This is a genomic window from Lachnoanaerobaculum sanguinis (assembly GCF_033242365.1).
GTDB classification, from domain to species: domain Bacteria; phylum Bacillota; class Clostridia; order Lachnospirales; family Lachnospiraceae; genus Lachnoanaerobaculum; species Lachnoanaerobaculum sanguinis.
Map to the genome: position 1 here is coordinate 57672 of NZ_BTHK01000007.1, position 57671 is coordinate 115342.

A 57671-nucleotide genomic window follows, 5' to 3' on the forward strand; every position below is an offset into this window, starting at 1 on the left:
TATCCACAGCGGTACAAAATATATTGCAGGTCACAATGATACTTTGGCAGGATTTATATGTACTGCAAATGAAGAATTATCTGAAAAAATCAGATTTATGTATAAGACAATCGGTCCAAGCCTTTCACCTTTTGACAGCTTCCTTGTACTTAGAGGACTGAAAACATTGGCAGTAAGAATGGACAGAATACAGGAAAATGCATTAAAGATTGCAAATTTCCTAAAAACAAATAGAAAGGTTACAAATGTATATTATGTAGGTTTACCTGAGCATCCGGGATATGAGATAAACAAATCCCAGTCAAGAGGCTTTGGGGGAATGATTGCATTCACAACGGATACTGCCAAAACTGCAAGAGATGCATTTGAAAAAATTGAAATAATAAAATATGCGGAAAGTCTTGGCGGAGTAGAGTCTTTGATTACCTTCCCCATGATACAGACACATGCGGATGTACCGGTAGAGGTAAGAGAGAGACTTGGAATAACAGATACATTTTTGAGACTTTCTGTCGGAATAGAAAATGTCGACGATCTGATAAAGGATCTGGAAAGAGCATTGGAATAATAAGGGGGTTATATGTACGATTTTGATAAGATCATAGACCGAAAAGGTACAGACAGCTTGAAGTTTGACTGTGCAAAGCTTAGAGGTAAAAAAGGTGACGAGCTTTCACTCTGGGTTGCCGATATGGACTTTCCTGTGGCACAGCCGATCACAGACGCTTTGCAAAGAAGAGTTGACCATGGAATCTACGGATACACGGAAGTACAGTCCGACTATTTTGAAGTGGTAAAAAACTGGTTTGTAAAGAACTTTTCATGGGAACCTAAAAAAGGTACATTAGTTAAGACACCGGGAGTGGTATATGCCATAGCAATGGCTGTAAAGGCATTTTCAAAAGAAGGAGACGGTGTTATCATACAGCAACCTGTATACTATCCTTTCAGTGAGATGATACTCAGTAATAATAGAAAGCTTATAAACTCGCCGCTTGTAATCAAAGACGGCAGATATGAGATGAATTTTGAAGATTTTGAAAAGAAGATAGTGGAAAATCAGGTGAAACTTTTCATACTTTGCTCTCCACATAATCCGGTAGGTAGGGTTTGGAGTAAGGAAGAGTTAAAAAGAATAGGCGATATCTGTATTAAGCATAATGTGGTAATCTTCAGTGATGAGATTCATGCGGATTTCGTATATCCCGGAAATAAGCATACGGTATTTGCTTCATTGGGAGAGGAATATGCGGCAAATTCGGTAATTGCTACAGCACCAAGTAAGAGCTTTAATATAGCAGGTCTTCAGGTTTCAAATATTTTTATAGAAAATAAGAAGCTTAAAGCTGCTTTTAAAAATGAGATAGTAAAATCCGGATATTCACAGATGAATACGATGGGACTTGTAGCTGCAAGAGCTGCTTATGAGTCAGGACAGGAATGGCTGGACGCTGTAAGAGAATATATAAAGGGAAATCTCGATTTCTTCAGAGATTACTTGAAAGAGAATATCCCACAGGTAAAACTTATAGAGCCGGAAGGTACATACCTTGTATGGGTAGATCTTAGAGAGCTTGGTCTTACCGAAGAGGAGAGAGAGGATCTGATAGTAAATAAGGCAAAACTTTGGATCGACTCGGGAGCTATGTTCGGAGTAGACGGAGAAGGATTCGAGAGATTTAATATCGCATGTCCGAGAGAATATTTGAAGATGGCACTTGACAGCTTGGCAAAGGCGATTAAAGGTTTGCAGAATTAATTTTACAAAATCTAATTATCACTTGACGTATGAGAGTGCCAGTGATATAATTTAGCCATATAGATGGGGAGGTTGTAAACAAGCCATTGTTTCAACCTCTTTTTTATAAATTCACTTTAGCACTCCTTAATAATAAGTGCTAATAAAGGAGGTTATATGATATTAATACCGACATATAATACGGTGGTTTTACCGGGTTCAAAAATATATTTTAGAAAAGACTATTTACAGGAGGCCGGTGTAGATAAGATATCTGTTGGCGAAAAGGTAACATTTCTCTACCTGAGAGAGCCGAAAGATAAAGATATTACAATGGAAGATATCTATCCTATAGCTGTTGCGGGACAGGTGCTGTCTGTAGATGATGAGGGTGGTGCCAACCTTGAGGCATTTAACAGAATAAATGTTGAATATATAGACTTTGATACCCAAAATGTTATTGGAGTACAAAGACCTGAGATAGATGATTTGGATCCTAATGATGCAAATGCAATGCTTGTCGGACTTAGAGATGAGCTTTTAAGTTATGTTACCAAGTTTCAATGGGGACTTATGGCAAGAGGCTATGTACTGGCATGGAAGAATATGAATGAGGTGATGGTAGGACTTTCACCTTTTATGAATATTACTCCCGAAGAAAAGTATGCTGTGCTGTCGGAGGATTCAACCAAAGCAAGGGCTGAGCTTATAGCTCAGTATGCCAGAGAGTTTATGGCTATAAATGAAGTAAGTGAAGAGGCAAAGCAGGCACAAAAAGAGCTTCATGAGAAGGCTTATAGGGAAGATGCTATTAAAAAGCAGATAAATTTCCTTCAAAAAGCCTTAGATGAGATGCATCCTGAAAATATTTCCGAAGTAAGAAAGTTTGAAGAAAAAATAGAAAATTCAGGGATGAATGATACGGCCAGAAAAGAAGCCGACAATGTTTTAAATAGAATGAAGCAGGAGGGTAAGGACAGTCATGAGTATGGTCTGCTTTACAATTATTTGGATTTTGTCACTTCTCTACATTGGAAAAAAGAAGAGCCGAAGGATATAGAGCTTGATAATGCTATGGAAGTCCTTGACAGAGAGCATTATGGACTTAAAAAGGTTAAAAAGAGAATTATAGAGCAACTGGCGGTAATGTCTTTAAATAAAAAGCAAAGCGGTTCAATACTGCTCTTTGTAGGTGCGCCGGGTACAGGTAAGACCAGTATTGGAAAGAGTATTGCAGAGGCACTTGGCAGAGAGTATGTAAGAATCTCACTCGGTGGTGTAAGAGATGAGGCCGATATCAGAGGACATAGAAGAACTTATATAGGTGCAATGCCCGGAAGAATAATGGACGGTATGAAAAAGGCGGGTACATCAAATCCTGTAATGGTATTGGATGAGATTGATAAGCTCGCATCATCATACAATGGAGATCCTGCAAGTGCACTTCTTGAAGTACTTGATCCCGAGCAAAACAATACCTTCACAGATCACTATATGAATGTACCGTATGATTTGTCAGATGTATTATTTGTATGTACCGCAAACTCACTTGATACCATACCGGGACCACTTCTTGACAGAATGGAAGTCATCAGATTTACAGGCTATACCGCACTTGAGAAGTTTTCTATTGCAAAGGATCATTTGATACCTAAGGCAAAGAAGAAGGCGGGAATCGGTGAAGACAATCTTATAATAGAAGATGATACCATAAAGGCCCTTATTAACGGATACACTATGGAAGCCGGAGTGCGTGGATTAAAGAAGCAAATAAGTGCTCTATGCCGACATGCCGCAGTTGAGCTTGTTAAGAACAATAAAGAAATATTGGATGTAAAGCCGGAAGAATTACAGGATTATCTTGATCAAAGACCTGTCAGACATGAGGGAATCTTAGAGAAGAAGCAGGCAGGGGTAGTTACAGGTCTTGCATGGACTGCTGTAGGTGGAGAAATACTCTTTATCGAGACAATGCTGACAAAAGGCAAGGGCAAGGTGAAAATTACAGGTCAGCTTGGTGATGTAATGAAGGAGAGTGTTGATATTGCACTCAGCCTTGTAAAATCTATGTATCCGGAAAGCTATGAAGTTTTTGAAAAAAATGATATTCATATCCATGTACCTGCCGGGGCGGTACCAAAGGACGGACCGAGTGCGGGTATTACAATGACTACAGCGCTTGCATCCCTTGTAAATAATATTCCGGTATCACCTGAGTATGCCATGACAGGAGAGGTTTCTTTAAGGGGAAATGTAATGCCTATAGGCGGACTTCCGGAAAAACTTATGGCTGCCGCAAGAGCGGGAATAAAGAAAGTATTTATTCCTGATGAGAACAAGGATGATTTAAAAGAAGTGGCGGAAGAAGTTTTGAATGAACTTGAAATAATTCCTGTAAAAAGAGTTGAAGATGTACTGGCTATTGTATTAAAATAAAGCTATAGGTATAAGAATTTTGAAAATAAAATTCCCCGGTTGCGTATATGAAAAGTGGAGGTACAATATGCTTTCTTTCAAACATGATATTCCTACCAAATTATATTTTGGTGAGGGACAGATTAAAAGACTGGCAAAATCATTGGAGCCTTTCGGTAAAAATGTTTTGCTTGCCTATGGCGGCGGCTCAATCAAAAAGACAGGGCTTTATGATGAAGTGATAAAGATTTTAAAAGAGAATAATTTCAATATCACCGAATGTGACGGAATAGAGCCAAACCCTAGAATAACTTCAGTAAAACGTGGTGTCAAACTTTGCAAGGAGAATAATATAGATGTAATCTTGGCGGTAGGTGGAGGAAGTACCATTGATTGTGCAAAGGCAATAGCGGTAGGATATTACTATGAGGGTGATGATCTTTGGGAAATGGTAAAAACAAGCTTTAGAAGAGCAAAAGCACTTCCACTTGTAGATATACTTACACTTAGTGCAACAGGCTCAGAGTTTGATGCAGGCGGAGTAATATCAAATCTTGATACAAATGAAAAATTGGGTGCGGTATATACCTATCCCGCAGTAAGTATATGCGATCCTACATATACTTATACAGTATCACCTTATCAAACAGCTGCAGGAAGTGCGGATATAATGAGCCACATATTTGAAGGATATTTTTCAAGAACACCGGACAGCGATTTAGCTGACGGAATAGCGGAGACTATATTAAAGTCTGTTATGAAAAATTGTAAGATAGCACTTAAAGATCCTACAAACTATTCTGCTAGAGCAAACCTTATGGCTAATTCTTCAGTAGCCTGCTCGGGAATCCCTGAGTACGGTAAACAGGAAACAGGATGGCCATGTCATGCAATGGAACATGAGTTGTCTGCCTACTATGATATTACTCATGGAGTAGGTCTTGCCATTTTAACAGTAAGATGGATGCGCCATATTCTTAATAAAGATGCAAGTGCTACAGAGAGATTTGTAAAATTTGCAAAGAATGTAATGGGGCTTAGCGGTGATGATGATAGAGCGCTGGCATTTGCCGGAATAGATGCACTTGAAAATTACTTTAAAGAAACAGGTATTCCTATGACTCTTACAGAGCTTGGTATTGACAATAAGCATTTTGTGGAAATGGCTGAGCATGCAAATATCGGAGGATATTTAAAAGATGCCTTTGTAGCGCTTACCAATGAGGATATAGTTGAAATCTATAAGGCATGTTTATAGTATAAAACATATGAATACCGAGAAAACACTTGATTTATTCTTTAAAATACCGTAAAGTATCTAGCGTACTTGGTGAGTTCGAAACCTTCCTCACCTAAAACAAAACTAAAGGAGAAGATATGAAAAATATTACAACCAAGATGATGGCACAGGGTGCAGTCATAGCGGCAGTATATGTAGTACTTACACTTGCATTTGCCCCTATCAGCTTCGGTGCTATCCAGTTCAGAATTTCTGAGGCACTTTGTATTCTGCCGTTCTTTACAGTGGCGGCAATACCCGGAGTAAGTATAGGATGCCTTTTGGCAAATATACTTGGCGGAGCGGCACTTCCCGATATTATATTCGGTACATTGGCTACACTTATAGGTGCAATATTAAGCTATAGACTCAGAAGTATTTCAAAATGGTTGGTATGTGTACCGCCGATACTTGCAAACGCAATTATTATTCCGTTTGTACTGAAGTATGCTTACGGTTTACCGGATTTGATACCTTATATGATGCTTACAGTAGGTATAGGAGAAGTCCTTGCGGTAGGTGTTTTAGGTAATTTATTGATGCTTGCTCTTGAGCCGAAAAGTTCATTTATTTTCGGTCATGAAAACAAGGTCAGCCAAAAAGATTAGAAAATAAAATTTTTTATAATGAATATCCTGACAAAGTCACAAGGACAAAATGCCTTGTATTTGTCGGGATATTTTTGTTTTTATTTAGAGATTAATTTTTTTTGAAAAAAAATATGCATATTATTTACATTTCACTTTTTCCTGATATAATTTACTACAATATGTATATATAGATATTGTTTAGCCAATAAGTGCGATTAAAAAAAATTAAAGTGCTTTATCTTCTTATGTCCGGATAAATTCAGAAGATAAAACACTTTAAAAATAAAATCAGGAGAAACAAATTAGTATGAAAAAAGCAATAAAATTTACTTTGTTGTTAAGCATAGCTATATGTATTCAATTGTTTTTTATTGCTCCAATTGCAAAAGCGGAGCAAAAAACATATACGGATAACGAAGTAAATATCAGCAAAAGAGACTTGATTATATTACTTGAAAAGCTTTCAGGCAACTTGGGATCCGACATAGCGGACATAGGAAATTACGCAAATGCGGATGAAGAGTATATTAAAAGCTCTGTAGAGAAATTAAAAGGACTAAATATAATAGATGAGCATGTATCATATGCCAATCTTTATGAAAGTCCTAAAAAGGAAGATGTCTATTACCTACTTGCAAGGTATATAGGTATTGAAGCGGCTGAGGGGAAAACAGCTTTTATTGATGATGAGAAATTACAGTCATGGTCAAGAGGCTATATAAAAGAACTTGAAAACCTTGGTGTTATTGAGGGAAAAGATAAGGACTTTGAGCCCGGTAAAGTCTTAAACAGAGGTGAGTTAAGGGATGTAATTAAAGAGCTTTTCCTTACGGTCATCAATACCTCTCAAAATTTTAAGACGGATGAAAACAATAAGTCAAAGGCTTTTATAGTTGTCAATACCAATGATGCCGTTATAGAAAATATAAAAATACAGACTCCGATACTTATAAACCCAAAGGCGAGTAACGGAAGGTTAAGGATTATAAATTCAGATATAAGTAAAATCTATATTGCCGCAGGAAGCCAAAACTTTGAGGTGCAACTTTCAAACTCAAAGTTACAATCGGCAAAAAGCCTCGGTAAAAATATTTCCTATACAAATTTGGGACCTGACGGGAAGGTAGGACCTTTGCCAAATCCGGAGGAGTATAAGCCTGAAGGCGGAAGATCGGTTAAGAGGATAATAAAGGGAAATAGAAGTAACGGTTCATCAGACAGTTATTTTGGAAATAACAGTCAAAAAGAAAATAAAGCTCAAAGTGATAAAGAAACCGAAGAAAAAGTAACACCACAAAATAAAGATACAGTTAAGCCGGAGGAGAAGACAGGTACCGGAAACATTTCTGAAAATAAGAAAACTCAGAGTGAAGTCCTGCCCAAAGTAAATGAAGTTACTCCTAATAAAGGTGAAAAAAACAGTGTAGCGGAAAATTTGAGTGAAGACTTTATAGTACTGAATGAACATTTATATGCGGATAAAACATTAAAATATAAAGCCGTTAACGGAGTGACTCTTGAAGACAAAGCGCTTATAGGACTTAAATTAAGCGGAGAAAATAATGGAGTAAAGCTTAATGTAAAGTGGGAAGGTGATAGTCTTCATCAGGTAAAAAATGCTCAAAAAGGAGAATATAGGCTTGCTGTAAGCAGCTTAGAGGATCTTGTAATCAACGACAAGAACTATGGCAAGGTAAAATTTATAGTTAAAATAATTATAGAATAGGTGAGTTATGAATAGAATAAGTAAAAAACTCGCCTTGTTTTGTGCCGTACTTCTTATAAATCCCTTGGTTTCTACAGCTAAGCCGGGATTTGCGGCACAAAATAACGGGGACAGAGTTTCAGAGTATGTAAAAGAGGCAGATAAAAAATTGAATTCGGCTGATACCGATGCCGAAAAAAACGAAGACAAGCCGAAAGAGCTTAGGCTTATAATAGAGCTTGATAAGGAATCCTTGATAGAAGAAGCCATAAATAAAGATATGGACTATGATAAACTGGATGATTCTTTTATAGATGAAAAAAAGCAGGAGCTGAAAGAAGATCAGGATAAGCTTGTAAAAGATATAAAAAATGAGGATATAAAGGCGGATACTAAGGAAGTAAGGCACTATGATACAGTATTTAACGGTATATCACTAAGTGCCGATGCTACTGAAATAGAAAAAATAGAAGCGCTTCCGGGAGTAAAAAGTGTTTATGTATCACAGGAGTTTCAAAGACCTTATCTTAAGTCATCCAACAGTATAACAGGTTCGGGATATGCGTGGAATACACTTGGATATAAAGGCGAGGGCAGTGTTATTGCGGTAATAGACTCAGGTATAGACTATAGACATAAGGCACTTAGACTGGATGAATCTGTACATCCTATGTATACAAAGACAGATATAGAAAAGATAATAGCTGAAAACGGATTAAAAGGCTCTTATTATTCTGATAAAGTACCTTATGGCTATAATTATTATGATTTTAATAAGAACTTACGTAACAGTTACGGTGTAATGCACGGTATGCATGTATCCGGAATAGCTGCCGCAAATGATATTGAGAGCGGGACTTTCGGAGTGGCACCTAATGCACAAATACTTGCGCTTAAGGTATTTTCAGATGACCTTGAGTATCCTACAACATTTACCGATATTTGGTTGAAAGCCTTGGATGATGCTATAACATTGAAGGCCGATGTAATAAACTTAAGCCTGGGATCGGCAGCCGGATTTTCAATGGAGAACAGAGCTTATCCGGAAAATGAGGTTATAGAAAAGGCAAGAAAAGCCGGAATAGTAATTTCAGTAGCTGCCGGTAATGACGGAAATATTACTTCCGGAAATATAAATAATGTAGAGCCTTTAAAAGAAAATTATGATACCGCTTTAATTGCAAATCCTGCTGTAAATGAAGGAACTATAGCAGTTGCATCTATGGAAAATACTAAAAGGCATATGTATGTCATAAGGTGGAAGGACAGCTGGGATGCCTATGTAAATGAAGAGATGGATTTGCATAAAGGAGAAAATCCGAAAAAGATTATAAGTGCGGATATATTTGATTTAAAAAACGCTAAGCAAGAGCTTATTAAAAAAGAAAATATAGAAGGTAAGCTCGTACTCTTTGAGATTCCTACAACAAAAGACAGCTTAGGATTTGGGGATAAGCTTGAGTCAATAGCTGAATTAAAACCTGCCGCCATTGTTTTTTACAATAACAGGAGCATGGCTGAGCAAATAGGCGGAAATCTTGAAGTTCCGGGTAATGCGGGAAAGCTTACCTGTATCCGTATAAAAAGAAGTACCTATGATAAGTTAATGGAGGAATACGGTTACAATAATAATCTGAGACCTGAGATATTTACGGAAATGACGGATGTCGACAATGTAGCGGGAGGAAGCGTTTCAAAGTTTTCTTCATGGGGGCCAACTCCGGATCTTAGAATTAAGCCGGAGATAACCGCTCCGGGAGGACATATATACTCAAGCGTTGAGGACGATAAGTACAAGGATATGTCCGGTACTTCCATGGCGGCTCCTCAGGTAACGGGAGCTACAGCCATACTTAAACAATATATAAAGGCAAAGAATATACAAACAGATAACAGTTCGGAATTTATAAAACTTTTACTTATGAATACCGCAACTCCTTTAAAGGATGAGGGAATATTTGAAGATATACCCTATTTTGTAAGACAGCAGGGAAGCGGTGCTCTAAATATTGAAAATGCCTTAAAAACCACTGTAGTAGTAAGGGCACAGGGAACCAATGACAATATAGCCGACGGAAAGCTCGAGCTTAAAGAACTTAAGGATAAAAGGTTTGATGTCAAACTGAGTCTTGAAAACTTTGGGGACAGTACAAAAAGCTATGATATAAATTCAGTTGCACTCTATGAGCCTACAGACGGTACATATAGGCTGCAAAGATCTGAAATATTACATTCAAATGAGTCTAATATAAGCAGAGAGATAAGCGTGGAAGCACATTCATCCGCAAATATAGATTTCACTATGGATTACTCGGATGCGGAAAACCTTGAAGAGGATAACTTTATAGAAGGTTTTATAAGTCTTAGGGACAAAGACGGTATATCAAATCTCAATATACCTTTCCTCGGATTTTACGGAGATTGGGGCAAACAAAGAGCTATAGATGCATTTCAGCTTCCTGAGATTGGAAGCGAAAAAAGAAATGTACAATTTTTTGTAAATAAAAATGCCGGAGTAAGCTCTTCAATGCTTGGAACAAGTATGATGCTTAAACTTCCACTGTACAATAATGAAATATATTTCTCACCGAACAGTAAGTACTATCCCGATGTGGCGGCAAGAATAGCACCACTAAGAAACATGGAGCAGGTAGAGTATTCGATACTTGATGCTAAGACAGAGGAAACGTTAAGAGTTTTAGGAGTTTCAAAGCAGGTAAGGAAGCTTAGCAGACTTTCGGTCAATAAAAGCTTTAAGTTCATGTCGGAGTCGGTATGGGACGGAAAAATCGGTGAAGGAATTGCAGAGGACGGTGCCGAGTACATATATTGTATAAAGGCAAAGCTTAATACTAATAATGTAGGAGGCAACGGAGAACAGGTCTATAAATTCCCTGTGCGTGTGGACAGCATGGCTCCGAATCTAAGCACCGCTAATGAAGTGCAGGTGAATGATATTGACGGCAATATGAAGGAGATAGTATTTAATGTTCATGATAAGGGCATAGGTATAGAGAATGTATATTTGCAGTCAATAAGATATGCACAGGATGATAAGGCCGATACAAGTATAAGATACGGAAAATCCTTTGTTATAAGATTCCAAGATGAACCTGTGAAGGACGGAAAGGAACTTGTAAAGGTTGAAGACGGCAAGCTTAATATACCTGTAGAAGCGGTACCCGACAGTCCGACTGCAAGAGGGGAAGTATATGTTTATACCAACGGTTACAGAAATTCGGATATTGAAGTACATTGCCCGTATTTTGCGGATACTTCAGATCTTATAATAGATGCCGTTGACTATATGGATAATAAAAGCAGAACCACTCTTTCAGATGTTAGAGAAGGCAATTATAATCAGATTAATTTCCTTAACTTTTTTGACTATATAAGCAATAAAAATGCAAGTGTTTATGTAAACGATATAAAACTTGATGATATGACTTACAGTCTGATAGAAAAGGAAGCGGTGATTAGGATAAAGCTGGCGGATGAAGAGTCACATTTGCATAAACTTACTTTGAAACATGATAATATCGAAGAAAATATAATTTTGGATAATAAAGTAAATTCCGAAATATCAAAAAAATATAATTTCAAATATGATGAGGACAAGCTTTGTTATGAATTCACAATAAATCCTGTTGAAACAAACTTTGATATTACAACAGTATTTAGAGACGGAAAGCCTATGCAAAATATTCATGAGAGCATGGAAGAAGCAGGTATTACAGATATTACAATTAATAATGCTACCGTGTCAAATGCGGAAAGAAAGCCATATCCTGCAGTATTCCTTAAAACACCTGAGTTTTTTGATGTACTTGGAAATACAGAAGGTGAAGAAAAGCAGATAGATGTATCAGGTTTTGTAGGATATGTGGACGGGGATGACAGTGTAGAAAATGTGCAAATAAAGCTTGTAGATAATGAAGGAAATGAACTCTCAAGTCCGATAAATATAGGAAAAGAGGATCTTGTAAAAAGCAATATTATCTACAAAAAGAACGGAAATGTAATATATAAGGGAGAGGCGTATTCTTTTGAAAGTAAACTGAAGCTTGAAGCATTTAATGTTAATATAAAAGTTGAGGTAAGTACTAAAAACGAAAAATCGGCAAGTATGGTAAGAAGATTATTCTACGATAAGATAAATCCTTTTATTGATTATAAGGTATATGAAAGAGAGCTTGATTCCGATACGGTAAAAATAAAGGTTCGCTCACGTGATAATTCATTTAAATTAAGTCTCTATAACGGAGACTCACTTATAGGTATTGACGATAAAACCTCAATTTCTTATATTGAAGGTAAAGACGGTAATACTACGCAGATAGTTACACAAATAGAAGTTCCGCTAAAAGAGGGGCAAAACAGTATAAAAATAAGTGCCATAGACCTTGCCGGCAATAAATCGGAAAAGACCATATATATTTACAGGGCAAAAAATAATTAGCACATAAAAAGGAGAGTCGAGTAAGGCTCTCTTTTTTGTTTTGCACAATCTATCTTGCCATATATCGACCGAACAACTATTCCATATTGCGTGTAAAGCATTTGAGGGTTATAATTTATATAAAGACGGAGAAAGGAGAAATTTATAAATAACTTTTATAAATGATAGTTTAGCCATCAAAGTCCCCAATATAAAAGTTAAAATTCTAAAATTCAATTTCTATGAAAGAAACCTATCAATCTGTAGAACAGGGAATCATAGTATTCTAAATGATTATTCAATCTGAAAATCCCAAATATGATTTTTACATACAAAAATATATAAAAATACTACCTAAAGCAAAGCCCACGCAGGTTATAGCGAGTATATAAGTTGCAGACAGATATGTTTTTATATATTTTATAAAAACCGTCTGACTCTATGTAAAAAATCAAATAAAGAATGGTTTATAACTGTGAAGTATCAATGAAAGAAGTGTCACAGTAAAGGCTTACTAGGTAGCCGCTCATTGATACCTAACATATTGAAAAATAAAGAAAGCCATGTAAGTATAACTGTCAGGATATGAGATATATTTTGGCAGTTTTTTATTGGAAGTTGTGATTAATCAAAGATTTGTTTTTAACTTTTGACTATATTATTATAATTATATTTGATACAATATGACGATATAAGTTTTGAATCTGTTTAATCTTACATAATTTATTATGATATTAAACCTTCAAGTATTTTGAAAGAAAAGAGAGTATGAGTTATAAAAACATAAGAAAAGAATGTGAAGAGTTGTGGGCGAAAAATAAATACTATGTACTGAGTAAATCACATAAGGAATATCTCGGGATAAGAGAGTACCTTAAAGTGGATGAATTAGATGTTTCATTTCTGAAAGAGAAAATACAAAAAATAAAAGATATGAATGAGAGTAGGAAAGATTTCAGTAATGCCGTTCTTCATGTGTGGGGATATTTTAAAGAGGATGCAAGTGCTGTAGAGAAACAAGAACTATTTAATATATTAAATGAATATATGGAAGAGAGAAGCAGTCAGACGGTTGTAATTGACTATTTAAATACTTTATTAAAGAAATACCCAAATGAATATTTGGAAAACTCCACTTTCTTAACAGGAGAATAATATGAGACTATGGCATGAAAAAATTATACACTTGTTACCTAAAAATCAGCTGCTTGGACAGCATAGAGAATGTTGTGCTCTTAGGGGAAACGGTTGGAAGAAGAAACATAAAACCGTAGATTATGTGTTTTCATATTCGCCATATCTTTTATTCAGATACCATTTGTTGGTAATGGATGAGATGGAAAAAAGAGGATATAATGTTTCAGGGGAGTGGAAGGATAAAAATTACAGAGGGAAAATCGCAGAAAAGTATATAGATCTTGAAGAGGAAATCATAGAAGATACAATTTATAAAGAGCATAATATTGAATATCTGGATGAATGTATAGAGAATTTAAGAAATAAAGGTATAGAGCTTAAATTATAGAATTTATAAAATCCCTTGATATTTTTGTCGGAACATAAAATTTCGCCTATAAAAATATTCTCTTAAATATTTATACATATTTATGGTATATAATAGTGAAGACTTTACAATAACTTATTTTATATGGAGGAAAAGTGAAGAAGAAGGTTTTAATAGGTATTGTTGTAGTTCTATGTATCATACTTGGAATTATATTTATATCAAGAGAAATGGATGGAATTATAGGATCAAAAGAGAAGGTTACACAGGCGCAGTTATATCAGGTTGAGGGTGATGATGTAGCGCTTGTATATAATTATTCTTTGCAAAAGGCCAAAGCAATATATAAAGACGGAGTGGTATATGTACCTCTAAATTGGACAAGAGCAATACTCAATGATAAATTTTATTACAGTGATGATGAAAAGCTTCTTTCATACGCTTTGCCTACAGAAATAGTTTATGCAAATTTTGAGAATGTGGATAATAACGGAAAGCCGCTTTTGCTTGAATCGGACGGAAAGGTTTATTTGTCTATAGAAACCATAAAGGCTTATACAGACATATGGGTAGATTCATATACCGACAGTGAAATTAAAAAGGTGTATATCAATAATACTTTCGGTAGTTATGATGTTGCTACAATAAAGTCAAAGTCGGGACTGAGAGTGGATGCCGATAATTGGTCTGCAAGTATAGAGGGTGTGGAACTTAAGAAAGATGAAAATATTACAATAGTTGAACAAAATGAGAAGTGGTATAAAGTTTTCACACAAAGCGGTTTGATGGGATATGTAAAGAAAAATCACTTGAAAAATTTCACACAAGCCGAAAGACAAAGTGGATTTGTAAAGCCGGAATATACTTCTATATCAATGGATGAGAAGGTTGTTCTTGGATGGCATCAGGTAACGACAGCCGCCGCAAACAGCGGTATGGAGAAGGTCGTTGCAAATACAAGCGGAATGAATGTAATATCACCGACATGGTTCAAACTTTCAGATAATAAGGGCAATTATACTTCTATAGCAAGTAAAGATTATGTAGATGCGGCACATAAAAAGAACTTACAGGTATGGCCTTTAATTGATAATTTCAGTAAGGATATCAGTACATTAAAGATATTGTCTTCTTCCGAAAACAGAAAAAATCTTATTTCAAATCTGATTGCAGATGCAAAGAAATATGGTTTTGACGGAATAAATATAGATTTTGAGTCACTCACTCAGGATAATGCACCACATTTTATTCAGTTTATAAGAGAGCTTTCTGTTTCTTGCAGAAATAATAAAATAGTGTTGAGTGTAGATGTTCCGATTCCGGCATCTTACAATATGTACTATGAAAGAGATGAGCTGGCTGAAGTTGTGGATTATGTTATAAATATGGGATACGATGAGCATTACAGCGGATCTGATGAAGGAAGCAGTGCTTCTATAGACTTTGTAAAAAATTCCATTACAGACAGCCTTACAGAAGTACCTAAGGAAAAACTTATAAATGCTGTTCCGGTATATACAAGGGTTTGGACCAAGGAAAATGATAAGGTTACATCAACCGCACTCGGAATGGTAGGAGCTGCTACATGGGTAAAGGAAAACAATGTAAATCTAACATGGGACGAGGAAGTAGGTCAGTATGTAGGGCAAACCACAGTGGGAAATGCCACCAAGTATATATGGATGGAAGATGAGCGTTCTATGAAGCTTAAAATGGATGCGGTAAAGGAAGCCGATTTGGCGGGAGTGGCAGTTTGGAAACTGGGACTTGAACCTAAAGAGATTTGGGATGTTATATCATATAAATGATAATGGATATTTAAAATAAAATGTAGTATTATACAATTGTTTACAAAAATTCAGTCATATTGATGTGGCTGATTTTTTGTGCAATTTTGAGTAATGAAAGGGTAGTAAAGTGAAAAAGAATAAATTTGTCCCGACAGTTTTGGGGCTTACCATGTTGATGTCCTTTAATGCATATGCAGGTGCTGACGGATGGAAACAGGAAAATAATAAATGGAAATATTATAAAGAAGATAAGGCTCTAAAAGCCTGGCAGCAGATAAATAATAAATGGTATTTCTTTAACGAGGACGGAAACTTAAAAACAGGCTGGCATTTGGATGCTTCAAATAATTGGTATTTTTTGGACAGCTCTAAGACGGCAAATGAGGGAGTAATGCTGTCAGGCTGGCAGTGGATAGACGGATATTGTTATTATTTTGAAGGAACAGATAAAGCTTCATATGGAAAGATGTATGCAAATACCGCAGTGGAAGGATATAGAGTTGATACTGCAGGCAGATGGATAAATGAGACCGGGATTGCTTATTATGAAGTCGGTAAAGGTATAAGTACAGATAATTCCTCGCAGGGCTCATCAAATACAGCAAAGAAAACAAGTGTATCATCAAGCTCGGGAAAAGGCGAGGGAAGTGGCGGCTCAAGCAGGAGTGGAAGCCTCGGCAAAAGTGGCGGCTCAAGCAGGGGTGGAAGCTCCGGAAAAGGCGGAGGCTCAAGTAGTGTCGTAAGCTCCGGTAAAAGCGGAGGCTTAAATATTGGCGAAAATGCCGGAAGAAGTAGTGCCTTAAGCGGTTTAAATCAAAAAGAAAAAAGAGAAGAAAACAGAATATTAAGAGAATCAAATGTAACGGTTGAAAACTCAAGTTCTGAGAAAAGTGAGGACTTTGTAGGTTCAAGACAAGACTTAAGCCCGGATAAAAACAACAGCTTAATTGTAGATAATAAAACCGGTAATAATGAGAAGTCCGGAAGCATAGAAAAAAATATAAATAAAGAGGATGCCAAAAAGTCGAGTGAGAACCCTGCAAAACCGGCCACTTCTTCCAATGTAGAGATACCGAAAGAAGAGGAAAAGAAGGATACAGAGCCAAAGGAAAGTAAAAAGCCTGATTCAGAAAGAAAAGAGAGCACACAGGACAGGGCTGAAAAGATAAAAGAATCATTGATTACTCCGGAGAATGACAATGTTGTTCAGTATACAAATGAAGACGGTGAAATCAGAACCATTATCTGGGTAAAGGGGATTAACGGTCCTCTTATGGGAGAAGGCGGAGATTTTCATAAAGAGATTATACAAGGCGGTAAAGATACTTATATAACATATACTGTACCATATTCAAGCGGAGACGGATGGTATGATGTTAATAAAACGACAAGCGGTGGAAATATCGATATAGATAAAAATCTTTGCTTTGCGGCTGTATCATCAAATATGCTTCATTGGTGGTTTGATCAAAATATTGAATATGTTGACAGATATATAGAAAAAAACGGAGATATAATTCGTGCCAACAGAAAACTTTCAGATTTAAAAACTTCTTTTGAAAGTCCGGAAAACAGTAAGTTATTTGAACTTTATAAGGTACTGTACGGATATAATGAGAGAGGCTTTTATTCGGATCTTTTGATGGATTTGTTCATTAACGGATATACTCCAAAAACAACGGGTGCTACTAATATAGAGAGTGACGACCTCATTCCAAGTAATAACGGCGGATTTTTCTATGATGTTTTCAAAGGAGAAAAACTTACAGAGCGTACCTATGGTGGAAACTATGAATCCTTAAGTAATCTTCTTAAAGAAATTCTGGGTAACGGCAGTATAGTAGGAGTTTCTCATAAAGTATTTAGAAAGAGTAATCATATTGTAACTCTGTGGGGTGCGGAATATGATTTGAACGGAAAGCTGAAGGCCGTATATGTCAGTGATTCTGACGATCAGGATGAAAGAAATGTAGGTATGAAACGCTATGAAATCAGAAATGTCGGAGGAATAGCAAAATTATCTACAAACAAGACTGATAAGTCTGCCGGCGCTGAGGTAGGCTATCTTCATATCCTATATCAGGGAAGTGATCAATGGAATAATTATTTCAGATAAGAACAGGTCTGAATCTTACACAAGTAATCTTGTGATATGGATTCAGACCTTTTATTATACAAAATTATATTATCTTAGAAATATTTTTTGAAAGAATTTCATCAAGTTCGGTTGAGAATTGTCCGTTTGAAATTAAAACGTCAATATCCCTAAAGTCTGTGAGTTTAAAAAATCCTACTGCTTCTTCCTTTGTGTTGTCGCAAAGAAGTACAGTCTTGTTTGCATTTTCTATCATACTCTTTTTGACAAGTCCCTGAGAATCATCACCCTCAAATATTCCCTTTGTATTGATGGCTTTACAAGAAATAATCGCAAGCTCAGCATTAAAGTTTTTAATAAAGCTTGAAGCAAATTCTCCAACTATGGACAAACTTTTATGTTTTAATACGCCGGGACACAGAAAACATTTCAAATCCTGTGCATTTGAAAGTTCATTTGCGATATTGATACCGTTGGTAATAATGGTTATATTATGCCTTAATTTAAGCAAAGGAGCCAACTGACATACTGTAGATGATGAGTCAAGAAATATCACCATACCGTCTTTTAAAAGCGGTGCTGTTTTGCCTGCAATAATCTGTTTTTTATCCAGATTTTCTATCCTTCTCATACCGATAGGGCTTTCATTGGCTGATTTAACAATCACAGATACATAGCCGTGGGACCTCTTAACAATACCTTCTTCTTCCAGTGCAATCAAATCTCTTCTTATAGTAGAGCGTGAAGCAAAAACTCTATGACATAAGCCGTCTATACTTGATATACCGTTGCTCTTATTTAAAACATCAAGTATCTGTTGTTTTCTTCCATTCGAATCCATAAATAATCCTCTTACTTTTATTTTACAGTAACTTCCGTTAAGCAAATACCGGAGTTGCCGACAGGTTTGAACAAAAAAATTCACACATGAACATTATAGCATAAAATAAAAAAAAGTATTCAAGAATTTATCCATATATATATTTTTATTATTAAATGTGTTATATTGTATTCACTGAAAAACATTTTCGGCAATGTTTCGTAGATATGAAAATAAAAACAAAATAGAAAAAGCTTTGGAATTTTTCGGGGGTTATGGCATGTCTCCGAAAGATTGCCGATTTTATTATTGAAAGTTGGTGAAGTATGAAAAGAGTATTGGCTTTCGATATGGGAGCAACATCCATCAGAGGTATTATCGGATATGTTAAGGATGGAAAACTTGTAACTGAAGAAGTTATGAGAATGGCCCATAGTATAAAGAATAAAAACGGAAGATTGTATTGGGACTTTGATGCTATTTTAGAAAAAATAGTAAGTACTATCATTGAGAACAAGGATGTATCATGCATCGGTATTGATACATGGGGCGTTGACTTCGGAGTGATAGATAAGGACGGAAAACTGATAGATACTCCATTCTCCTATAGAGATGAGAAGTATGCTATCGGAAGAGAAGAAGCGAAAGCAAAGATAAGTGAGCTTGAAATATTCAAAAATTCCGGAAATCAGATAATGACCATAAATACAATATTCCAGCTGCTTACATTAAAGAAGTTAAATCCTGATATATATGAAAAGGCAGATAAAATGCTTATGATGCCGGATTTGATTTTCTATATGCTTACAGGAAAGAAAATAGGAGAAGAAACTATCTGGTCTACAACAGGACTTTATGATATGGGACAGAGAAAAGTTTCAGACACTATATTTGAGAAACTTGAACTTAAAAAGAGTTTGGTTCCGGAGATTGTAAAAGCTACAGAAGTAGTCGGAAATACAAAAGATTCCGGAATAGAGGCATTAAGGGGACTTTCAATCGATGTGATACCGGTATGTACTCATGATACTGCAAGTGCACTTCTTATGACAGACAGCTTTCTGGACGAGGACAGTATGTTCTTAAGCTGTGGAACATGGTCACTTATAGGTAGCGTGGTGGATAAATGTATCATAAACGAAGAAGCTTATGAGAACAATCTTACAAATGAATTGGGATTTGACTCAAAGCCTATGTTTTTCAAAAATATCACAGGACTTTATCTGTTGGAAAAGTACAAAGCGCAGCTTGAAGCAAAGCTTGGCAAAAAGATTCCATTTGATGATATCAGTGATTATGTAAACAAACTTGATAAGAAACTTTCACTCATAGATATGGATGCGGAAATATTCGCAAAAGAGGGTATTGATGTAAAGAGTGAGATTGATAATTTTATAAGAAATCAGGGCGGCAATACTCCTGAGCATGACTTTGACTATTTTGCTGTTATTTATGAGAGCATGGTAGCAAAGTATATGGAAGTAAAAGCCGACATTGAAAAGATTTTAAATAAGAATTTCAAGAAGATCCATATGATCGGGGGCGGTGCTAAGTCAAGCGTACTTACATCTATGATTGCAAATAAAATGGGGGTAGATGTAAAGGCGGGACCTTACGAGAGTTCGGCTCTTGGAAATATTCTTCTTTCACTATTACATCTGAATGAAGTAAATGATTTAAAAAGCGGTATTGAATTGATCTTAGGATCATGTGAGATAAAAAGAATAGATTCAAAATAATAAGGAGGGAATTATGAATCATCCAAAGATAGGTATCAGACCTACAATCGACGGCAGATGGGGTGGCGTTAGAGAGTCACTTGAAGAACAGACAATGGGAATGGCAAAAAGAGCGGCTAAACTTATAGAGGACAACCTTAGATATCCTGATGGAGAAAAGGTAGAGGTTGTAATATCACCTACAACTATCGGTGGCGGTGCAGAGGCTGCTGTTTGTGAAGAGTTCTTTGCAAATCAGAATGTAGTGGGAACACTTACAGTTACACCATGTTGGTGCTACGGAACAGAGACAATGGACTTGAATCCGAACACAATCAAAGCTGTTTGGGGATTCAACGGAACAGAGAGACCGGGTGCTGTTTATCTTGCGGCAGTTATGGCGGCATATGCACAGAGAGGACTTCCTGCATTCTCAATTTACGGAACGGAAGTTCAGGATAAGGATGAGACAACTATCACAGCAGACGTTGCAAAGAAGATATTAGACTTTGCAAGAGGAGCGGTTGCTGTCGGTATAATGAAGAATAAGTCATATGTAAATATCGGTTCAGTATCTATGGGTATTGCAGGCAGTGTGGTAAACGTAGACTTCTTACAGAAGTATCTCGGAATGAGAACCGAATGGGTAGATATGACAGAGGTTCTTAGAAGAATTACACTTGGTATCTATGATCATGAAGAGTTTGCAAGAGCTCTTGCATGGGTAAAGGAATACTGCAAAGAGGGTATGGATATCAATGCAGGTAAGGACTTCCCTGAGATAATCAAGAAATCAAGATATATTAAGGATGACGAGCAGTGGGAATTCTGCGTAAAGCACGCAATGGTAGTAAGAGATATCCTTGAAGGAAATCCGAAGCTTGCCGAAATGGGATGGCATGAGGAGTCACTTGGAAGAAACGGTATTGCAGGCGGATTCCAGGGACAGAGAATGTGGACAGACTGGCTTCCAAACGCAGACTTTACAGAGGCTATTATGGCTTCAGGTTTCAACTGGAACGGTAAGAAGATGCCGACACCGTTTGCAACAGAGAATGATACATTAAACGGTGTAGCTATGATGTTCGGATGGCTTTCTACAGGAAAGGCGCCTATCTTCTCAGACGTTAGAACATACTGGTCACCGGATGCGGTAAAGAGAGTAAGTGGTAAAGAGCTTAGCGGATATGCTAAGAACGGTATCATCCACCTTATCAACTCAGGTGCAAGCTGTCTTGACGCAAGTGCGGCAGCTAAGGATGAGAACGGTAACGGAACAATGAAGGAGTGGTGGAACCTTACAGATGAAGATGTTAAGGCATGCTGTGAGGCTACAGACTGGTGTAGAGCCGATTATGAGTACTTCAGAGGCGGCGGTTTCTCATCACACTTTAAGACATCAGCAGAGATGCCTGTTACTATGATAAGAGTAAATATGGTTGAAGGTGTAGGACCTACACTTCAGGTAATAGAAGGACATACATGTGTACTTGATGATGATGTACATAGAATCCTTGATGAGAGAACAAGTAAGACTTGGCCGACAACATGGTTCGCACCGAAGATTGGCGTAGGCGCTGCAGATTCAGTATACAATGTTATGGCTAAATGGGGTGCAAATCACGGTGCAACAGTAGAGGGACATGTAGGAGACAGACTTCTTACATTGGCTTCAATGCTCAGAATCCCTGTAGCATTCCACAATGTTGAGGAAGACAGAATATTCAGACCACATTCATTCAACGGATTTGGTACAGCTGATTTAGAAGGACAGGACTACAGAGCATGTGCTTACTACGGTCCGCTTTATAAGTAAAAATTAAATACAGGAGGGCGTTATTGCCCTCTTGATAGTAAAGGGGAAAAATATTATGTTGATGGAGAAGGAAAGACTGCTTTTAATAGAGTACGGAAAGAAACTTGTAAAAGCGGGACTTACCAAGGGAACAGGTGGTAACCTGAGTATATTTGACAGAAAGAACGGACATGTGGCAATCACTCCTTCAGGAATAGATTTCTTTGAGATACAGCCTGAGGACATAGTTATCATCGATGTTGACGGAAATGTGATTGAGGGAAACAGAGTTCCTTCATCAGAGTGGGCAATGCATGTAATGCCATATAAATACAGAGATGATATCGATGCTGTTATTCATGCTCATACAATGTATGCAACCGTTATGGCTTGTCTCAGACAGGAACTTCCGGCAACTCATTATATGATCGCTGTAGCAGGTGAGAACGTAAGAGTGGCCGAGTATGCTACATACGGAAGCCCAGAGCTTGCAAAGAATGCTTTTGAAGCAATGAAGGACAGAAAAGCTGTTATTTTGGCAAACCATGGAATCCTTGCAGGTGCAAATGATTTGCTTAACGCTTTCAATATTATAGAAGAAATTGAGTACTGTGCCGAAGTTTACACTAAGGCTAAGGCTATCGGTGAGCCGGTAATATTACCTCACGAAGAAATGACTCTGATGGCAGAGAAGTTCAAGACATATGGTCAGAGGGTTAGTATTAAAGATAAATAGGAGGGAGATCTTATGTCAGCATTACTCACAATGAAAAATATAAAGAAATCTTTCTCCGGAGTTGCAGCATTAAAAAATGCCGAACTTGAACTTAATAAGAGTGAAGTAGTAGCACTGATGGGTGAAAACGGTGCCGGAAAATCAACTCTTATGAAGATTTTGACAGGAATATATTCTAAGGATGAGGGTACTGTAACTTTTGAAGGAAAAGAAGTAGAGTACAAGTCTGTATCCGAATCTGAAGAGGCGGGAATTGCAATCGTACATCAGGAATTAAATATGATGAACGATCTGACAGTAGCACAGAATCTTTTCATCGGAAAAGAGAGAAAAAAAGGAATCTTTATAGACGATGCAAAGATGGCTGAGGATGCCAGAGAACTGTTCAAAAAGCTTAATGTAGATATAAATCCTAATGTAAAAATAGGAAGTCTTACTGTAGGAAAGCAGCAGATGGTGGAGATTGCAAAGGCTATCTCAACAAATGCAAAGGTTATTGTGTTTGATGAGCCTACAGCAGCGCTTACAGATTCCGAAATAGAAGAGCTTTTCAAAGTTATAAACGATTTGAGAGCTAAGGGTACGGGAATAATTTATATCTCACACAGAATGGACGAAATTAATGTCATCTCGGACAAGGTTATTGTTATGAGAGACGGAGAATATGTAGGTACTTTGGTAACAAAAGAATGTACAAAAGACGACATTATTAAGATGATGGTCGGAAGAACAGTCTTTATGGAACCAAAGACCAAATCTGATGTAAGTGCGGATGCGGAAGTTGTACTCAGATGTGAAAATCTGAACAGAGGAAAGTACGTAAAGAATGTTTCCTTTGAGCTGAGAAAGGGTGAGATACTCGGTTTCTCAGGACTTATGGGTGCAGGAAGAACGGAAGTTGCAAGACTTATCTTCGGTGCGGACCCGATGGATTCCGGTAAGATATATATTCACGGTAAGGAAGTAAGTATAAAATCCACAAAGGATGCCGTAAATGCAGGTATCGGTTATCTGTCAGAAGACAGAAAGAGATATGGACTTTTGGTAGATAAGTCTGTAGAAGAGAACACCTGCCTGTCTTCACTTGAAAAATTCACAAAAGGCCTGTTTATAGACGGGTCAAAGTCAAAAAGTGTCAGTGAAAAATATGTTCAGGAATTAAGAACCAAAACACCAAGTGTTACACAGATTATAAAGAAACTTTCAGGTGGAAACCAGCAGAAGGTCGTTATAGCGAAGTGGTTGGTAAAGGATTCTGAAATATTGATATTTGACGAACCTACAAGAGGTATAGACGTAGGTGCAAAGAGTGAAATATATGATTTGATGGAAAGATTGGTTAAAGAAGGCAAATCCATAATAATGATTTCATCGGAATTGCCGGAAGTACTCAGAATGAGCGACAGAGTCGTAGTAATGTGTGAAGGCAGAATAACAGGTTGTCTTGACATTTCTGAGGCCAGTCAGGAGGGAATCATGACATGTGCAACAAATAGACAGGGGGCAAAATAATGAACCTAAAAAAGATTTTTTCAAATCAGCAGGCAGTGGTTATCGCCGCGCTGGTAGTAATATGTATAGTGTTTTCACTGTTAACAGATAAGTTCTTACAGGCTACAACATTTACAAACATTTCAAAGTCTGCTTACTATGTAGCATTTATGGCAATCGGAGTTACTTTCGTTATTGCTACAGGCGGTATCGACCTTTCAATAGGTACAGTTGCTATATGCGCTGCACTTATAGGCGGAACCTTTATGGAAAAAGGCACACCGATGTTTGTTGTTATATTGATAATGCTCTTGGTTGGAGCCGTATTTGGACTTATAAACGGTATTTTGGTATCACATTTTGAGTTGCCGGCATTTATCGCGACACTCGGAACCATGATGGTATCAAGAGGCTTGGGCTCAATCGTATCAAAGACAAAGACAATATCATTCCCGCAGGGAAACAGTGCAGGTGCTTGGTTTAGAGAGATATTCATGGTAACAAAGGATGGCGGCATCCTTCCAAAGAATTTCCCTACAGGATTTATACTTTTAGCAGTATGTGCCGTAGTAATGGCAATCGTGCTTAACAAGACAAGACTTGGAAGATATATTCTTTCAATAGGTTCAAACAAGGAAGCTACAAGACTTTCCGGTATTGATGTAAAAAGATATGAGACACTTGCTTATGTATTCTCAGGTGTGTTCGCAGCACTTGCAGGACTTGCATATGTAGCGGTATTCTCAACAGCACAGCCAAATACAGGTAACGGATTCGAGCTTGATGCTATCGCAGGAGTAGTTATAGGTGGTACATCACTTTCAGGTGGTGTAGGTTCAATCGTTGGAACAATTATAGGTGTGTTTATCATGACAGTACTTAAGATCGGTTTCCCATACATCGGAGTACAGTCACATTATCAGCTCTTCATCACAGGAATCATATTAGTATTCGCTGTGTATATGGATATCTTAAATAGAAAAAGAAAGGGTTAATTAAGGAGGAAATTATGAAGAAGAGATTTTTAGCAGTTGCAGTAGCAAGTTTGATGGCAATGTCATTAGCGGCATGTGGCGGATCAAGCAGTAGTTCAAGTGAGGCTGAGAAGACAACAGCAGCACAGGCAGACGGATCAAAGTCTGAGGAGACAAAGGCGGAGGCAAGCGCTGACGGAAAGAAGATCAATGTTATCGCTAAGGGATTCCAGCATCAGTTCTGGAAAGCAGTTGAGAAGGGTGCAATGCAGGCAGGAACAGATTTAGGAGTTGAAGTATCATTCCAGGGTCCTGATAATGAGTCAGCTATTGCACAGCAGATCGAGTATTTAGATGCAGCTATAGCACAAAAGCCTACAGCTATCTGCTTTGCGGCACTTGATACACAGGCAAGCTTGGGTTCAATCCAGACAGCAATGGATGCAGGTATTCCGATTATCGGATTTGACTCAGGTGTTCCGGATGCACCGGAAGGAGCTATCAAGGCTAATGCATCTACAAACAACCTTGTAGCAGGACAGTTGGCAGCAAAAGAGACATATGAGCTTATCAAGGACAAGATTGACGGTGCTTCAGGTACAGTTAGAATCGGTGTTGTTGCTCAGGAGTCAAACTCACAATCAATCGTTGAGAGAACAAAGGGCTTCGTTGAGGAGATGACAAAGCTTGTTGGAGAAGACAAAGTTTCAGTTGAAGGACATGACAGCTTAAAGAAAGAGAAGGCAGGCGCTCCTGTTGTTATCGATGTAGGTATCCCTGCAGAAGTTAAGGATGCAGACGGTGCAGCTGTTGCATCAGCTATCTTAGAGAAGTCAGACCTTATCGCAATCTACGGTTCAAACGAGTTCGCAGCAAACGCGATCATCACAGCTAACGAAGGTCTTGATAAGATCGGCGAAGGCAAAGTTGTTGCAGTTGGATTTGACGCAGGTAAGAAGCAGCTTCAGGCAATCAAAGACGGTTTATTTGCAGGTAGCGTAACACAGGATCCTGTACAAATCGGTTATAAGGCAGTTGAGCTTGCAGTTAAGGCAGCAAACGGCGAGAGCGTATCAGATGTTGATACAGGTGCTTTATGGTACACAAAGGACAACATGGAAGATCCAAAGATTGCTCCATGTTTATATGAATAAGAGGTAAATATGTTAAAAGGTATACCCGAGATAATATCACCGGAACTTTTAAAATACCTTTGTGAAATGGGTCATTCTGACAGACTTGTAATTGCAGACGGCAATTTCCCCACACATAGTGTGGGGAAGGATGCCCATATCATAAGAATGGACGGTCATGGTGTATGTGAGATATTGGATGCTATATTAAAGCTATTTCCGCTTGACACATATGATCCACACCCGGTTAGTATTATGGAAAAAGTACCGGGAGATACAGTAGCGACTCCTATTTGGGATGAGTTCAAAGAAATCGTATCAAAATATGATACAAGACAAGATGCTATCGGAAGCATTGAAAGATTTAAATTTTACGATGAAGCAAGAAAAGCTTATTTGATTATTGCTACATCAGAGAAGGCACTCTATGGCAATATAATGTTACAAAAGGGTGTTGTGTAATTTTGGTCAGTAAGTGACAGATTATTAGGGGGATTCATTATGGCTAACAGAATCATATTAAATGAAACATCATATCACGGACAGGGTGCTATTTTAAGCATTACAGAAGAAGCAAAGCGTAGAGGTTTCAAGAAAGCTTTTGTTTGTTCAGATCCGGATTTGATTAAGTTCAATGTAACAAAAAAAGTTACTGATTTGCTTGAAAAAGAGGGTCTTGAGTATGAGATTTATTCTGATATTAAGGCAAACCCTACAATTGAAAATGTTCAAAGCGGAGTAGCGGCTTTCAAAAAATCAGGTGCAGATTATATAATAGCTATCGGTGGCGGTTCATCTATGGATACCTCTAAGGCTATCGGAATAATTATTGCAAACCCTGAGTTTGAAGATGTGAGAAGTCTTGAGGGACTTTCACCTACAAAGAACACATGTGTTCCTATTTTTGCAGTACCTACAACAGCAGGTACAGCAGCAGAAGTTACTATAAACTATGTTATCACAGATGTAGAGAAGAAGAGAAAATTCGTGTGTGTAGATCCACATGATATTCCTGTAGTAGCATTTGTAGATCCTGATATGATGTCAAGCATGCCAAAGGGACTTACAGCTTCAACAGGTATGGATGCACTTACACATGCTATCGAAGGATATACTACAAAGGGTGCTAACATTATTACAGATATGTTCAATTTAAAGGCTATTGAGCTTATTGCAAAGTCACTTCGTGGTGCAGTAGAAAACACTGCAGAGGGAAGAGAAGGAATGGCTATAGGACAGTATCTGACCGGAATGGGATTTTCTAACTGTGGACTTGGAATAGTTCATTCAATGGCACATGGTCTTGGTGCATTGTATGATACACCTCATGGTGTAGCAAACGCTATTATTCTTCCAACAGTTATGGAATATAATGCTGATGCAGTTGGCGAAAAGCTCAGAGATGTGGCTAAGGCTATGGGAGTTGAAGGCACAGAGAATATGAGCGAAGCAGAATACAAAAAGGCAGCCGTTGATGCGGTAAAGAAGCTTTCTGAAGATGTAGGCATTCCAAAGGATTTAAAAGAAATAGTAAAACCTGAGGATGTAGACTTCTTATCACAGTCAGCAATGGATGATGCCTGTAGACCGGGCAATCCAAGAGATCCAAAGTTTGAGGATATTAAGGAATTATTCCTCAGCTTGATGTAAATTTGTTACCTTCTATATTATTTTAATAAAAGGGTGTATACTTACTTTAGGGTGAGTATATGCCCTTTGTGTTTTATATATACAAACTTATTTACATTTAGATATCAATATAGTACGATATACATAAATAACAGAAGTGAATTTAGAACTGATAGAAGTATTCAGTGGGGATATTATATGGAAAAATTTGATAAAAGATGCCCATACTGTGGAAAGATGATGGAAAGGGTAGAAATTCCCAGAGGCGGAGGGGATTCACCTCATGATATCAAGTGGATTCCTGAACACAAAAAAGGTAAATGGTATGAGTAGTTATTATATTTCTTTTCTCAGGAAGATGAAGATAAAGTAATAGAATTGACGAGTAAGTATTATCCAACAATTTGGGATGAGAAGAAGTGTATAGCCTACCTTTGCAGGGAGTGCAAAATAATAATAATCGATATTTAAAATCAAGAAGCTTTGCAGTATATATTCAAGATAAAGTTCATTATACAAAGACTTTTCCCTGTAGAGTAAAAAGGATATTTTAGTAAGGGAGGATTTATGGAAAAAGCGGAAGTAAAATGCCCATACTGTGGAAAGATAATGAGTGAGGGCATAATAGATGGTGCAAGGTATTCACTTTGGTGGCGGGATACAGACAGTAAAAGAGGTTTTTTAAAATCGCTTTTAAATTTGGATAAAAAGAATGTAAGACTAAGCTATCCTTTTTATGATAAATATTGCATCGCTTATTTATGCAGGGGTTGTGAAAAGGTAGTAATAGATATTGCGGAAAATAATAGAAATATTAGAAGAGATTATGGCAGTGACATACAAATTGAGTGACATTTTGTTTTTCAAATATGATATTCAGTTCATAGATTTATGAAAGAGGAGATTATGGGAAGTTATTATAAGAAATGCCCGTATTGCGGCAGAGCAATGGAAAAAGGGAGTATACCTCCCGGAAGATATTCACTTAAGTGGAAGAGTGATTATGAAAATAGAAGCAGTCTAAACTATATGTTCAACTTTGATAAAAAGGATGTAAAGCTTGCTTCCGTTTGGGGTGAAATATGTTGCACCGCCTACCTTTGCAGAGTTTGCAGAAAGATAGTAATTGATGTATAAATCTAAATATCTAAGTTGACTTATTCTTTTAAAAATATATAATAGGATTTAAGCGAAAATTAATTTTTGCTTTAAAATTATTTGATATAATTGTCTAAATTACATTTGGACAAAGTTTGACGGTTTAGTAATAAATTGTCACTTGGATTAAAGGAGGATACGACAATGGGATTTTTTGATCAATTAGGTGATGTTGCAAAGAACTTGGGTGCAGCTGCAGGTGACCTTGCTAAACAGGTTAGCGATAAGACAAATGACGCTTTAGAGATAAGCAAGCTTAATTCAAAGATTTCGGCAGAGAGAGTTGAAATTGAAAAGGAAAAGAAGAAAATCAGTGAGACTCTTATAGAAAAATTTGCAAAGGGCGAGGAAGTACCTGAGGAGATAAAGGGATTCTGCGAGGCTATTAAGGAGCATTTCCTCAATATAGACAAGCTTAATGAGGAAATTGAAAAAGTAAAGAATACTGTAGGCAAGAAGGCGGAAGAAGTAAAAGATGCCGCAGTTGAAAAAGCAGAAGAAGTAAAAGATGCTGTAGCCGAAAAGGCTGAAGATGTAGCTGAAAAGGCTGAGGAAGTAAAGGATAAGGCTGTAGATACATTTAATGAGGCTAAAGAAGCTGTTGAAGACAAGGTAGAGGATGTAAAGGAAGACATTAAAGAAGGTGTCGACAACATTCAGAATTAATGCATTGATATTTCTATAGAAATTAATTAAAATAAGAGAGTAAAACCATATGGTTTTGCTCTTTTTTATAAGAGGAAAATATGTTTCGGCTCGGAATAAATATATTTTGGAGGTAGTAGTGAAAAAAAGAATATTAGCTGTAATGGCATGTGCACTATTGGCATTGTCAGGTTGTGCAAAGACAAATGTAAATGAGAGTACTTCAGTTGCGGAGAGTACTGCAGTAGAGAGTACACAAACAAGTACTGCAGGAGCAAATGAAGAGAGCCTTGGAACCATAAAGCTCGGTGGATTAAAAGGACCTACAAGCATCGGACTTGTAAAACTTATAGATGATGCAAACAAGGGAAGCCTTGCTTACAGTGTCGATTTTGATATGGAGACTGCACCTGATGTGATGGCACCAAAGCTTCTAAACGGAGAAGTGGATATTGCGGCATTGCCTGTAAATATGGGATCTGTACTTTTCAACAACTCAGACGGAAAGGTGACTATGCTTGATATAAGCACTCTCGGTATACTTTATATACTTGAAAAAGGAGATCAAAGTATAAAGAGCGTAGAAGACTTAAAGGGCAAGACAATAATAGCACATGGACAGGGTGCAACACCTGAGTATTCACTCAGTTATATCTTATCAGGACATGGACTTGATATAAATACCGATGTAACTATGGACTGGAAATCATCTGCGGATGAGGTTCTTGCAGCTGTTGAAAATGCAGACAATGCGGTAGTTATGTTGCCACAGCCATTTGTAACTGTAGCTCAGACAAAAGTACAGAACTTGAATACTGTTTTGGATCTTACAAAGGAGTGGGATGCGCTTGGAACAGGCGGAAAACTTATCACAGCAGGTTTGTTTGTAAGAAACGATTTTCTTGAGTCAAATAAGGAACTTGTAGATGAGTTTATAGCTAACTACACAGATTCGGTAAAATGGATCAATGAAAATGTGGACGAGGCATCAAAGCTTGTAGAGGCAAATGATATTATAAAAGCACCTATTGCAGCCAAGGCTATACCGTATTGCAACCTTGTTTCTATAACAGGAGATGAGATGAAGAGCGCGACAGAGGATTATTTAATGACATTGTTTAATCTAAACCCTAAGTCTGTAGGTGGTGCATTGCCGGGAGAAGAGTTCTATTATACCGGAAAATAGTCTATGAATAAAAATAAAACACATAAAATTACAGCAGTGCTTCTTGCACTGCTGTTTTGGCAAATAGTAGCAATGATTTTAAACAGGTCATTTTTACTTTCATCCCCTGTAGAAGTAGTCAAAGCATTGTTTGAACTTGGTGGGAAGAATGTATTTTGGATGGGACTTGTAAAAAGTATATTTAAAATAATTTTGGGATTTTTAGCAGGTGGAGGAGTAGGAATATTCCTTGCAGGACTCTCATACAGATTTAAACTGTTTGAGATCTATATATCACCATATATTATGGTGATTCGCTCGGTACCGGTAGCATCATTTGTCATCATAATACTTATATGGCTTGGAAGTGAGGCACTTTCGGTTTTAGTATGTTTTTTTATGGTAATGCCAATATTTTATGCCAATACCCTGGAAGGATTAAAGTCTGTAGATGTGAAGATGTTGCAGATGGCTAAAATATATGAACTTGGTCAAAAGGCAAAATTTATATACATATATTTACCGGGGCTGGAGTCATTTTTGATATCATCAAGTGTGGCTTCAATGGGAATTGCTTTTAAGTCAGGTATTGCGGCTGAGGTGATAGGCAGACCCAAAAATACTTTGGGATTTTTCTTATTTGATGCCAAGATCTATCTTGAAACTTCCAAGGTATTTGCTATTACGCTGATAGTAATACTGTGCAGTGCAATTTTTGAAAGATTGATAATATTTATTATGGAAAGATTTTTCGGATTGATAAAGAGGGTGTATTGATGTTTTTAAAAAATATATATAAAAGCTTTGACGGCACAGAAGTTTTGAGAGACTTCACTATGGAAATAGCTGATGGCGAACATGTTGCACTTATGGGAAAGTCCGGAAAGGGAAAGACCACTATATTAAATATTATAATGGGCTTTGAAGCACCTGATTGCGGTGAGACGGACATAACAAAGGAAATATCTACAGTATTTCAAGAAGACAGACTAAGTGAGGGTTTTAGTGCGATTTCAAATGTATGCCTGATGACCGGTAATAAAGAAATTGCAAAAGAAATTTTAGATAAGCTTGGCATAGAGAGTGAAAAATATGTAAATACTATGAGTGGCGGCCAAAAAAGAAGAGTGGCACTGGCAAGATGCCTATCAAGAACAGCGAAACTTTATATATTTGACGAGGCTCTAAAGGGGCTTGACGAAAAGACAAAAGCTGTGGCAATGACAGTTATAAAAGAGTATACTTGTGGAAGAAGTGTACTCTTTGTGACACATGATATAAATGAAGCAAGAGACTTTGCAGATAGAATAGTGGAGATTTAACTATGGAAATAAAATTTGAAAAGCTTTCTGAGTGGCAGGTAGAGAATATAAAACTTTCGGAGGTATCATATAAGTTTGCACCGATATATTCAAAGAATCATTTTGCCAGAGCAAAGGATGAGTTTGTTATTTACTGTGGTGAGAATAACGGTGTTTTATGGTTAAGGGATAATGAATATAAGTTTATTCCGATTAATACAGAAAATAAAAGAAGCAGTAAACTCTTGCTTAATACAGATGACGGTATTATTTTAATCAGTGAAAATGAGGCATGGAAAATGGGAGAATATGATGAAGAATTTACTCCTATAAATATAGAAAAACCTTGTATTGCAGAAAATATAACAGAGATATCAACTTTGGGAGAGAATGAAAATTTTCCGGTTATTTGTCGTGTAAGTGTAGAGGCTATGGCTGCCAACAGCTTTACATTTTTTAAATATGATAAAGACAAAAATACAATAAAATTTGAAGACATACTACAGCCGGTATTTACAACAGAAAATACAATGAAAAAATTTTTAAATTCATTGTCTGAGGCCGACGGGCTGTATTATAAGATGGATTTTAAATATAACTATCCACAAATTGGAAGTATGATGATAAAGGATGACGCTATATATGTATTCTTGGAGGCTGATACTGTAAATCCATGCGGACTGAGTTCGTTTAAGTATTATTGGTATGTGGAAATAACTAAAGACGGAGTGTATAAAAAGAAAATTTGGGGAGAGGAAAGATTAGAAAAACTACCGGGTAAACATGGAGTCAGAGGTAAATTTAGTGCGGACAAGAAATACCTTATTTTATCCCCTATTTTTAAAACAGGAGAATGGAAGGGTAAGCAAAAATTACTCAGACTTTCAGATTTGGAACTTTTAGATATCACATTGCCAAGAGGTTACTCAAAGTTTAGAGTGATGGATATTTTTGATGAAAATGTCTTTATCAGTGATGAAGTAGATAAGATAGTGCTTTGCAAAATGACAGAAGGGTAATATTGTGAACGGTATAAAGAAAAAGTATATAGCCTATATTATGATAGGCACTATTTTAATATATGGAATAGTCAGATATTTTAATGTTGTTGAAGGCTATATAAAAAATATAACCAAAGCATTGATACCATTTGTGGTGGGAGCCATAATGGCATATATTATAAATATTCTTATGGATGCGTATGAAGATTTACTCCTAAAAAAATTTCATAACAAAAAAATCATAAGAATGATATCAATAACTTTGTCTTTTCTTACCTTTATGCTTGTGATAGCATTGCTTCTTGGAATAATTATTCCGCAGCTTGTAAAAATATCGTTTTCTATAATGTACACTAATCCAAGTGATTTAAAGCAGATAATAGTTGATATCGGGAAAAATGAGCAGATAAATAATATTTTAAAGATGTTTAATATTGACACCAACAATATAGACATAGCAGGCTATATGACAAGGCTGATTAAAGAGGTAATGTCAGGTGTCGGAAATGTACTGAGCGGAATATTAAGCGGTATATCAGGATTTTTTAATACGATATTTTCTTTATTTATGGCAATTGTTTTTGCAATATATATACTTGTGGATAAGGAAAAGCTGAGAGTACAGGGAGATAAGCTGCTAAAAGCATTTCTTCCCTCAAAAAGAGACTTTATTATTGATATTATAAGTGTTTTTGATAACAGTTTTAAGAAGTATTTTGTCAGTCAGGTAAAAGAGGCGATAATACTTGGTGTATTATTATACATAGTTATGTCTATAGCAAGATTACCATATGCTTCATCTATTTCTATTTTAGTCGGTGTGACTGCACTTATACCGGTTATCGGTGCATATGCAGGACTCTTTATCGGTGCATTGATGATACTTACAAAATCCGTGCAGAGCATGATAATATTTATAATAGTTCACACATTGGTACAACAATTTGAAAATAATATAATATATCCGAGAGTTGTAGGAAGCTCTGTAGGACTTCCCGGCATGTGGGTTATTGTTGCGGTTTCACTTGGAGGAAGTATTGGCGGAATATTCGGTGTACTGGTTGCAGTACCGGTAGCGGCAGGACTTTATTATATCCTAAAGAGAGAAACACAGAAGAGATTATAAAGCTTATAATTATATAGATTCAGCTATAATAGTTATATGTATTTTGTGTTAAATCTATATTACATTTGCTTGATAAATCGACCTTAAACCATTATAATCGTTCTTAGGGAGAGCGAGGTATTATGTAATACATCCTGAAAGCAGAGGGTTTTTATGCCAAATACAAAAAAAGAACATGAGCCTGATGAGAAAAATCCTTTTATAAAACAGACGATTATAGAGGATAAAAAAGCCCGTAATAAAAAGGCTGTCTCAGCGGCTTGCCTTGCTATTGTTTTTGGAATGGTTGCAGGACCAAGTATGGCATTGACATCACATATTATAAACAAAAACATACTAAGCAAAAAGACAAAGACCACTATTGAGATTCCAAAGGAAGAAACTACAGTTGAGAGTAGTGAGGAAGCGGAATCTTCAGAACAGGTGGAAGACATAGTTGCATCTGCTATAGAAAGTATTGATTTGAACGAAAAGAATTTGGTGCAGATGTATGAGAGCCTGAGTAAGGTTGCAGAAAAAAAAGATAATACTATTGTAAAAATAAGTGCCGTCACCACAGACACTGACTGGTTCAACAACACATTGCAAAATGAAAGCAGTTGTTCGGGAATCATAATAGCAAAGTCGGGTGATAGCCTTATTGTTTTGGCTCCAAATATGGAAAAAGAGAGTGGAATAAAAGTTGCTTTTTTTGATGGAAGTAATCAAGAGGCTACAGTAATCGGAAGTGACGGGCTGACAAATTTAATGATACTCTCTGTAGATATCTCTTCAATGGAAGAAAAGATAAAAAACATTGAACCGGTTGTACTTGGGAATTCATATCAGCTAAAAAAAGGTGCTTTTATATTGGCGGTAGGCAGTCCGGTGGGAGTATCAAGAAGTATCGATATCGGGAATATAACTGTAATTGATAAGAATGCCAGCTTTTTTGACGGATACGGAAGAGTAATATACTGTGACAAACATCTGGACAGTATAGGAACATTTTTGCTGGATACATCAGGGAATCTGGTAGGTGTAGTCTCCAATCTGGATGACAGCTCATCCATATCAATGGCATATGGTATATCCGATTTGAAGGTGCTGATTGAAAATATGACAAACGGTGTAGGATCGGCATACTTGGGAGTTCGTGCACTTGATATAGACAAGGACAAAGCGCCTGAGGGTATGCCAAGCGGTATCTATGTATCAGAAGTCAGGGCGGATTCACCGGCCTATAATATAGGGATACAATCCGGAGATATAATTTCCATGATCGGTAATGAGGAAGTAAACTCAATAACAGGGTTTAAAAATATAATGGAAAAGCTAAAACCAAACCAAGTAGTAAATATCAAGGTAAATCGTTCGGGAAAAGACGGATTTACAGAATTGAATTTTGAGACAACTATTGGTGCCAGGAGCTAGAAGGGTAGAAAATGAAATTTATTGAAAGCTTAAAAGAAGGAATGCATATTTCAGAGGTTTATCTGTGTAAAACGAAAACTATTGCAGTATCCAAGACAGGTAAGGAATATGCCAGCCTCAGTTTGCAAGACAAGACAGGAAGCATTGATGCAAAGATATGGGATCTTTATTCTCCCGGTATCTCTGATGTAGATGCTATGACCTTTGTAGTGGTTGACGCTGAAGTTACTTCTTTTAACAATACATTGCAGCTGAAGGTTGCAAGAATAAGAGAGGCTGATGCAAAGGAATATACAGCATCAGACTATGTACCGGTATCTAAAAAAGACATTGAAAAAATGTTTGTAGAGTTAAAAGAAAAGATAAAATCAGTAAAGAATCCTTTCTTGAATAAGCTTTTGACCGCTATTTTTATAGAGGACCTTGAATTTCAATCTACATTTAAAGCATCATCGGCAGCAAAGACCGTGCATCACGGTTTTCTTGGAGGATTACTTGAGCATACTCTGGGAGTGGTGAAGCTTTGTGAATATTTTTGTGATAACTATGAGTCGTTAAATCATGATCTTCTTATCACATCCGCACTTTGCCATGATATAGGAAAGACCAGAGAGTTGTCGGCATTCCCGGCAAACGATTATACCGATGAAGGTCAGCTCGTGGGACATATTGTAATAGGTGTGGAGATATTAAAAACTCAAATTGATAAGATTCCGGGATTCCCGAAGAAGCTTTCAAATGAGCTGATACATTGTATACTGGCTCATCACGGAGAGCTTGAATACGGCTCACCTAAAAAACCTGCGCTTATAGAAGCTTTGGCACTCAATCTTGCAGATAATGCGGATGCAAAGATGGAGACATTTATTGAGCTGTTGGCACAGGGACAGGACGGAGCTACAGGATGGCTCGGTTATAATAAATTACTTGAGAGCAATTACAGAAAGACAAGTGTATAATATAAATTCGAGAACGTAGACTGATTATCAAAACAGTCTTATAAGTTTAGTAATGGAGATATATGAGAACTGATAATACGGCAAGTTACAAAAAAGGTGAAATTATAACAGTTGATATAACAGACTTTGGAGAAAATGGCGAAGGCATCGGAAAAACCGATGCCTTCACATGGTTTATAAAAGATACTGTTATCGGAGATAAAGTCACAGCAAAGGTGATGAAAACAAAGAAAAGCTACGGATATGCAAGACTTGAAAGCATTATTAAGGAGAGTCCCGACAGAATAGAGGCAAAATGTCCGGTGGCAAGAAGCTGTGGCGGATGTACATTACAAAGCCTTGATTATAGTGCAGAGCTTAGACTAAAGCAAAACAAAGTGGAAAATCATCTAAAAAGAATAGGCGGATTTGACCTCTCAAATGTAGAGATAGAAGAAATTATCGGTATGGAAGATCCGATAAGATACAGAAATAAATCCCAATTTCCGTTCGGAAGAAAGAACGGCAAAAATATTACAGGATATTTTGCAGGCAGAACTCACAGTATAGTTGAGTTTGATGACTGTATAATCGGTATAGAAGAAAATAAGACTGTGCTTAAGACTGTGCTTGATTTTATGGAGAAGTATAATATTCCTGCCTATGATGAGGAGAGCGGCAAAGGTATAGTAAGACATGTGCTTATCAGAAAGGGATTTGCCACAGGTGAGCTGATGGTGTGCATAGTTATAAATGCAAACAATCTTTCACATAGTGATAAGCTTGTAGAGAGACTATGCAGCGCACTTGGAAGTAATTTAAAGTCTGTTTCAATCAATATAAATAAAAAGAATACCAATGTTATATTGGGAGATACAACAGTTACTCTTTATGGCAACGGATATATAGAAGATTATATAGGCGATGTAAAGTTTAGAATATCGCCACAGTCATTCTATCAGGTAAACCCTGTACAGACTAAAAAGCTGTACGGTAAAGCTTTGGAATATGCTGATCTTACAGGTAAAGAAACAGTCTGGGATATGTACTGCGGTATAGGTACGATTTCACTTTTCCTTGCAAAGTCCGCAAAGTTTGTCTACGGTGTTGAAATAGTGGATGCCGCCATACAAAATGCAAGAGAGAACGCAAAGCTTAACAATATAGAAAATGTAAAATTCTTTGTAGGCAAGGCAGAAGAGATAATCACAGGCGAATACGAAAACGGCAATATAAAAGATATAGATGTAATAGTGGTAGACCCTCCAAGAAAGGGCCTCGATAAGCTTGCAATAGAAACAATGCTGAAGTTGTTACCAAAGAGAATAGTATATGTAAGCTGCGATTCATCTACACTGGCAAGGGATCTAAAGATGTTGTGTGAGAAGGAGTATGAGTTAAAGAAACTTACGGTGGTGGATCAGTTTTCGAGGAGTTATCATACGGAGAGTGTGGTGGTGATGGAGAGGAAATTGAAGCGAGAAGAGGTATATGATATATTTTAATTAAATAATTCAATTATATAGGAGGCTACTATAATGGAAACATTTATATTAGAAGATCAAATGGAAAAGGTTGTAAATCCTAAAACAAAAGAGTACTTAGAAGAGGTTGTATCATGTTACAGGAATGGGAATTATAGAGCAAGTGTGGTTGCCCTATATACAACATTGATATTTGATCTTATGCAAAAGTTAATTACATTAAAAGATGTGTATGACGAAGAAGAAGCGAAGGATATATATAATGATATAAAACAAAAACAGAAAAAAAATCCATTTGATCCAAGCTGGGAAAATGATCTTATAGATGCGATATGTAAAGTTATGAAAATTATATCTGAGGTAGAAAAAGAAGAACTTAAACATTTGAAAAAGGAGAGAAATTATGCTGCTCATCCTATAATTAATGAAAGTGAAGAACTTACTTTAAAGCCTATAAGAAAAGAAACTGCTGGGGACCTGATAAGAAAGGCATTTGAGATAGTATTTTTAAGGGATGCTATCCTTGGAAGAAGAGATTTATATATAAAAATTGTAGAAGATTTAAAAGGATATTATTCAAGAGTTGGAGAAACAGGGTTTAAAAAGTACGTATATAATAAATATTTAAATAGAATGACTCAGGCAAGAAAAAATGAGCTTTTTAAGTTTTTGTGGCAATCGGTATTTATATGGGATGATGGTGACACTACTAGAAATAGAGACTCGAATTTATTGGGTCTAATATATATATATAATGGTGATAGTAAAGGTTATCAGAAAATTATTAAGGATAATGAAGATAAACTTTTGAATAAGATTCAAGTTGAAACATTTAGCAGTTGGTGTAATAGTAAGGGATATACAGGTACAGAGTCTTGTGCAATTTTAGAGTTTAATTATATAAGTAGAATTATAAATTTTATTAAGTTCATAGAGCTGAACCCAGGTATATATAATTGTTTAAATGACTACAGTAAGAGTATTATACAATCATCAATTAAAAATATGTATGTAAAAGAAAATCAACAAGGGGAAAATTTTGAACTTGAACAAGAACAAATAAAGTTAGAAGCAGTTGCTATTTTCCTAAAACCGGATTATATTAGTAAAAATTTTGATACTATAATTAAATACAAAAAGGAAATCTATATACGTGAAATAGATTTAGATATTATGCTAAAACAAGCAGAATTTTATGGATATGCAAAGGAGTTTAGAAAATTTTTGATAGATTACTGTACAGGAGCATATAGTTTTGAAGATGCAAAAAGAAATTTTATGTATATAGAGTTATGTAAAGAATCTTATAAAGAGGAAGAGTATCATTACATGTTAATAAAGATGAATAATAACAGCCAGATTTATGAAAATTATGATAAAAAATACTGGCTAACTAAACTCGAAGATATGCATGGTGATAAATTAGTATCAACAGATGAGGAGAAAGCTTTATATTATAATCTATTTGAAAGTGTTAAGAGATATAATATAGAAAGAGTTTTAGACTTGATTGAAAAAAGGGTTCATTTATATAATAAAGATGAATTATGGTCTATTTTTACTGAAATTAAAAAAGAAAAAATAAAGAATAATACATCAGTGCAGAAAGAAGTAAAGGATTATCAGAAGATATTGTCAGTGTTAGAAAGTATGGACAAAACAGTACTTTATGCGTTTGAAGAAATATTTACAACTAAATAGTTTTGATGCTTACACTAAGTAAAGTTAATCATAATTCCAAAGGAACTTTGAAAAGGCGAATATGACCTAAGTGTATCAGTGAGTTTGCCAAGTATTCAGGAAGATTCAGTTCGTGAAGTAGTTGGAGAAAATGGAGAGTATATGGCAGGACCTCTTGTACAAAAGTCTGATATAAGTGGTGATAGTTATTTAAAAGTAATGTTTGAAGTGAAAGTCGATAGTGATGTAGTAGTTAATCCAACTGAAGATTATCTACATACAACATTTAGAAATAAAAAAACTATAGTGGATACTGTACTGATATTTTTGACAAAATCAGAGAATTATCAGGAGATAACTAGATTTTATTATTTTAAAGAATGATATAAATATGCCGTTATATTTTTAAATTATACTGGTTTTTACTTAAGTGCATCATAATATTATATTGTGTAAATAGGAACTACATATTACATAGAAGTAGGACAGAGTAGTTATATATTGATGTATGTTGGGAGGTGATGTTTTGACGGATAAGAACTGGAATCTTGAGCTAAACGAATATATACGCCAAGGTGAACCGGATAAGGTTGAAAAGAGTAATGCATGGAAAACTGCTATCGGGCTTCAGGATGTAGACGGACTTAAGCCTTCAAAATATTTGATTGAAACTGCAAAAGATCATATTGAAGGTAAAATCAGCATTTCTGAAGCAGATAGACTTATAAGCAGTTATTATAAAGAGAGAAAAGACAGTGATGGTGTGGAAGCAGATACTAAAGAAGCGGATATTGTATCTGTAAGAATTGCAAAATTACTGGGAGAGAAGACCTTTCAATTTTCACCGGTAGAATTACAAAATATTCATCGTAAATTATTTGAAGGTGTACTTCATTATGCCGGAAGAATAAGAGATTACAATATTACCAAAAATGAGTGGGTACTTAAGGGAGATACAGTACTGTATGCATCATTTGACAGTATCAGGGCTACGCTTGATTATGACTTTTCACAGGAGAAGAACTTTTCCTATAAGGGACTGAATATACAGGAGGCCATTAGACATTTTGCCAAATTCACATCAGGAATATGGCAAATCCATCCGTTTGGAGAAGGAAATACAAGATCAACTGCAGTATTTATTATTAAATACTTAAAGACATTCGGTTTTACCATAAGTAACGATACATTTGCCCAAAATTCATGGTATTTTAGAAATGCTTTAGTACGAGCAAATTATAACAATCTAAGAGAAGGTATTCATGCTACAAGTGAATTTCTTGAATTATTCTTTGAAAATCTTTTAATAGATACGAAGCACGATTTGAAAAATCGATATATGCATATTGATTTTGATGGACAAAGTGCCATTCAAAGTGCCAACAAATCAGTTTCAAAGTGCCAAAATGGCACTTTGGAAATGTCTTTGGAAGAATTAGCTATTATAAATGCCTTAAAAATTAATCCGGCATTAACTCAAAAGCAGATTTCGGAGATTGTAGGGAAGTCAGAGAGAACAATTAAGAGATGTACCGTAGAAATGCAGGAAAAAGGTTTAATTGCTAGAGAGAATGGAAAACGAAACGGTAAGTGGAAGATACTTATAGAAGCATAATACGCACTAAAAAGGAAGACTATGCAATTAGGATGGATTGATTTTTCAAAAGAAGACAGACAAAAGGCACTGGATGTTATCAATCTTCTAAGTGAGCAGGGGACGGTTGATGAGCTTGGGATAGGGACTGTCAGAGATGCCTTTGCAAACTGCTTTTTCCCGGGAACATCTACAGTACAGACAAGAGCAAAATATTTTTTTATAGTTCCATATATATTGAAAGATGCGGTTGACGGCAGATACGGCAAGGATATAGACAGAATCCTAACAGAAATAGATGCTGATGAAAAAGACTGTGCGAAAAGATTGCTAAATTCAGATTCTAAAGTTGAAGGTGTTATCGGAAGCAGAGTTCTTCCCAAGGGATGGGTGTCGAGAAGACCTTCCGACATATACTGGAACGGAATTAAAAGATATAGGATATTTTGTGATAAAGACTTGTCGATACGTGAATATATATCACTCGCAATAGAGATTGAAAAGCGAAAATCTGATATTAAATCTGATAAACATACTTATGACGAGGAAGAAAATAACACTGATGATATGGATGCCGGAAATATAGACAGTATAAAGTTTTGGAGTCTGCCTTCATATGATAATGATTGGAGAGAAAATCTTACAATCGATCTCACAAAAGAAGAGTCTGAGTATCTTAACAGGCAGATTCAAAAGGAGACAAGGGGGTCTCTTTTGGAGTATATACTTAAAAATAAGATTATCCTTAATGAATACGACAGTTTTGAGTCTTTAAGATATGCAATTTCAGATAAGGTTGATAGCGAAACGGCGGATATGATGAAACTGGCATGTGACTTCAACAAATTAATATATATGGCAAGGGTAAGATATAATCTTATGTTATCGGAAGGTGAGAATAAAGATACTATCAGTGAATGGAAAAGAGTAAGAAATGATATTAAATATCGAGCTCAAGTTAATTTGGATGAGGTATTTTTTAAATTAAAGCTTATAAATATCAGAACAAAGAAATTTCTTTGTGATATACAAAGCGCATTTATGACTGAAGATATCGATTTGGCAGATGAAATAATACGTAAGAGAGAACTGCATTTAAAGGGAAGCGCACGGGCAAAGTTAATGAGAACAAAGGAATTTGATCATTCCAAATGGGTAGGCGGTAAAGAACTTGACTACAGATTTTTTAATGCAAGAAGGATTATAAACGACATCTATAATTGGAGATAAGTATATGTTTAGACCTGATTCAAACAGTGACAGGACTGATTACGGTAATATTTTAATGCCGCCAAAGGGTTATAAATTGGAAAGTGCGGTAGGAACAACCTATTCACTGGATTTGGAAGCTCTGACATCGGTGGCTGTTTGCCTCGGATTATCTGAGGAGGTGGACAGCAGACTGATGCAAAATCCTATATGTATGCTGAATGCGCTACAGAAAGTATCAGACAGACTGATACTTTTTTGCGAAGCCGGGCAAATCAAAGCACCTTCGAAGCCTACAGCATTATCTGTTTTACTTGAAAAAATAGTGGTGGAAGTTGCATTACCTAAGGATAAAGGTGTGGGCAGATATCCTGCGTTTCACCCTAAAACTTGGATGTTGTCTTATATAAACAGCGAGGGAGACAGGAAGTATCGTTTTGTAGTGATGAGCAGAAATCTGACATTTGACAGAAGCTGGGATATCAGTTTTGCAATGGATAGCAGTAAGAAGGTCAGACAAAAAAGAAAAAGTGCACCGATATGTAATTTTTTGGAGTATTTGGCTTTAAACGTGAATAAACAATGTATTGATTACTTAAAGAAAAGAAATCTTATTCGCAAAATGATGAAAGAAATCAAAGATATTTCCTTCTCACTTGACAGTAAGGTATTTGGAGAGAATTTTGAAATACTACCTCTGGGCATTGGAGAAAAGGCATACAAAATAGAAAATGATAAATTGTTTTGCACGCAAAGAGGTAATGCAGATTCTACATTTAATGAGCTTGTTATAATGTCACCTTTCTTATCGGGGAGTGTAATTGCAGATTTTAACCTTTCAGACAGGGCATTGTCTGAGTGCAGCAGAACACTTATTACAAGGAGATCTGAACTTGGGAAATTAAGAGAGTGTGATGTCAATAATTTTACCATCTATACATTAAAAGATGAAATCATAGACGGAGAAGATGAGATCTCGGATGAGTCATCGGATAAAAGAAAACAGGATATTCATGCAAAGATATATTTGAGAAGAAAATATGCCGATGTGGATCTGTATCTTGGTTCTATGAATGCATCATATTCTGCAATCAATAAAAATGTGGAAATGATGGTAAAGCTTAGTACAAAGAATAAACATCTTAACGGCGAAAGGTTTTTGGATGATATATTTTGTGGGAATGCAGATGATACAAAAAATCCTTTTGAGCAGGTTACGATAGAAAGTGCAATAGATGACACGGCAGATATTAAAAAAGATATATTGGAAGATAAAATAAAGTATCTATGTCGTACAAAGAAAATTGCTTATATTTCAAAAGACGAATCCAATACAGATAGATACAATATAAAAATAGAATTTACCGGTATTGATACAGATGAAAATATAATGATTTCACCGATTAATTCAAAAAGGAAACATATCTTGTCCGAGTATGTGGAGTTTTTGGACATGGATATATTGCAATTATCAGAGTTTTATAAAGTGGAAATTAAGTCAGGTGATACTGTACTCAACAGGATTATCATGATTCCCACAATCGGTTTTCCTGATAAACGAGAAAATATAGTGGTAAACAGCATTATAGGAGACAAAGTATCTTTTATAGAATATATTTCACTTGTACTTGGTGATGACTATATTTTATCTATGATTGAGGGAAAGCAAATAAGAGAATCAGGAATTTTCAGTAAGAAAAGCGGTATCATGCCTGCAATCTATGAGAAAATGCTGAAGGTGGCAGTGACAGAACCTGAAAAGATAAAAGATATCGGATATGTACTTAAGATGGTTAATGACAGTGAAATTATACCGGATGAATTTCGCAGACTATATGAAACATTTTGCAGTACTCTAAAATTGAGAATACAATAAAGGATTATGTATGACACAGTTTGATATAGATGAGATTGAAAAGCGCACTATGAATATGTTGAAGGATTTTCAGGCGGAAACTGTTAAGCGCGTTGATTATCTTTTCAGAAATATGCAGAATCATGTGCTTGTTGCAGATGAGGTCGGTATGGGTAAGACGCTTATCGGCAGGGGTGTTATTGTAAAGACGGCGAGACAAAAAATTGAAGAAAAGTGCAATCTATGCAAGGTGGTTTATATCTGTTCAAATCAGAACATAGCAAATCAAAATATCAGAAAGCTTGATATCACAGGCAGAAATATCGTTGAATCTGTATCTGATACGAGATTATCCATGCAACATCTAAAGATTATGGAACAAGCAAGTGATGAGGCTATAAAAGACGGATTTATACAGCTTATTCCTCTTACACCGGAAACCTCGTTTAAAATGACATCGGGAGGCGGAAGTGTACAGGAAAGAGCTTTGATTTTTGCAATCTTAAAGCGGATTCCTGATTTTAAAGCTCATATAAAAACCCTTGAAGATTTTATGATACATGGCGCAATAAAGTCATGGGAGAGTAGTGAAAAATACAATTATGAGAGTCGTGTGGCACAATGTGAAGAGACTACAGGAGGTATCTATCCTAAAAATATAATTGATAAGATATGCAGTGAAGAATTTGAGGAAATAAGAGAAATTATACTGGAGCATTTAAAGGAGATAAGGTATAAGAGAGAACTTTCATACTCGTACTATGCAGTAATGAATAAGCTTAGAGTTATGTTTGCGAAGATAAGTGTATCTATGTTGGAACCTGACCTTGTAATTATGGATGAGTTTCAAAGATTTAAGTTCCTTATATCAGATGAAGACAGTGAAATAGGTATACTTGCTAAAAGATTTTTCAGCGGTAGAAATACAAAGGTGCTTCTTATGTCTGCGACTCCGTATAAGCTGTATTACACACCGGAAGAGATAGATGAGTCACAGGGTTATGAACATTTTGAGGAATTCTTGCAGGTTATGAAATTTATCTTTAATGATGATACAAAATACGGTGAGTTTAAGAAAATATGGACGAATTATTCTGTTGTACTCAGAGAGACGAAGTTGGTGGACGCTACCGTTATCGAGTTAAAAAATTTAGCTGAAGACGCCATGTATCAAGGTGTCAGCAGGACGGAGCGTATATCTGTTATGGATACAGGAGACTTTATAGATGACGGCAGTATTAAATACCATTTGCAGGTAAATGAAAATGATATAAATTCCTATATACAGATGTCTGCTTTATTGTCAAATACCAAAGTAGGTGATAGCTGTCCGATAGATTATGTAAAGAGTTGCCCCTATCTAATGTCATTTATGAGAAAATATAAGATTAAAGAACAAATTGAAAGGTACTATCGCAAAAATAAATATGAGCTTGAGAGTGAAAGAGTTCAAAATCTGCTGTGGTTAAGCCGAAGTAAAATCAGTAAATATGAAGAACTCCCAAAGACAAATGCAAGACTGGAGGTTTTAAAAGAGAAAGCATTTATTAACGGTGCAGAAAAATATCTATGGATTCCACCTTCAATGCCATACTATGAGTTGCAGGGGGTATATAAAAACAGCAAAGGTTTTTCTAAAATACTTGTCTTTTCAGCATGGGAGATGGTGCCCAGAATGATAGGCGTTATGTTATCGTATGAGGCGGAAAGGCTTACAGTTGGAAAGCTTGTAAATCAAATAAAAAATAAAGATGTAAAAAATACAGGTTATTTTGCAAAAGGCACGAGGAAATATCCTTCCCCAAGGCTTAGATTTAATACTTCAAACGGTGAAGTGAGAGGTGTGAATTTACTTACACTGATTTATCCCTCAAAGGTACTGGCAGATATGTACTCACCTGTTGAATCGCTTAATAAGCATGAATCTTTGAAAGATATAGAAAAGTCTATAAGAAATAGATTAACAGGTAAACTTAGGGTATTAGAAGAAAAGTATGGGGATTTTTCTAAAAAGAAGGAAGATACAAGGTGGTATTATCTTGCACCTATACTTATGGATGGATTTGATTACGCGAAAGATTGGGCAGAGAATATTTTAGCGAATCAAAATACAGATAATGAGTATGAAAACTTTGATGTAGCGGATAATCCAAAAGATAAAGGAAACAAGGGGTTTAAAGCCCATATTGAAAAACTTCAAAATTACCTTGAATACCCGGAAGAAATACATCTTGGCAGAATGCCTGATGACTTGGTAGAAACACTGATAAATATGGTTTTAGGCTCACCGGCTGTTTGCATATATCGTTCAAATTTGGGAAACAGAGAAATGGCTACATCACTGGCAAAAATTTTTCTGAATAATTTCAATCTTCCGGAATCCACAGCCATTATTGACCTTGCATATGGAAGGTGTAGGGATGATAATTCACATTGGCAAAATGTCCTTAAATACTGTAAAGACGGATGCTTTCAGGCTATGATTGATGAATATATTCATATGTTGAGAGAAAGTGTAGGCTCTCAAGATGATGTTGATACAAACTCTCTCGTGCATAATATGATGGTTGAATCATTAAATATACGTACAGCCACATATGCCATTGATACTTATGCGGATTTTAAGAAGCGAATTACCGGTACAAATGAAATAGGGGATGAATGTAGGATTAGATCAAGCTATGCGGTAGGATTTGGTAATGAGAAGGGAGATAATGCCAAGATCGTTATAAGAAAAGAAAATATAAGAAATGCTTTTAACTCTCCGATGCGTCCCTTTGTATTGTCTACTACTTCCATCGGTCAGGAGGGCCTTGATTTTCATAACTACTGCCGTGTCATAATGCATTGGAACCTGCCAAGTAATCCTATAGATCTTGAACAAAGAGAAGGCAGAATAAACAGGTTTAAATGTTTGGCGATAAGACAGAATGTAGCGGATAAATATGGTATGAATACAATGTTTGAGAAAGATATATGGAAAGAACTTTTTGAAGCGGCAGTGAAAGAAAGGAAAGAGGGGCAATCCGAACTTATTCCGTTTTGGTGTTTCGGAAAGAATCAGAGTATAAAAATTGAAAGACTTTTGCCGATGTATCCTTTGAGTAAGGATGAATTAAATTATGAGAGATTGATTAAAATACTTTCCTTCTATAGATTGACTTTGGGGCAGCCAAGGCAGGAAGAGCTTTTAGAGTATTTATTTAAAGAGTTTAGGGATACAAGTGAACTGAAGAAATTATTTATAGATTTGAGCCCGTTTTCTAAGAAGAAGAGTCTACCTGATTAAACCTTCGTTACAGTTATAGTTTTATAAAAGCTATGATATTAAAAAAATAAAAAAATTTAAAAACAATGCAATAAAATGAAGTTCTCGTGCATTAATATAGTGAAAGGGTAAATAAGAGAACTTAAAAAAGACAGTATTATCCATATAAACGTCGACGGTGGATGATAAATCTATTAAGAACTTACGACCTTTTGAAAAAACGCTTGTATTAACAGATTGGTAAAATTATTTTCACTGTACACGGAAAGGATGGAAAATATGAAAAAGTTTAATAAATTAGGTAAGAGTTTAATAGGTGCGGTTACAGTATCTTGTATGTTATTTGCAGCAGGAATGACAGGAGTTCCATATTATGGAAGCACCTTTGTTGCCAAGTCAAAAGTATCCAAATCATATAAAGCAACAAAGAAAATAACAGCTGATGAGGCTAAAAGAATCGCACTTGCACACGCAAAGTTAGCGGAAAAGGACGTGACTTTTGTTAAAGTGGAACTTGAACTTGAGGATAATAACAGATATGAGTATGATGTTGATTTTTACAGCGGAAATGTAGAATATGAATATGATATCAATGTTTCAAACGGAGCTATAATATCAAGCAGTGTAGAGGTAGATGATTAATAGAGATATATACTTACAGTCAGTCCGGGGTGAATCCCCGGGCTGATTTTTTATGTATAACAGTAAGTCGGGCTAAGTTCAAATTACTTCAAAGTAAATTGAAGTTTGTTTGAAGTGATATTGAAGTTGACTTTGAAGTAACAGTGAAGTAGTTCAAATACCCACTTGTTAGCAAAACCTAACTATGGTATAATGATCTTACCGACGATAACGTCGGTAAAAGAGGAGGTACTATATGGCTGCTGCGAAGAGGCTTAGTGAGGCTGAAAGAAAAAAAGAAATTATGGATTCAGCCACAAAAGTAATTGCCGCAAAGGGCTTAGGAAAGGCAACTATGGAAGACATCATCGCGGGAACAACTTTATCAAAAGGAGGAGTGTATCACTACTATGGGAACGTAATAGAAATCTTTAAAGACATTATGATAAGCGGGATTGATTACAGAAACAATATCATTAAGGAGCATTTGGTTGAATGTGAAAAGGGTGGTGAGAGTAAGTTTATGGCAAAACAGTTGGTTGATAAAGTCATAGACAACAATCCTTTAACGCCTCTTTATGTTGAGTTTTTGATAGAGAAAAAAAGAAATCCCGAACTGAATAATATTATGGAAGAGCTTCAAGAACAGACAAAGGAAAGATTTAAAGCGATATGGAATTATGACTCAGGATGGTTGTTTGATCCTCAAATTTTTCAGTTTGTTACCGATTTTATGAATGCTCTGATACTGGCTTCGGATGTACTGGATGCAAGAGAAAATTTCAAAAAGAACAGACAGCATTTGGAAGCAATATTTACTTACTTATTTGAACAAGTAAAGGAGAAAATGGATGGGAGTTTATAAAAAATTATTCAGATATGTGCCGAATGAAAAATATATCGGATATATGTCAATTTTATTATCGAGTATTTCGGCATTCCTGGTGGTTTATGGATATTATTATATATTTCTACTTCTAAAAGAAGCGGTAGTAAAGGGAAATTATGAAAATGCAGGATATTATTCTACAAAGATAGTTATCTGTTTAACTATAAGTGCGGTAATGTATTTGGTATCCGGCATTGTTTCACATAAGCTGGCATTCAGACTTGAAACAAACTTACGAAAAAGAGGAATTGAAGGACTTACAGATGCAAGCTTTCGATTTTTTGATCTGCATTCCTCAGGATATATAAGAAAAACTATAGATGACAATGCGGCAAAAACACATATGGCGGTAGCTCATATGTTGCCGGATAATTCACAGGCATTTCTGGTACCGATTTTTGCATTTATACTGGCATTTGCCATAAGTCTTAGAGTCGGAATCGTTATTATAGTTTTATCTGTTATAAGCGGACTTATATTGATGGGAATGATGGGCAATAAAGATTTTATGAAGCTTTATCAGACTTCACTTGACAAACTGAGTTCTGAAACTGTGGAGTATATCAGAGGTATACAGGTAATAAAGATATTCGGTTCAAAACTTAGATCTTTTAAGGCATTACATGATTCTATTATGGAGTATTCAAAATACGCTTATGATTATTCTCTGTCTTGTAAAACACCCTATGTCATATATCAGCTGATATTTTTAGGATTGATTGCCATTATAAGTATTCCGCTCAGCTTCTTTTTGATCGGTATAAAAGATCCTAAATTTATGGCTGTGGAGCTTATTATGATCTTTTTCTTAAGCGGTGTAATAATGGTCTCTTTTATGAAAATAATGTGGGCAAGCATGAATATCTATAATGCAAATTTTGCCATTGACAGTTTGGAAGAATTATATGAAAAGATGCAGGAGGATAAACTCACATATGGAAACAGAGATCATTTTGACAATTTCAATATTGAATTTGAAAATGTGAGCTTTTCATATGGGGATAAAAAGGTTCTGGAAAACTTATCATTTTCATTAGAAGAGAAAAAAACTTATGCCTTAGTAGGGCATTCAGGTTCAGGAAAGTCAACTGTTGCAAAGCTTTTGTCAGGATTTTATAAGGTTGATAAGGGGGCAATAAAAATAGGTGGATATCCTCTTTCAGAATATACAAAGGAGGCAATCATAAGGAATATCTCGTTTGTATTCCAAGACAGCAAACTGTTTAAAAAATCTATATATGATAATGTAGCATTGGCTGATGAAAATGCGGGTAGAGATAAAGTAATGAAGGCTCTCAGTCTTGCAGGTTGTGATGAAATTATTGAAAAGTTTAAAGACAGGGAAAATACAATTATAGGTTCAAAGGGGGTGTATCTTTCAGGAGGTGAAAAACAAAGGATTGCTATTGCAAGGGCTATTTTGAAAAATTCACCTATTGTAATTATGGATGAAGCGAGTGCGGCAATTGATGCCGATAATGAATACGAATTACAAAAAGCATTTAAAAATTTAATGCAGGATAAGACTGTTATAATGATTGCCCATAGGATGACAAGTATCAGAAATGTAGATGAAATAATAGTTTTGGAAAAGGGAAATGTAATAGAGCGAGGAGATAATGATTCATTAGTAAAAACCGGAGGGTTATACAGCAGACTCCTCAGTCTTTACGAAACTGCAAATGATTGGAGGGTGTCAAATGAAAAACTACTATAAGAAAAGATATGCTCTCTCAGAACAGGGTGCAAAAAATCTTACAAAAGCAACGATATATTGTTTTTTGACATATTGTATCAACCTTGGTCCGATGTTTATTTTAATGGGACTTATTAATCAGTTGGTCTTGGGAAATGTATCAAGCACCTTGCAGTATATTGTTATGGCAATACTTACTTTGATATTTATGTATATTTTATTATCAGAAGAATATGTAAGCCTTTATAATTCCACCTATAAAGAATCGGCAAATTTGAGAAAGGGAATAGCAGAGAATCTGGCACAGCTTCCGCTGGCTTATTTTTCAAAGCACGATCTCTCCGACCTTTCACAAACGATAATGTCTGATGTGGAAAGGGTAGAGCATTCTATGAGCCATTCCATACCAAAGGTTGTGGCTATGTGGTTATTCTTTCCTCTGATGGGACTTATTATGCTTATTGGAAACTGGAAGCTTGGACTTGCAGCAATTATTCCCACTCTTTTAAGCTTTATGATCAATCCTTTGGCAAAACAGAAGGAAGTTTCAGAGTACAGCAGGTACTTTAATGTGCTAAGAGATAATTCAGAGCTTTTTCAAGAAACAATAGAGTTACAACAGGAGATAAGCAGCTTTAATCAAGCTGATAAGGTGAAGAAAAACCTGTATAAAAAGATGGAAGAGAGCGAGAGGATACATCTTAATGTAGAGATAGTTCCAATGCTGGCGGTAGGTATATCTTCATCTCTCTCATATATAAGCCTTGCAGTAGTATTGGCTGTCGGAATACAGTTACTTATTCACAATGAGATTAGCCTTTTATATCTGATAGGATACCTGATAGGAGCAATAAAGGTTAAAGAACTTTTTGATGTTTCAAGGGAAGGAATGACCGAAATGTCCTATATTGAACCTGCAATTGTAAGAATAAAGGAGATAAAAAATGCAGCGCTTCAAGAGGGTGAAGATACAGACCTTTCAAGCTATGATATAGAATTTAAAAACGTTTCATTTGCTTATAATAAAGATGCAAAGGTATTAAAAGATGTGAGTTTTACGGCAAAGCAGGGTGAGGTTACAGCTTTGGTAGGTATATCGGGTTCCGGTAAAACTTCCGTACTAAGACTTATATCAAGGCTGTATGACTATGATACCGGAAGTATCTTAATAGACGGAAAGGATATCAAAAATATATCTACAGAATCATTGTTTAAGAATGTCTCAATAGTATTTCAGGATGTGACTTTGTTTAATACAAGCATTATGGAAAATATTCGTTTGGGCAGGGAGAGTGCAACAGATGAGGAAGTAAAGGAAGCGGCCAGGCTTGCAAACTGTATGGATTTTATCGAAAAATTGCCGGATGGATTTAATACTCTGATTGGAGAAAACGGTGCTGAATTATCAGGTGGAGAAAGACAGAGAATTTCTATTGCAAGAGCATTTCTAAAGGATGCACCTGTTTTGATATTGGATGAGATATCGGCAAGCCTTGATGTGGACAATGAAAAGAAGATACAGGACAGTTTAAATAAGCTTATTAAGGACAAAACGGTTATTATTATCTCTCACAGATTAAAATCAATAGAAAATGTGAATAAGATTGTGGTAATAGATGAGGGAGTTGTTGAGACATCAGGAAATCATGATGAGCTTATAAAAGATTCAAAGGTATATAAAAACTTGATTGAAAAGACAAAATTAGCGGAAGCATTTAATTATTAGGGGGAAGATATGAAAGAGAAAAAGCTGAAAATAAAGGATCTGGTGACTATAGGTGTATTTGCTGTTATATATTTTGTAGTTACTTTTGCCGTTGGAATGATTGGAGTTATTCCGATTTTATTCCTGATATATCCTACAATACTGGGAATTGTTAGCGGAACTGTTGTTATGTTATTTATGGCTAAAGTACAAAAACCTTGGGCATTGTTTATTTTCGGAATGCTGTCACCTCTTATTATGCTTGTGGGAGGCCATACCTATGTAATTTTACTTCATGCATTTGCAGTAATGATTATAGCCGAGTTGATAAGAAGAATCGGTCATTATAATTCATTTAAATACAATATGCTTTCATTCGCAATATTTAATACCTGGATTTGCGGTTCACTTATGCAAATGTTATGGGCAAGGGAGAAATACATTGAGTTATCTATGATGATGGGCAAGGAGTATGTAGATATTTTGATAAAACTTATTACTTATCAGCATATGGCTTTGGTTTATCTTGGTGCTATAATCGGAGGACTTATAGGCGCAAATATCGGAAGAGTATTACTGAAAAAGCATTTTATAAAAGCAGGTATAGTTTGATGTATTATTAGGAGGGAAATATGAAAGAGCAAAAGCTGAAAATAAAGGATCTGGTGACTATCGGTGTATTTGCAGTTATATATGTGGTGATTATATTTGCTTTGGGAATGATAGGATTTTTACCTGTTTTATATCTGGTATATCCTGCACTACTCGGTATTGTAAGCGGAACTGTTATTATGTTGTTTATGGCAAAGGTACAAAAACCTTGGGCGTTGCTGATACTTGGAATGCTTACATCTGTTTTTATGATGGTAGAAGGAAATACCTATTTACTTATTATACATTCATTCGTGGTGATGCTTATAGCCGAGTTGATAAGAAGAGTAGGTAATTACAATTCATTTAAATACAATATGCTTTCGTTTGCAATATTTAATACCTGGATTTGCGGTTCACTTATGCAAATGTTATGGGCAAGAGAAAAATATATTGAAATAGCAATGGTTATGGGTGAGGAGTATGTGAATGCTTTGATAAAGCTGGTCACATATCCACATATGGCATTGGTTTATCTGGGTGCTATATTAGGCGGACTTATAGGAGCGAATATAGGAAGAATATTACTAAAAAAACATTTTATAAAGGCAGGTATAATTTGATGTATTACATCAATGACAAAAGACTAAATCCAAATCCTATAACCAAGTTTTTTGTTGTAATGTTACTTGGGTTTACTGTAGTACATTCTATAAATCACTATTTGGAAATAGCTGCTGTATTAGTGATATCTATTATGTACCTTATCAATGGATTTAGAAGAGAGGCAATAAAAAATATACTGGTATTTGGTGTATTGTTATTTGTACCGAGTTTTAGTGCTTTGGCAAAGCTTCCCATATTTATAATGATGATGCTTTCATTACCGGCTATATTTCGTATGTTCTATCTTCCTTTTGCAGCAGGTGAATTTATGATCAAGACTTCTGATGTCGGAAGTATTATCTCATCAATGGATGCTTTAAAAATACCAAAGGAAGTTTCTGTACCTATAGCCGTAATGTTCAGGTTCTTCCCTTCATTTGCTGAGGAGAAAAATAACATTATGATGGCAATGAGAATAAGGGGAATAGAAACAAAAAATCCTGTTAAATATCTTGAATATATTGCTGTACCCCTGCTTATTATTTCATCAAATATTGCAGATGATATTGCAAAGGCTGCGGAAACAAAATGCATTGCAAATCCTGTAAAGAAAACAAGGTACATAAAAGTAAAAATTCATTTGATCGATTTTATTTATGCTTTCACAATGACAATTATAGTGGTGGGAGGTCTTATATGCTTACGTTAGAGAATCTATCACTGTTTTACGAACAGGATAAAAAAGTACTTGATAATATCAACTTAATCGTAGCGGACGGTGAATGTGTTCTTCTTACCGGAGAGAGCGGAAGCGGAAAATCCTCTATTGTAAATTCTATAAACGGTCTGGCTTTTGAATATGAAAATGCCAAATTTAGCGGCAACATAAAGGTTGACAATAAAGATTTAAAGGGAATGGAGCTTTATGAAATATCTCTGATGATATCCAGCGTTTTCCAAAACCCAAAGACACATTTTTTCAATGTAGATACAACACTTGAACTGTTATTTTATCTTGAAAACATAGGTCTTGATAGAAAAGAAATGGAAAACCGTATGGAAGATATGCTGAAGCTCTTTCCTATAAGGCATCTACTGGGGCGTAGTATATTTGAACTCTCGGGCGGTGAAAAGCAGATTCTTTGTGTGGCGGCCTGCTATATTTCCGGTTGTAAGATAATAGTACTGGATGAACCTTCATCAAATCTGGATGATAAATATATTGATATATTAAAAGAAATGCTGCAGATACTAAAGAATAAGGGTATAACACTTATCATTGCAGAGCATAGAATCTATTATTTAACGGATTTGGCAGATCGAATTATTCTTGTTAGAAAAGGAGAGCTTTTTAAGGAGCTTACAAAAGATGAACTATTAAACGCCGAAAGACAACTCGGACTTCGCTCTGCAACAAAAACAGACTTAAAGGTCCAAAGGAATTCCGTCGGAAATGATTTGACTGTTAAAAAACTTGAGTACAAATTTAAAGACGGTTTCAAACTAAAGATAAATGATATTTCATTTGGTCTTGGAAATATTTACGGTATTACCGGAAAAAACGGCTGCGGTAAATCTACATTCATAAGAGTAATGACAGGCCTTGATGATAAGGGAAAGAGTGAGATAATATTTAACGGGAAAACTCTGAACAAAAAAGACAGACTGAAAAATTCATCCTTGGTTATGCAGGATGTTAATCATCAGCTTTTCACGGATTCTGTAGAGGAGGAAATAAAACTTGGGGTTAAGGATTTGTCGCAGGACAGATTAGATAAGGTCCTATATGGTCTTGAACTTACAGAATTAAAGGACAGACATCCTATGAGCCTTTCAGGTGGACAAAAACAAAGAGTGGCCATTGCCTCAGTTCTATGCAAAAATTCAAGATTTATATTTTTTGATGAGCCCACAAGCGGTATGGATTATAAGAACATGATAAAAATTTCAAAGCTGATAAAGGAGATGAGTACTAAAGATAATATTATATTTATTGTTTCCCACGATATTGAATTTTTAAATGAAACCGCAGACAGTATACTGTGTCTGGAAGAATTTAAGACCCTAGAATCCTAAAATTAAAGTATTAGAATCATTTATTATTAAACAAAACTTTAAAAACTGTAGTTTAATATATGATATAATCAAAAAAAACATCGGAGGATACTTTATGGATCGTTTCAAGAAAGTTTACAGACAGGGAGTAATAGAAGTACTTGAAGTCTGGGTTGATACGGAGACAGGTGTAAACTATTTATGTAAAGCAGGTGGATACGCAGGCGGTTTGACTGTTTTACTTGATAAAGACGGAAAGCCTGTAGTAACACATGACATTAAAGAAGGTTTATAAATAAAAGCTGTAGCGGAAGGGTAGCTTCTACTACAGTTTTTTATTTCTATTCCCATATTGTATGCTGTGCTCTCACACCATATTTATCAGGTTTATAAAGTGAATCAAAATCAGCTTCCACACTGTATCTTTTCCATATAACATAGTCGGAAGTCTGAATCTTAAGTGTAAATGAAATATCATTCCTTACTTCTTCATATTCAATCGGATGTAGTGAAAAAATATCCGTCAAATCTTTTTCTCTAAAGTCATCTATACTCAGTTTAGACAGGTCGGTATTATTAAATTTAACTTCTGATAAAGCTTCACTGTCTGCCGGAATCCTATAATAAGTTATTGTACAGTTTTTTAGTTTATCGCTATCTTTTAATGTAGGAGTAACACTTACAAAACCGTAGGATTTATCATCACGAAATATTTCCAAAAGTTCACCATAATAAAAGTGGTCATTACGATTGTTTACTATTTCACTGTCTGCAGACTTTTCCGAGAAGTAAAAGCCGTCAGACAAAAGAGCGGATGCCTTTGTTTCGCCGACAATTATATTGCTTGTATTTATTTGTACTACGACCGGCTTTTCGGGAAAACCTATCATAGATATAAAAAGGGTAAGGGTAAAATTTGTTATAAACAGTCCGGCTATAACAGCATTTGAAGCTGAGTAGAGTCGAAATATTTTATTTTTATGATTGCTTATAAGTCCTGAAATAAGCTGAATGAGATGATAAAATACCAAGCTTATTACTGCAAGTCCAAGCTGAAATCTTAAACATCTATAAAGTGACAAGGTAAAATTATTCGTCATGTAAAACATAATGCCTATGCAGGAGATATTTGCCAAAATATACACGAAGAAAAATAATAATACCGCTTTTAGTGCCTCAGATTCGGTAATATCATCATAGTCTATATGTATTCTACCTTGAAAGCCCTGTCCGATATTGTACATCCATTTTGGAACCTCCTTACCGGCAGCTACTGCAATTATCAGCCTTAAAAACATATAGATTGTTAATATAAAGCATAGTAAAACCAAAAGACCAAAAATTAATGCGAATACAGTAAATCCCATTTTATTCCCCCATTATTCCCAAATAGTATGCTGTGCCCTGACACCATAATGGTGTACTGAGCCATTTTCAAAAAAATCTGCCTCAATGCTATAACTTTTCCACAGTGAGTACCCTACAGTTTGCAGTTTTAAGGTATACAAAGGACTGCGTTTATACTGATTATAATTATAAGGCTTTATTGAAAAGATGTCAGCTATATCTTTGTATTCAAAATCCTGAATACTCAATTCGGACAGAGTTGCATCACTAACTTTTACCTGAGATAAAACCTCACTGTCACCCGGTATCTCATAATATGTTATGGTGCAATTTTCGAGTTTATCGGAATTCTTAAATGTAGGAGTAATGCTCATAAATCCATAAGATTTTCCGTCACGAAGCAATTCTACAAGTTCACCATAGTGAAGTTGGCTGTTTCGTTTATTTACAATTTCACTGTCTGCATCTTTACCG

General features: G+C 35.9%; 50 protein-coding genes (2 of these 50 cut by a window edge). 47 read left to right on the forward strand and 3 right to left on the reverse strand.

The window, feature by feature from the left end; translation table 11 throughout:
* The 11 genes from SBH76_RS06100 to SBH76_RS06150 all read left to right on the forward strand — a co-directional run.
* Positions 1 to 568 carry the 3' portion of a trans-sulfuration enzyme family protein gene (locus SBH76_RS06100; protein ID WP_317977163.1) on the forward strand. Its footprint begins 572 nt before the window's first position, so 568 of the gene's 1140 nt are visible here — the last part of the coding sequence; its start codon lies beyond the left edge, outside the window; the stop codon is at positions 566 to 568.
* Between the two features lie 12 nt (positions 569 to 580).
* Positions 581 to 1759, forward strand: coding sequence for a MalY/PatB family protein (locus tag SBH76_RS06105; RefSeq protein WP_317977164.1), 1179 nt, complete (start codon positions 581 to 583; stop codon positions 1757 to 1759).
* Between the two features lie 156 nt (positions 1760 to 1915).
* Positions 1916 to 4174 (forward strand): endopeptidase La, encoded by a 2259-nt coding sequence (gene lon, locus SBH76_RS06110; protein ID WP_317977165.1) that lies wholly within the window; start codon positions 1916 to 1918, stop codon positions 4172 to 4174.
* A gap of 67 nt (positions 4175 to 4241) precedes the next feature.
* On the forward strand, positions 4242 to 5411 hold the full coding sequence (locus SBH76_RS06115; RefSeq protein ID WP_317977166.1) for an iron-containing alcohol dehydrogenase: 1170 nt from the start codon (positions 4242 to 4244) through the stop codon (positions 5409 to 5411).
* 119 nt (positions 5412 to 5530) lie between these two features.
* Entirely contained in the window at positions 5531 to 6040 is a 510-nt protein-coding gene (locus tag SBH76_RS06120; protein ID WP_317977167.1) for a QueT transporter family protein, read from the forward strand.
* Positions 6041 to 6329: 289 nt separating this feature from the next.
* The gene (locus SBH76_RS06125; protein ID WP_317977168.1) at positions 6330 to 7748 is read left to right on the forward strand and encodes an S-layer homology domain-containing protein; all 1419 of its coding nucleotides are present in this window, start codon (positions 6330 to 6332) and stop codon (positions 7746 to 7748) included.
* A gap of 7 nt (positions 7749 to 7755) precedes the next feature.
* Positions 7756 to 12186 carry a S8 family serine peptidase gene (locus tag SBH76_RS06130; RefSeq protein WP_317977169.1) on the forward strand — a complete coding sequence of 1477 codons (4431 nt, stop codon included), beginning with the start codon at positions 7756 to 7758 and terminating at the stop codon, positions 12184 to 12186.
* Between the two features lie 747 nt (positions 12187 to 12933).
* On the forward strand, positions 12934 to 13320 hold the full coding sequence (locus SBH76_RS06135) for a YbgA family protein (protein ID WP_317977170.1): 387 nt from the start codon (positions 12934 to 12936) through the stop codon (positions 13318 to 13320).
* Position 13321: 1 nt separating this feature from the next.
* Positions 13322 to 13690, forward strand: a complete 369-nt coding sequence (locus SBH76_RS06140) for a TIGR02328 family protein (RefSeq protein WP_314757230.1) — start codon at positions 13322 to 13324, stop codon at positions 13688 to 13690.
* A gap of 134 nt (positions 13691 to 13824) precedes the next feature.
* Positions 13825 to 15477 (forward strand): glycosyl hydrolase family 18 protein, encoded by a 1653-nt coding sequence (locus tag SBH76_RS06145; protein WP_317977171.1) that lies wholly within the window; start codon positions 13825 to 13827, stop codon positions 15475 to 15477.
* 109 nt (positions 15478 to 15586) lie between these two features.
* Positions 15587 to 17575, forward strand: a complete 1989-nt coding sequence (locus SBH76_RS06150) for an IdeS/Mac family cysteine endopeptidase (RefSeq protein WP_317977172.1) — start codon at positions 15587 to 15589, stop codon at positions 17573 to 17575.
* Positions 17576 to 17639: 64 nt separating this feature from the next.
* On the opposite strand, the gene SBH76_RS06155 is transcribed toward SBH76_RS06150, so the two are convergent.
* Positions 17640 to 18395 carry a DeoR/GlpR family DNA-binding transcription regulator gene (locus SBH76_RS06155; protein ID WP_317977173.1) on the reverse strand — a complete coding sequence of 252 codons (756 nt, stop codon included), beginning with the start codon at positions 18393 to 18395 and terminating at the stop codon, positions 17640 to 17642.
* Between the two features lie 305 nt (positions 18396 to 18700).
* Between SBH76_RS06155 and SBH76_RS06160 the strand changes: the two genes are divergently transcribed.
* From SBH76_RS06160 to SBH76_RS06335, 36 genes are all read left to right on the forward strand, one after another.
* Positions 18701 to 20113 (forward strand): rhamnulokinase, encoded by a 1413-nt coding sequence (locus SBH76_RS06160; RefSeq protein ID WP_317977174.1) that lies wholly within the window; start codon positions 18701 to 18703, stop codon positions 20111 to 20113.
* Between the two features lie 13 nt (positions 20114 to 20126).
* Entirely contained in the window at positions 20127 to 21908 is a 1782-nt protein-coding gene (locus tag SBH76_RS06165; protein WP_317977175.1) for an L-fucose isomerase, read from the forward strand.
* 55 nt (positions 21909 to 21963) lie between these two features.
* On the forward strand, positions 21964 to 22623 hold the full coding sequence (locus tag SBH76_RS06170) for an L-fuculose-phosphate aldolase (RefSeq protein WP_007594253.1): 660 nt from the start codon (positions 21964 to 21966) through the stop codon (positions 22621 to 22623).
* 12 nt (positions 22624 to 22635) lie between these two features.
* Positions 22636 to 24135 carry a sugar ABC transporter ATP-binding protein gene (locus SBH76_RS06175; protein WP_007594251.1) on the forward strand — a complete coding sequence of 500 codons (1500 nt, stop codon included), beginning with the start codon at positions 22636 to 22638 and terminating at the stop codon, positions 24133 to 24135.
* Positions 24135 to 25109: an ABC transporter permease gene (locus SBH76_RS06180; RefSeq protein WP_317977176.1), complete on the forward strand. Its 975-nt coding sequence runs from the start codon at positions 24135 to 24137 to the stop codon at positions 25107 to 25109. The genes SBH76_RS06175 and SBH76_RS06180 overlap by 1 nt, the downstream gene beginning before the upstream one ends.
* Positions 25110 to 25123: 14 nt before the next feature.
* Positions 25124 to 26242 (forward strand): ABC transporter substrate-binding protein, encoded by a 1119-nt coding sequence (locus SBH76_RS06185; RefSeq protein ID WP_007594247.1) that lies wholly within the window; start codon positions 25124 to 25126, stop codon positions 26240 to 26242.
* A 9-nt stretch (positions 26243 to 26251) separates the two neighbouring features.
* Entirely contained in the window at positions 26252 to 26683 is a 432-nt protein-coding gene (locus tag SBH76_RS06190) for an RbsD/FucU family protein (RefSeq protein ID WP_009663870.1), read from the forward strand.
* A 39-nt stretch (positions 26684 to 26722) separates the two neighbouring features.
* Entirely contained in the window at positions 26723 to 27871 is a 1149-nt protein-coding gene (gene fucO / locus SBH76_RS06195) for a lactaldehyde reductase (protein WP_317977177.1), read from the forward strand.
* Positions 27872 to 28048: 177 nt separating this feature from the next.
* Positions 28049 to 28183, forward strand: a complete 135-nt coding sequence (locus tag SBH76_RS06200; protein WP_317977178.1) for a hypothetical protein — start codon at positions 28049 to 28051, stop codon at positions 28181 to 28183.
* Positions 28184 to 28228: 45 nt separating this feature from the next.
* Complete coding sequence (locus SBH76_RS13855) at positions 28229 to 28321, forward strand: hypothetical protein (protein WP_490338594.1); 93 nt, start codon at positions 28229 to 28231, stop codon at positions 28319 to 28321.
* Between the two features lie 96 nt (positions 28322 to 28417).
* Positions 28418 to 28702, forward strand: a complete 285-nt coding sequence (locus tag SBH76_RS06210; RefSeq protein WP_314757239.1) for a PF20097 family protein — start codon at positions 28418 to 28420, stop codon at positions 28700 to 28702.
* Positions 28703 to 28756: 54 nt separating this feature from the next.
* Positions 28757 to 28987 (forward strand): PF20097 family protein, encoded by a 231-nt coding sequence (locus SBH76_RS06215; RefSeq protein WP_317977179.1) that lies wholly within the window; start codon positions 28757 to 28759, stop codon positions 28985 to 28987.
* A 165-nt stretch (positions 28988 to 29152) separates the two neighbouring features.
* Complete coding sequence (locus SBH76_RS06220) at positions 29153 to 29674, forward strand: hypothetical protein (protein WP_317977180.1); 522 nt, start codon at positions 29153 to 29155, stop codon at positions 29672 to 29674.
* 118 nt (positions 29675 to 29792) lie between these two features.
* On the forward strand, positions 29793 to 30839 hold the full coding sequence (locus SBH76_RS06225; RefSeq protein ID WP_317977181.1) for an ABC transporter substrate-binding protein: 1047 nt from the start codon (positions 29793 to 29795) through the stop codon (positions 30837 to 30839).
* Between the two features lie 3 nt (positions 30840 to 30842).
* On the forward strand, positions 30843 to 31595 hold the full coding sequence (locus SBH76_RS06230; RefSeq protein WP_317977182.1) for an ABC transporter permease: 753 nt from the start codon (positions 30843 to 30845) through the stop codon (positions 31593 to 31595).
* Positions 31595 to 32140: an ATP-binding cassette domain-containing protein gene (locus tag SBH76_RS06235; protein ID WP_314757242.1), complete on the forward strand. Its 546-nt coding sequence runs from the start codon at positions 31595 to 31597 to the stop codon at positions 32138 to 32140. Before SBH76_RS06230 ends, SBH76_RS06235 begins: the two co-directional genes overlap by 1 nt.
* A gap of 2 nt (positions 32141 to 32142) precedes the next feature.
* Positions 32143 to 33138 (forward strand): hypothetical protein, encoded by a 996-nt coding sequence (locus SBH76_RS06240; RefSeq protein ID WP_317977183.1) that lies wholly within the window; start codon positions 32143 to 32145, stop codon positions 33136 to 33138.
* Between the two features lie 4 nt (positions 33139 to 33142).
* Complete coding sequence (locus SBH76_RS06245; protein ID WP_317977184.1) at positions 33143 to 34246, forward strand: AI-2E family transporter; 1104 nt, start codon at positions 33143 to 33145, stop codon at positions 34244 to 34246.
* Between the two features lie 153 nt (positions 34247 to 34399).
* A complete protein-coding gene (locus SBH76_RS06250; protein WP_317977185.1) occupies positions 34400 to 35659 on the forward strand; it encodes a S1C family serine protease in 1260 nt (419 codons plus the stop codon).
* A gap of 11 nt (positions 35660 to 35670) precedes the next feature.
* Positions 35671 to 36618: a 3'-5' exoribonuclease YhaM family protein gene (locus tag SBH76_RS06255; protein ID WP_317977186.1), complete on the forward strand. Its 948-nt coding sequence runs from the start codon at positions 35671 to 35673 to the stop codon at positions 36616 to 36618.
* Positions 36619 to 36680: 62 nt separating this feature from the next.
* The gene (rlmD, locus tag SBH76_RS06260) at positions 36681 to 38102 is read left to right on the forward strand and encodes a 23S rRNA (uracil(1939)-C(5))-methyltransferase RlmD (RefSeq protein WP_317977187.1); all 1422 of its coding nucleotides are present in this window, start codon (positions 36681 to 36683) and stop codon (positions 38100 to 38102) included.
* Between the two features lie 33 nt (positions 38103 to 38135).
* Positions 38136 to 39782 (forward strand): hypothetical protein, encoded by a 1647-nt coding sequence (locus SBH76_RS06265; RefSeq protein ID WP_317977188.1) that lies wholly within the window; start codon positions 38136 to 38138, stop codon positions 39780 to 39782.
* An 84-nt stretch (positions 39783 to 39866) separates the two neighbouring features.
* Positions 39867 to 40145, forward strand: coding sequence for a hypothetical protein (locus SBH76_RS06270; protein WP_317977189.1), 279 nt, complete (start codon positions 39867 to 39869; stop codon positions 40143 to 40145).
* Positions 40146 to 40269: 124 nt separating this feature from the next.
* Positions 40270 to 41376 (forward strand): Fic family protein, encoded by a 1107-nt coding sequence (locus SBH76_RS06275; protein WP_317977190.1) that lies wholly within the window; start codon positions 40270 to 40272, stop codon positions 41374 to 41376.
* Positions 41377 to 41397: 21 nt separating this feature from the next.
* Positions 41398 to 42585, forward strand: a complete 1188-nt coding sequence (locus tag SBH76_RS06280) for a DUF6361 family protein (protein WP_317977191.1) — start codon at positions 41398 to 41400, stop codon at positions 42583 to 42585.
* A gap of 4 nt (positions 42586 to 42589) precedes the next feature.
* Positions 42590 to 44440, forward strand: a complete 1851-nt coding sequence (locus SBH76_RS06285; protein WP_317977192.1) for a phospholipase D family protein — start codon at positions 42590 to 42592, stop codon at positions 44438 to 44440.
* 10 nt (positions 44441 to 44450) lie between these two features.
* Positions 44451 to 47708 (forward strand): helicase C-terminal domain-containing protein, encoded by a 3258-nt coding sequence (locus tag SBH76_RS06290; RefSeq protein WP_317977193.1) that lies wholly within the window; start codon positions 44451 to 44453, stop codon positions 47706 to 47708.
* A gap of 258 nt (positions 47709 to 47966) precedes the next feature.
* The gene (locus SBH76_RS06295; protein ID WP_317977194.1) at positions 47967 to 48329 is read left to right on the forward strand and encodes a PepSY domain-containing protein; all 363 of its coding nucleotides are present in this window, start codon (positions 47967 to 47969) and stop codon (positions 48327 to 48329) included.
* Positions 48330 to 48564: 235 nt separating this feature from the next.
* Positions 48565 to 49173: a TetR/AcrR family transcriptional regulator gene (locus tag SBH76_RS06300; RefSeq protein ID WP_317977195.1), complete on the forward strand. Its 609-nt coding sequence runs from the start codon at positions 48565 to 48567 to the stop codon at positions 49171 to 49173.
* The gene (locus SBH76_RS06305) at positions 49160 to 50914 is read left to right on the forward strand and encodes an ABC transporter ATP-binding protein (protein WP_317977196.1); all 1755 of its coding nucleotides are present in this window, start codon (positions 49160 to 49162) and stop codon (positions 50912 to 50914) included. Before SBH76_RS06300 ends, SBH76_RS06305 begins: the two co-directional genes overlap by 14 nt.
* Entirely contained in the window at positions 50898 to 52619 is a 1722-nt protein-coding gene (locus tag SBH76_RS06310) for an ABC transporter ATP-binding protein (protein WP_317977197.1), read from the forward strand. Before SBH76_RS06305 ends, SBH76_RS06310 begins: the two co-directional genes overlap by 17 nt.
* A gap of 9 nt (positions 52620 to 52628) precedes the next feature.
* On the forward strand, positions 52629 to 53210 hold the full coding sequence (locus SBH76_RS06315; RefSeq protein ID WP_317977198.1) for an MptD family putative ECF transporter S component: 582 nt from the start codon (positions 52629 to 52631) through the stop codon (positions 53208 to 53210).
* Between the two features lie 20 nt (positions 53211 to 53230).
* Entirely contained in the window at positions 53231 to 53812 is a 582-nt protein-coding gene (locus SBH76_RS06320) for an MptD family putative ECF transporter S component (protein WP_317977199.1), read from the forward strand.
* Positions 53812 to 54504: an energy-coupling factor transporter transmembrane component T family protein gene (locus tag SBH76_RS06325; RefSeq protein WP_317977200.1), complete on the forward strand. Its 693-nt coding sequence runs from the start codon at positions 53812 to 53814 to the stop codon at positions 54502 to 54504. Before SBH76_RS06320 ends, SBH76_RS06325 begins: the two co-directional genes overlap by 1 nt.
* Positions 54492 to 55871, forward strand: coding sequence for an ABC transporter ATP-binding protein (locus SBH76_RS06330; protein WP_317977202.1), 1380 nt, complete (start codon positions 54492 to 54494; stop codon positions 55869 to 55871). The genes SBH76_RS06325 and SBH76_RS06330 overlap by 13 nt, the downstream gene beginning before the upstream one ends.
* Before the next feature lie 94 nt (positions 55872 to 55965).
* Complete coding sequence (locus tag SBH76_RS06335) at positions 55966 to 56145, forward strand: DUF6440 family protein (protein ID WP_317977203.1); 180 nt, start codon at positions 55966 to 55968, stop codon at positions 56143 to 56145.
* A gap of 46 nt (positions 56146 to 56191) precedes the next feature.
* Here the strand turns inward: SBH76_RS06335 and SBH76_RS06340 are convergent, their stop codons facing one another.
* Complete coding sequence (locus tag SBH76_RS06340; RefSeq protein WP_317977204.1) at positions 56192 to 57217, reverse strand: hypothetical protein; 1026 nt, start codon at positions 57215 to 57217, stop codon at positions 56192 to 56194.
* Between the two features lie 12 nt (positions 57218 to 57229).
* Positions 57230 to 57671, reverse strand: the end of a protein-coding gene (locus SBH76_RS06345; protein WP_317977205.1) for a hypothetical protein. Its footprint extends 584 nt past the window's final position; 442 of the gene's 1026 nt are visible here — the last part of the coding sequence; its start codon lies beyond the right edge, outside the window; the stop codon is at positions 57230 to 57232.

Excerpts from the sequence above, each read along its gene's own strand:
- SBH76_RS06105 (WP_317977164.1), top strand. The coding sequence starts at position 581 with ATGTACGATTTTGATAAGATCATAGACCGAAAAGGTACAGACAGCTTG.
- lon (WP_317977165.1), top strand. The coding sequence starts at position 1,916 with ATGATATTAATACCGACATATAATACGGTGGTTTTACCGGGTTCAAAA.
- SBH76_RS06115 (WP_317977166.1), top strand. The coding sequence starts at position 4,242 with ATGCTTTCTTTCAAACATGATATTCCTACCAAATTATATTTTGGTGAG.
- SBH76_RS06120 (WP_317977167.1), top strand. The coding sequence starts at position 5,531 with ATGAAAAATATTACAACCAAGATGATGGCACAGGGTGCAGTCATAGCG.
- SBH76_RS06125 (WP_317977168.1), top strand. The coding sequence starts at position 6,330 with ATGAAAAAAGCAATAAAATTTACTTTGTTGTTAAGCATAGCTATATGT.
- SBH76_RS06130 (WP_317977169.1), top strand. The coding sequence starts at position 7,756 with ATGAATAGAATAAGTAAAAAACTCGCCTTGTTTTGTGCCGTACTTCTT.
- SBH76_RS06135 (WP_317977170.1), top strand. The coding sequence starts at position 12,934 with ATGAGTTATAAAAACATAAGAAAAGAATGTGAAGAGTTGTGGGCGAAA.
- SBH76_RS06140 (WP_314757230.1), top strand. The coding sequence starts at position 13,322 with ATGAGACTATGGCATGAAAAAATTATACACTTGTTACCTAAAAATCAG.
- SBH76_RS06155 (WP_317977173.1), bottom strand. The coding sequence starts at position 18,395 with ATGGATTCGAATGGAAGAAAACAACAGATACTTGATGTTTTAAATAAG.
- SBH76_RS06160 (WP_317977174.1), top strand. The coding sequence starts at position 18,701 with ATGAAAAGAGTATTGGCTTTCGATATGGGAGCAACATCCATCAGAGGT.
- SBH76_RS06165 (WP_317977175.1), top strand. The coding sequence starts at position 20,127 with ATGAATCATCCAAAGATAGGTATCAGACCTACAATCGACGGCAGATGG.
- SBH76_RS06170 (WP_007594253.1), top strand. The coding sequence starts at position 21,964 with ATGTTGATGGAGAAGGAAAGACTGCTTTTAATAGAGTACGGAAAGAAA.
- SBH76_RS06175 (WP_007594251.1), top strand. The coding sequence starts at position 22,636 with ATGTCAGCATTACTCACAATGAAAAATATAAAGAAATCTTTCTCCGGA.
- SBH76_RS06180 (WP_317977176.1), top strand. The coding sequence starts at position 24,135 with ATGAACCTAAAAAAGATTTTTTCAAATCAGCAGGCAGTGGTTATCGCC.
- SBH76_RS06185 (WP_007594247.1), top strand. The coding sequence starts at position 25,124 with ATGAAGAAGAGATTTTTAGCAGTTGCAGTAGCAAGTTTGATGGCAATG.
- SBH76_RS06190 (WP_009663870.1), top strand. The coding sequence starts at position 26,252 with ATGTTAAAAGGTATACCCGAGATAATATCACCGGAACTTTTAAAATAC.
- fucO (WP_317977177.1), top strand. The coding sequence starts at position 26,723 with ATGGCTAACAGAATCATATTAAATGAAACATCATATCACGGACAGGGT.
- SBH76_RS06200 (WP_317977178.1), top strand. The coding sequence starts at position 28,049 with ATGGAAAAATTTGATAAAAGATGCCCATACTGTGGAAAGATGATGGAA.
- SBH76_RS06210 (WP_314757239.1), top strand. The coding sequence starts at position 28,418 with ATGGAAAAAGCGGAAGTAAAATGCCCATACTGTGGAAAGATAATGAGT.
- SBH76_RS06215 (WP_317977179.1), top strand. The coding sequence starts at position 28,757 with ATGGGAAGTTATTATAAGAAATGCCCGTATTGCGGCAGAGCAATGGAA.
- SBH76_RS06220 (WP_317977180.1), top strand. The coding sequence starts at position 29,153 with ATGGGATTTTTTGATCAATTAGGTGATGTTGCAAAGAACTTGGGTGCA.
- SBH76_RS06230 (WP_317977182.1), top strand. The coding sequence starts at position 30,843 with ATGAATAAAAATAAAACACATAAAATTACAGCAGTGCTTCTTGCACTG.
- SBH76_RS06235 (WP_314757242.1), top strand. The coding sequence starts at position 31,595 with ATGTTTTTAAAAAATATATATAAAAGCTTTGACGGCACAGAAGTTTTG.
- SBH76_RS06240 (WP_317977183.1), top strand. The coding sequence starts at position 32,143 with ATGGAAATAAAATTTGAAAAGCTTTCTGAGTGGCAGGTAGAGAATATA.
- SBH76_RS06250 (WP_317977185.1), top strand. The coding sequence starts at position 34,400 with ATGCCAAATACAAAAAAAGAACATGAGCCTGATGAGAAAAATCCTTTT.
- SBH76_RS06255 (WP_317977186.1), top strand. The coding sequence starts at position 35,671 with ATGAAATTTATTGAAAGCTTAAAAGAAGGAATGCATATTTCAGAGGTT.
- rlmD (WP_317977187.1), top strand. The coding sequence starts at position 36,681 with ATGAGAACTGATAATACGGCAAGTTACAAAAAAGGTGAAATTATAACA.
- SBH76_RS06265 (WP_317977188.1), top strand. The coding sequence starts at position 38,136 with ATGGAAACATTTATATTAGAAGATCAAATGGAAAAGGTTGTAAATCCT.
- SBH76_RS06275 (WP_317977190.1), top strand. The coding sequence starts at position 40,270 with ATGTTGGGAGGTGATGTTTTGACGGATAAGAACTGGAATCTTGAGCTA.
- SBH76_RS06280 (WP_317977191.1), top strand. The coding sequence starts at position 41,398 with ATGCAATTAGGATGGATTGATTTTTCAAAAGAAGACAGACAAAAGGCA.
- SBH76_RS06285 (WP_317977192.1), top strand. The coding sequence starts at position 42,590 with ATGTTTAGACCTGATTCAAACAGTGACAGGACTGATTACGGTAATATT.
- SBH76_RS06290 (WP_317977193.1), top strand. The coding sequence starts at position 44,451 with ATGACACAGTTTGATATAGATGAGATTGAAAAGCGCACTATGAATATG.
- SBH76_RS06295 (WP_317977194.1), top strand. The coding sequence starts at position 47,967 with ATGAAAAAGTTTAATAAATTAGGTAAGAGTTTAATAGGTGCGGTTACA.
- SBH76_RS06300 (WP_317977195.1), top strand. The coding sequence starts at position 48,565 with ATGGCTGCTGCGAAGAGGCTTAGTGAGGCTGAAAGAAAAAAAGAAATT.
- SBH76_RS06305 (WP_317977196.1), top strand. The coding sequence starts at position 49,160 with ATGGGAGTTTATAAAAAATTATTCAGATATGTGCCGAATGAAAAATAT.
- SBH76_RS06310 (WP_317977197.1), top strand. The coding sequence starts at position 50,898 with ATGAAAAACTACTATAAGAAAAGATATGCTCTCTCAGAACAGGGTGCA.
- SBH76_RS06315 (WP_317977198.1), top strand. The coding sequence starts at position 52,629 with ATGAAAGAGAAAAAGCTGAAAATAAAGGATCTGGTGACTATAGGTGTA.
- SBH76_RS06320 (WP_317977199.1), top strand. The coding sequence starts at position 53,231 with ATGAAAGAGCAAAAGCTGAAAATAAAGGATCTGGTGACTATCGGTGTA.
- SBH76_RS06325 (WP_317977200.1), top strand. The coding sequence starts at position 53,812 with ATGTATTACATCAATGACAAAAGACTAAATCCAAATCCTATAACCAAG.
- SBH76_RS06330 (WP_317977202.1), top strand. The coding sequence starts at position 54,492 with ATGCTTACGTTAGAGAATCTATCACTGTTTTACGAACAGGATAAAAAA.
- SBH76_RS06335 (WP_317977203.1), top strand. The coding sequence starts at position 55,966 with ATGGATCGTTTCAAGAAAGTTTACAGACAGGGAGTAATAGAAGTACTT.
- SBH76_RS06340 (WP_317977204.1), bottom strand. The coding sequence starts at position 57,217 with ATGGGATTTACTGTATTCGCATTAATTTTTGGTCTTTTGGTTTTACTA.